Consider the following 55,081-nt stretch of genomic DNA (forward strand, 5'->3'; position numbering starts at 1 on the left):
ATTCTGCAAGGCGCCAAGCGGTCGCTTCGGCGCTGATGTTCGTGGCATCGGGCCGCTCCTCGGGGTTCCGTGCGCCAGCATGCCCTGCCGAGATACTGCCGACGGTTCAGTGAGTGTCGCCGTGGATCCGCGTGCCGCGCGGGATTCCGCCGGGGTGAGACACGTGACCGGTCTGGTGTTCGGGATGCTCTTCCCCGCGACGGTCGTATCGGGTTGTGTACAAGCTCGTCGAAGTCACCACCACGAGGATCCCGACGATCACTCCTAGGGAGACCAGTGTGGGGATCACCGGAACGCCCGGCCATACGCCATGAGCCCAGTGCAGCACGAGCTTGACGCCGATGAATGCCAAGATCGCCGCCAGCCCGTAGCCCAGATGCACCAGCTTGCTCAGCGCCCCCTCCAGGACGAAGTAGAGTGCCCGAAGCCCGAGCAACGCGAAAGCGTTGGTGGCGAAGACGAGGAACGGATCACCGGTGATGCCGTAGACCGCGGGCACCGAATCCACGGCGAAGACGACATCGGTCGCCAGCACGGCGATGACGACCAGGGCGAACGGGGTCGCGGCACGCCTACCGGACTGCCGAACGAACATCCGAGGGCCCTGGTAGGAGTCGGTGACCGGCATGAATCGGCGCAGCAGCCGCACCGAACGCATCGAGGACACGTCGACCTCGTTGCCGTGCCCGGACTGCTGGTCCCGCAAGATCTTGATCGCAGTCACCAGAAGGATCGCCCCGAAGAGGAGGAACGCCCAGCTCAGGTTCGCCAGCACTGCGGCGCCGAGCGCGATGAAGATGCCGCGCAGCACCAACGCCCCGACGATCCCGTAGAGGAGCACCCGCTGCTGGAGCTCACGCGGCACCGCGAAGGCGGACAGCAACAACATGAAGACGAACAGGTTGTCGACAGACAGTGACTTCTCGACCAGATAACCGGTCAAGTACTCGACTCCGCGCGTCGACCCGAACTCTGCCCAAACATAGGCCCCGAACGCGAGCGGCAGGGCGACGTAGAAGATCGACCATCCCACAGCTTCGCGCATGCTGACGTCGTGCGGCCGACGGGTGACCACGAAGTCGAGCGCGAGCAGCGCGACAACCCCACCGATGGTCCCGGCCCACAGCATCGGTGTCCCGATCGTCTCCAAGCTCCTGCTCGGACCTACGACGAGCACCACCTCGCGAAGTGCAGTCACCTTCATCAACCTACCGGACCTTCTCTCGACGTCATGACCGCCCGCGAGTCGGGGCCATCTGCCCTACCGCGCGACACAGGCGTCCGCGAAATGCAACGGGCCTTCTCTCTACCCGGTCCGGTATCGCCTGATGCGCGATCGGCACCTTGGTCGAGCGCAGCACCCGGTTCACGATGCTGGTCCACCTACCCCGCGAGGAGGGCTACGGGGTGATCCCGCGGACCAAGAACGGTCCGGCGCTGGCCGGCTACGGAGCGATCACGATGAAGAACGCCATGGCCAACACGATGACGACGCTGCCTGAACAGCTGCGACGGTCGCTGACCTGGGACCGCGGCAAAGAGCTCTCAGCCCACGTCGCATTCAAGGTAGAGACCGGCATCCCGGTCTTCTTCGCCGACCCCCCCAGTCCGTGGCAGCGCGGCACGAATGAGAACACCAACGGACTGCTGCGCCAGTACATTCTCAAGGGCACCGACCTGGCTCGCTGGAGCAACGACGAGGTCCAGGCCGTCGCCGTCGCGCTCAACAATCGACCGCGCAAGATCCTTGGGTGGAAGACACCCGCCGAGGCCTTCGACGAACAACTACGGTTACTCCAAATGGCCGGTGGTGCGACGATCGATTGAACCTGGTCAGTACACGTCCTGGGTCTTCGGACACCGACTGCGAGACGCCGGCCTGCTCGGATCGATGGCCGCGTGGCCTCGAGCGTCGACAACTCGATGATCGAGTCGTTCTGGTCGACCATGCAGCGCGAACTCCTCGACCAACGAGCCTGGGACCGCCCCGCAGAACTCGGATCGGCGATCTTCGAGTGGATCGAAGCTTGGTACAACCCGAGGCGTCGGCACACCGCCCTGGCCATGCTCAGCCCCCTACAGTTCGAGAACAACCACCCACCACGAGCCCTGGACTCCTCAACCCCGTGTCCGTGAGACCGGGGGAACATCACCGTGTCCGGAGAACCGGGTCAGGCTCATCCGCATCCGCGAGCCCGATGGTCGGGTCGAGGTCGACACGGTGGAGAAGGGTGTCGCCATCCTGATCTACGACGACGCGCTCGACCGCACCTCGGTAGTTGAGCTACTCGACGATGGCGGCGCAGTCCTGCACACCGCCTCGCTTCACGCGAAATCTGCTTGAGAGGCGAGTCAGCCAACCGGATCTGCCGCTCTGGGCGCGAACGAACGTAGGTCGCTCAGTCCCCCACGACAGGGAGGTGCACCTTCGCGTTCTCGATGACCACCGCGCCCGGGGTGCGGCTGCCCATGCCGGCGAATGTGTCGCTGACGGCCGAGGCGAGCACGTAGAGCGTCTGCCCCGCCGGCACGTCGATCGCGACGGCCGGCAGGTCGATACGCCGGCGCTCGCCGACCACCGGCTCGAGCGAGCTGAAGGGCAGCACGTTGTTCTGCACGAGGTGGGCGTCGGCGGGGCTGGTGCCGACGGCGAGGCCGTAGAACGCCCGGTTGTTGGCGCCGAGCGCGGTGACCTGGCCGGTGAAGTACGACGACCCGGCGATGCGGATCGGACCCTCGGCGACGGCGTACGCGATCGGGGCGCCACCGCCCTCGGTCGTGGCCACGGTGCCGATCGACCTGGTCGCGTCGGGGGCGACGCTGTCGACCCGCGTGCAGGTGCTGTCGGGGGTGGCGAGGTGGTAGTCGCCGTACCCGCGCAGGCCCCGGTCCCTGCCCTTGAGGTGCTCATCCATGAACTTCAGCGCGAGGTCGGAGAAGGAGCCGCCGCCGAGCCGCTTCGAGCACGGGTCGGAGGTGACGTTGACGCCCTGGGGGAACACCGACGGCAGCACGTGGCCGCCGTTGTAGCCCACGAAGATGCTGTGCTGGCGCGCCTTCTTGGTGAGCGCGTGCCGCCATGTGGCCAGGCCCTGCTGGAGCGGGAAGAGCGTGTCGGTCGTGCCCTGGCCCATGAGGACCGGGACGTCGAGCTTGCGGCCCTTCGAGACGTGGAACTTCGGGCCGTTCTTCCGGAAGAACTTCACCATGTTCTCCGTGCCCGGGACCGAGCCGTCCGGCCACATGCCGGTCGCGGCGCCCTCGACGAGCGCCTTGTAGACGTGCGGCGGCAGCGCGTCGGAGGCGGTGGCCGCGGCGCTGAGGGCGAGGGCCCACTCGGTGCGGACGACCCCCTCGGGGGCGAGCGACTCGTTGAGGTCGTACCAGGTGATCTCGGGGGCGAGCGCGTCGAGCACCGGCGTGCCGGTGGTGCGCAGGCTCTCGAACGCCGCGAGGTACTGGTAGCCGCCGCCGTAGCTGCCGCCGATGGCGCCCATCCGCGGGTCGCCCGGCGCGTCCTTGCGGACCCAGCGCTGGTCGGCGATCAGCGCGATCAGCCTGCGCACGTCGTGGCCCTCGAAGGCGGGGTTCTCGACGTGGGCGTAGCCGCCGCTCTCGCCGAAGCCCCGCTGGTCGAAGGACAGTACGCCGTAGCCCGCGTCGAGCCACTTCTCGAAGGCCGCGGGGTCCTTGGTGCGCGAGCCGCCCCAGCCGTGGCTGTGCATGATCAGTGGCACCTGGTGCGACCTGCTGGCGCCGGCGGGCCGGAAGAGCGAGTAGCAGATGTCGACCTTCTCGGTCGTGTCGGGCTCCGGGACGCTCTTCAGGCAGCCGTTGATGACGGTGGGGCCGGCGGCGGCCGGCGCGGCGGTCGCGGCGGCGCTCGGGACGGGGACCAGGCCGGCGACCGCGAGGCCGGCGGCGCCGAGGGCGAGGGCGATACGAGAGGTCATGGTCCGACAACGATGCGCCGGTGAGGCTGGTCACGCCACCGCGCCAGGTCAGCTGGTCCGCCTGTTCGGGCGCCGCTGTGCATCTCGAGGTAACTCCGTGCTCCTGCGGACGCCGTTCAGCGAACGTGCGCCACGTCCGCGGTCTCGAGGAACCGGTCGAGGTAGTGGTCGGCGAAGATCCGGGCCGCGACCTCGCCGCGGTTCCGCACACCGAGCTTGCGACGAACCGCCCGGACGTGGTCGTGCGCCGTGTGTGCGGAGATGCCGAGCTCGCGGGCGATCTCGGTGTCGGTGAGGCCTTGGCACAGCAGCCGGGTCACCTCCACCTCGCGAGCGGACAGCCCGACGCCCGCGACGAGCGACCCGAACAGCTCCGCGGGCGTGGAAGCCGCCAGCACGACGACCGTACGGCGCTCGCTGAGCGGCTGTTCGTGTGCCGTCATCCAGCGCCCGTCGTGGGTGCCGACCACGAACGAGAACCGGGGCTGCCGCTGCGCCACGGCCAGCAGGTGGTCCAGCGGTCGGAACTCGACGAGCGCCGGGTCGTCGATCTCCCGCAGAGCTGCCTGGCCTCCGGACTCGCCTCGACCACGCGGCCGTCCTCGATCACGACGACGCCCTGCATGGCCCGGCCCGGTCCCGACGCCACGGCGACCAGGGACTGCACCACGGCGTCTCGGAGCGCGGCTCCGATCGCGGGGGGCGACCGCGTCGAGGAGGTCCGCCTCCGTCGGGCTGAACGGCGGAGCCGAGGCTGCGCGCCAGAGTGACACCCCGCCCCAGGTCGCACCCGCATCCCGACACACCGCCCGCATCTCGTCGCCGTATCCGAACGGCACCAGCACCGACCGACGCAGCTCGTCGTCGGGATCGTCGTACGCCGACATCGTCGACACCGAGGCGTCGCTCGCGGCGAGCCGCCGGAACGTGCGGGGCGCGTCGTTCAGCTCGCTGGCGAAGAAGGGGTGGCAGCACTCGGCCGGAAGCCGATGGACCGCGCCGGTCGAGAACCACCCCGTCTGGGGGTCCATGAGCACGAGCGCGCCCCCGTCGGCCCGGACCGCCGACACCAGCGCGCTCAGGAGTCGCGCCGCGAGCCGCGCCGGGACGTCCCCGGCGCCGTCACGGACGGCGACGCGGATCGCGTCTTCGAGCGAGCGGCGCGCCGCCGTACCCATGCACGGGAGTCTAGTAACGATCCCCGGATCCGGGGATGGATCGGGCGCCCCGACCGGACCGAGGCTGAGGGCATGACCTCACTGACCCCGAGTGCACCCACGGCCGTCACTGCGGACGACGTCCCGGTCCTCGACCAGCTCAGCTTCCTGTGCCGCACGCTGCTCACCGGCGCCGACACCGGTGGCGCACTCTCGATCGTCGAGGAACGCGGGCGGCTCGGCTGCATGACGCCGCGCCACGTCCACGAGCGGGAGGCCGAGATCTTCGTCGTGCTCGACGGCGCGCTCGAGGGCTGGTGCGAGGGGGTGAGCCACCTCGTGGAGAGCGGGAGTGCGATCCACCTGCCGGCAGGACGGGAGCATGCCTTCCGGGTCGCCTCCGAGACGGCGCACTTCTACACCCTGATCACCCCCGCCGGGTTCGAGTCGTTCTTCGCCGCGACCGGCATGCCGACCGGGCAGCCCTTCGACGGCGAGCTGCCGGTGCCGGGGCCGGTGCCTCCCGAGGCGGTCGCCGCGCTGCAGGAGGTGCTCACGCCGCTGGGCTGCGTGGTCACCGGGCCGCCACCGTTCCAGCCCTGACGAGCACGGCTCCCGGACGAGCCCGTGCGCGGCCGGACCGATCCCACCCTCGGCACGGCGCTCCAGTCGGCGTCAGCCGACCAACCTGCAGATGACGGATGACCACGCCGGAGCCGACGAGCCGGCGAAATTCGCCTGGCGCCTGATCGACGCGCCCGGGGACGAGGGCGAACCAGGTGCCGGGCTCCTCGATGAGGATGGACGAGGCGCACTGGTCAGTGCGCCGCCCGCGCCTTGACGCAGCATCGGCCGGGCTCGGGCTCGAGGCAGGCGACGACCTGCTCACATCCGAGCCCCTCGGCGACGCCCTGGACGAAGTCGCGGTTGAGGCCGCACACGAGAGCGGTGTGCTTCTTGGCGAGGGTGTCGAACGGGCAGTTGCTCAGCACCACGACACCGGGTTCGACCTGCGGCTCGTAGCCCTGGCTGCCCAGCACCTGGGCCATCGCGTGCAGCGGGCGCGCGGGGTCGACGCCGGTCGTCGCGACACCGACGTCCCGTCCCTCTGCGAGCGCCGCCTCGCGCAGTGCGTCGTCCAACGGCAGGCCCTGGGCGGCGCGGCCGACCGCTGCAGCGAGGATGTCGCCGGCCAGGTCGTAGCGCCTCGGGGGGATCGACACCGTGAACTCCCGGTCGGCGCGCCGGTAGAGCTTGCTCGGGCGGCCCGCGCCCGGACCCGACCGGCCGCTCAGCCGGCGGTACTCCACCTCGAGCAGCCCCTCGGACACCAGTCGGTCGAGATGGAAGTTCACGTTGTGCTGGGCGATGCTCAAGGCGGCGGCCGCCTGCTCGCGGCCGACCGGGTTCGGCTGCCCCACGACGTACTCGTACAGCGCGCGGCGGGTGTCGTCCGCGAGAGCGCCGATGCCTGCCGCGTGCGCTGCCAGATCCATGCACCGATTCTAAAACACAATCTTCTTGACACAACACATGCCGCGGTCTATTTTTCAATATGATCCTTTTTAGAATGAGGAGAGTCCCATGACCGCCACCACCTCCCACCCCTCCCCGACCGGGACGCGGCTCGGCGCCGCGCGCGCCTACCAGCTGCTGCGCGCCGCCTTCACCCTCGCGCCGATCGCGTTCGGACTGGACAAGTTCTTCGACCTGCTGACCGACGACTGGGCCGTCTACCTCGCGCCCTGGGCCGACGACATCGTCCCGGGAAGCGCCCACCAGGCGATGCTCGCCGTCGGCGTCATCGAGATCCTCGCCGGCGTCGTGGTCGCCGTCGCACCCCGGTTCGGCGGCCCACTGGTGGCCGTCTGGCTGGCCGGCATCATCGTCAACCTGGTCACGATGGGCGAGTTCTACGACATCGCGCTGCGCGACTTCGGTCTCCTCGTCGCGGCCGTCGCGCTGACGCTGCTGGCGTGGGACCAGCGCGCGGGTGACACCAAGGCACCGGCGTGAGCACGGCTGCGGCGGACCCCACCGCCTGCGCCGCTCCGGCTCGCTGGCGGCCGCGCGTCACGCACGCTCGGCCGGAACCCGACCCCAGGGCGGCGCAGGAGGCGGCCGCTGACCTCCTCGCCGCCCTGGGGCTCGACCTCACCGACGAGCACCTGGCCGACACCCCGCGGCGCATGGCACAGACGCTGATCGAGATGACCACGGCGTCGGACTTCGAGCTCACCACCTTCCCCAACGAGGAGGAGTACGACGAGCTCGTCTTGGTGCAGGACATCCCGGTGCGGTCGCTGTGCGAGCATCACATGCTGCCCTTCGTCGGCGTCGCCCACGTGGGCTACCTACCCGGCAGCCGGATCCTGGGGCTGTCGAAGTTCGCCCGCATGGTCGACCTCCACGCCCGCCAGCCCCAGACCCAGGAACGCCTCACCACACGCGTCGCCGGCCAGCTCCAGCGCGGCCTGGAGCCGAAGGGCGTCGGCGTGGTCATCGAGGCCGAGCACACCTGCATGAGCCTGCGCGGAGCACGCGCCGTGGGCACGCACACGGTCACCTCCGCCCTGTTCGGACAGCTGCGTGAAGACCCGCGCAGTCGCGCCGAGTTCCTCGACCTCACCAGGAGCAGACGGTGAACATCGTCGTCGTCGGAGGAGGACTCGCCGGAGCGAGCGCCATCGAGGAGCTGCGGCAGCACGGTCACAGTGGCGACATCGTCCTGGTCGGCGACGAGCGACACCTGCCCTACGAACGCCCCCCGCTGTCCAAGGGACTCCTGCTCGGCACCGAGAAGGTGGAGTCGGTCTTCGTCCACGACCGACAGTGGTACGACGACCAGCAGGTCGACGTCCGCATCGGCAGTTCGGCGACGGCCCTGGACCTAGACCGCGGCCAGGTCCACCTCGGCGACCAGCGAGTTGCCTACGACCGGCTCCTCCTGAGCACCGGCGCCGAGCCACGCCGGCTGCCGATACTCGACGGGCTGGACGTACCCGTCCTCTACCTCCGGACCCTGGACGACGCCGCCGCCGTGAAGAGCCACCTCGCCGGGCGGGTGCTGATGGTCGGCGCCGGCTGGATCGGTCTCGAGGTCGCGTCCGCGGCACGCCAGGTCGGCGCAGAGGTCACGGTCCTGGAGAACAACCCGCTGCCGCTGCTCGGAGTGCTCGGGCACCAGCTCGGCCTCTTCTTCGCCGAGCTCCACCGCCAGCACGGCGTCGACCTGCGCCTCGCCACCTCCGTCGTAGAGGCGGCCGGGCAGGTGGTCACCCTCTCCGACGGGACCCGCCTCACCCCCGACGCGGTCGTCGTCGGCATCGGCGCCATCCCGCGCGACGACCTTGCCACCCGCGCCGGGCTGGCCACCGGCAACGGCGTTCTGGTCGACGCCCGGCTCCGCGCCGGCGACCCGCACGTCTACGCCGCAGGAGACGTGGCCAACCATCGTCACCCCCAGCTCGGCCGGCTTCGCGTCGAGCACTGGGACAACGCCATCCAGCAGGGAAGGCACGCCGCCCGAGCCATGCTCGGCGACGACCCTCCCTACCAGCGGATGCCCTACTTCTTCACCGACCAGTACGACCTCGGCATGGAGTACGTCGGCTACGTCGGACCGGACGGGGCCGACGAGCTCCTGATCCGAGGCGATCTCGACCAGTCCGTCCTCACCGCGTTCTGGGTACGCGACGACCGGGTCGTCGCCGGCCTGCACATCAACGACTGGGACGCCATCGAACCCATCAGGCGCATCGTCGGAGGGCCCGTTACCTCGCAGCTGCGCGACCCCAGCACCCCCTTTGCCGCTGGGTGAAGCCGGGCGAAGCCGGGGCCCAGCCACCGGGCGGGGCGCGAGGCGATCGACATCACCGTCGCCCAGGCCGACGGGGCTCGAAGCTCACCGGATCAGTCGGACGCGGCATCGAGAGCGGCCGAGACGCGGCGGTGGGCCTCCCAGATCTTCTCGGGAAGGTTGTCGAACTGAGCGAGGTGCTCGGCGCGGTAGGACATCTCCTGCTTCCAGCGCGGCACGTCGATCGACAAGATCGTCTCGAGGTCCTCCGGGGTGATGTCGACGCCGGCGAGGTCGAGCTCGTCGGCGGTCGGGACGATGCCCACCGGGGTCTGCCGACCCTGGACCTCGCCGTCCTTGAGCCGCAGCAGCCACAGCAGCGGGCGCAGGTTGTCGCGGTAGCCGGGCCACAGGAAGCGGCCGTCGTCCCCGCGCTGGAACCAGTTCACGTGCGCGAAGATCGGCTGCTCCGAAGCGGCGCCGACGATCTCGAGGTAGTGCGCGGCGTAGTCGCCCTCGCCGTAGGCCATGAAGGGCCGGTTCGACATCGGGTCGTAGCGCAGCACCCCCTCCACGCCCTCCGCGGCGGCCGTGGCCTCGGCGCCCAGCGTCAGCCCGTCGTACACACCCTCCGCGAGGTCGGTGATCGCCCGGATCAGCGGCTCGCGGTCCCGGGTCCGGCCGCCGAAGATGATCGCGTCGATCGGCACGCCGGCCGCGGCGTTGTAGTCGTCGGCGATGTTCGGGACGTTCGCGAGCGTCGTGGTGAACCGGCTGTTCGGGTGCGCCCACGGCTCCGTGCTGCCGGGCTCGCGGTCGGCGATCCGGTTGCCCTTCCAGTCCAGCCAGCCGCGGGTGTCAGACGGCGGCTCGGGCGTGCGCCCCTCCCACCAGACCTCCTGGGTCAGCTCGTTGTAGGCGACGTTCGTGAAGATCGCGCCGGTGCCCGGGTCGACCGAGTGCAGGGCGACCGGGTTGGTGCGCTCGTTGGTGTCCTTGGCGACGCCGAAGACGCCGAACTCCGGGTTCATGGCGTAGAGCCGGCCGCTGGCCTGGTCGACCCACAGCCACGCGATGTCGTCGCCGTAGAACGACACGTGGTAGCGGTCGCCGAGCGCGTCGGGGGTGAGCAGCATCGCCAGGTTCGTCTTGCCGGAGGCGCTCGGGAAGCCGCCGCAGATGTGGTACTTCCGCCCGGTCTCCTTGTCCTCGATCCCGATCAGCATGTACTGCTCGCCGAGGAACTTCTTCGAGGTCCAGCCGTCGTAGGCCGCCTGGCGCAGGCCGTGCGCGATCTTGCCCAGCAGCGCGTTGCCGCCGTACGACGACCCGAAGTGCAGGATCGTCCGCTCGTCGGCGACGGTGACGAAGTAGCGCTGGTCGTCGGGCGTGCCCTGACCGAGGCTCTCCAGGTCGCCGGTGACGTGCACCGCGCGGACGAACGTGTTGGGGTCATCGAGGTTCTCGAGGTACTCCACGCCGACCCGCGCCATCCGGTTCATGTGCAGCACCACCGTGCGGGTGTCGGTCACCTGCACGCCGGCGGCGTACGGCGCCAGCTCGTTGCCGGGAGGTGCCATCAGGTACGGGATGACGTACATCGTCTTGCCGGCCGAGGCCCCGCGCATGCGCTCCTTGAGTAGCGGGGTCATCTCAGCCGAGTGGTGCCAGTTGTTGTAGACGCCACGGTCCTCGACCTCGCTGGTCGCGACGATCGTCCGTTCCTCCGAGCGCGCGGTGTCCTTGTGGTAGCTGCGGGAGTAGTAGCGTCCCTCCCCTGCCGGGAGCAACTCCCCCGCCTCCAGCGCCTCCTGGACCAGGCGGGCGTCGTCGTCGAGACCCACGACCTCCACACGCTCGGCCCCGGTCAGCTCCGCCCAGTACTCGACGTACTCGCGCACCCGCGGGTTCTTGACCCCCGCCTCGTCCAGCACCCTGTTCACCTCAGCGGCGTCAACCATCGTCGTCCTCGTCTGTCGAAGTACCTTCGCGCGAACGGTACATGACTTGAAGATATTTGTAAGTCATGTAGTCTTCATGGCGAGACGAGGGGGACGATGTGGTGCGAGCCGCGCGAAGGGTCGAGGAAGTCACGGTGCTGACGTCATGAGCGTTCCCCTCTACCAGGCGAAGGCGGAGTTCTTCAAGACCCTCGGGCACCCGGTGAGGATCCGCATCCTCGAGCTGCTCACCGAGCGCGACCATGCCGTGCACGAGCTGCTGGAGCAGATCGCCGTCGAGCCCAGCAGCCTCTCCCAGCAGCTCGCCGTCCTGCGTCGTACGTCGCTGGTGGTGTCCCACCGCACCGGCGGCGAGGTGGTGTACTCCGTGAGCGTGCCCGAGGTCCGCGACCTCCTGTTCGCCGCCCGCAGCATCCTGTCCAGCATCATCGCCTCCCAGAGCGAGCTCGAGGCCGAGCTGACCCCCTCCCCGCAGACGTGACGCTGGAGCCGTCAGTCCGCCGGCCGGCCTTCCAGCCCGTCGCCCGGCGCGTCCGCGACCTGTCACCACGCCGTGCGGACTGGGCACCCGCGCACCTCGGCCGCGACGCCTCGGCCGGGCTGATGGTCGGCCTGGTCGCGCTGCCGCTGGCACTCGGGTTCGGCGTCAGCTCCGGGATGGGGGCGGAGGCGGGCCTCGTGACCGCGATCGTGGCCGGCGCGGTCGCCGCCGTGTTCGGAGGCAGCCGCGTGCAGGTCAGCGGCCCGACCGGCGCGATGACGGTGGTGCTGATCCCGATCGTCGCGACCTACGGCGCGCCGGGCGTGCTGGTGGTCGGACTGCTCGCGGGACTGATCCTGGTGGCCCTCGGGTACGTCGGTGCCGGTCGGGTCATCCGGTACGTGCCGATCCCCGTGGTCGAGGGCTTCACCCTCGGCATCGCCGCCATCATCGCCCTCCAGCAGGTTCCGGCGCTCCTGGGCGTGCACGTGGAGGCCGAGAAGGTGCTCGTGCTGACCTTCCGCGCCGCCCGAGCCTGGGCCTCGACGCCGCACTGGCCACCCGTGCTGCTCACGCTGGGCGTGGTGGCCGTGATCCTCCTGGTGGCGCGGGTCCGGCCCGCGTTGCCGGCCTCCTTGATCGCCGTCGTCGCCGCGACCATCGGCAGCACGGCGCTCGACTGGGACGTCGCCCCGATCGGCACCATCCCCGCCGGGCTCCCGACCCCGTCGCTGCCCGGCGTCCCGCTGGCCGATCTCACCGCGCTCATCCTTCCCGCGATCGCCGTGGCCGCGCTGGCCGCGCTGGAGAGCCTGCTGTCGGCGACGGTCGCGGACGCCATGAGCGTGGGACAGCGACACGACTCCGACCGCGAGCTGGTCGGCCAGGGGCTGGCCAACCTCGCCGCCCCCCTGTTCGGCGGCATTCCCGCCACCGCCGCCATCGCGCGAACCGCGGTCAACGTGCGCTCCGGCGCCACCTCGCGCCTGGCCGCACTCACGCACGCGGCGGTGCTGCTCCTGGTGGCGTTGGTGGCGACCCGCTGGGTCGCCGAGATCCCCGTGGCGGCACTCGCCGGCGTCCTCATCGCCACGGCCGTGCAGATGGTCAAGGTGTCGAGCCTCAAGGCACTCCTGCGGGCGACCCGCGGCGACGCCACGGTGCTGCTCGTCACCGCGGCCGCGACCGTCGTCTTCGACCTGGTCACCGCCGTCCTGGTCGGCCTGGCGGTCGCCGGGTTCTTCGCCCTCCAGCAGACCGCCCGTACCGCGCGGCTCGACGAGATGCCGTTGGACGGGAGCGACCACACCGACGAGGAGCAGTCGCTGCTCGACGAGCACATCGTGGCCTTCCGCATCGACGGACCGCTGTTCTTCGCCGCCGCCCACGACTTCCTGCTCGAGCTAGCCGAGGTCAGCCAGGTGCGCGTCGTGGTCCTCCGCATGTCCCGCGTCACCGCGGTCGACGCCACCGGCGCCAGCGTGCTCGCCGACACGATCGGACGCCTCGAGCGGCGCGGCATCACCGTGCTGCTCTCCGGCGTCCAGCCACACCATGAGCGGGTCCTCGACAGGCTCGGCGTCTACGCCGGTCTGGCCCATGAACGCCACCTGTTCGACACGACGCCCCAGGCGATCGCGCATGCGCGAGCGCACGCCGCCCGCGCCGACCACTCCACCGCCGACGAGGGCTGAATCGCGCGGCGACGGGCGAGCCACCCAGCCCGGGTCGCCGCGACAGCGACGGCGGCGGAGCGGCCCTCAGCGGGGTTACTGCTCGTTGCGCAGCGTGACGACCAGGCTCTGGAGCACCACCTCCGGCGGGAGGGTGACGGCGGTGCGGACCAGGCCGGCGACGATCGCCGGATCCATCTTGCGCTCCGCCGGGAGGCGCACGCCCGGCTCGTCGTGGCCGGGGACACCGGGATCGCGCATCTCGCCTCGGCGTACCGCACCCCGTCGGTGGTGCTCTTGACGCCCGTGCCGAACGCGTAGGAGAGCAGGGCGTGCCCGAGCGCGATCCTCCTGATGCGCGTGGAGGTCAGCTCGGTCTCGGAGACGGCGAACGACATGCCGACCGTGAAGGCCCGGCTGACGCCGAGACCGTCGAGACACCAGGAACGGCCCCTGGAACGGCCGGGGCCCTGGGGGCCGTTTGTGGTGTCTCGACGCACCCTCCACGCTGGGTGCGTCAGCTCACGTCGCCTCGTCCAGGCGGCTCAGGACCGAGAGCGCCACGGTGGCCAGGGTCCGCACCTGGGCCTTGGTCAGGCCGTCGAACAGGAGCTGCCGGACCAGCTCGACATGCGCCGGGGCGGCGCTCTCGAGCGCCCGGCGTCCCGCGGGCGTGATCTCCACGTAGGCGCCGCGTCCGTCCTCGGGACTGGCCGCCCGCGCGACCAGTCCGCGCTCGGCCATCCGGGCCACCTGCCGGGAGACCCGGCTCTTCTCCCACTCCAGGCCCCGGCCGAGCTCGAAGGCGCGCAACCGCCCATCGGGTACGTCGGTGAGGTGCACGAGCACGTCGTAGTCGGACAGCGACAGACCCGACGTCGCCTGCAGCTCGCGGTTGATGCGGGCCGACAGGTGGGCGTGGGCATCGAGCCATCCGCGCCATGCCCGCTGCTCGTCGGGGTCGAGCCAGCGCACGTCCAGGGGCACGGACCGAGTCTAGGCAGCCCGCACCTGTTGACAGCGCCTCCGACCAGGGTCAATCTGGTTGTCACGACAACCAGCGCTCGGGACAGGCAGGGTCTGGAGGACGCGATGAGTGCCTGGAACTTCATGAGCTACGACAGCAAGGACAACGTGCTGGCGGCGGTCCGGCGGGAGTCGTCGGACATGTTCGCGCTGGCCGAGGATCCCGGGTCCTGGGAGGCCCCCACGGGCGCCGGCCACTGGCAGGTGCGCGACATCTTCGGGCATCTCATCGACACGACCGAGACGTACTTCACCGGCTTCGACGCGGCGCGCGGCGCCGGCGAGGGTCCCCCGTTGGTGCCGCTCGCCGAGATGGCGGTCCACGTGGACCGGGGCGCCCAGGCGTTCCGTTCCCTCGAGCGGGAGGAGGCCCTCGATCGTCTGCGCGCCGCCCTCGAACGGATACTGGCCATCGAGGAGGGCCTCTCCGAGGAGGACTGGAACCTCCTGGTCCCCCACAAGTACATGGGCCCGCTGCCGGCGTTCTTCTACCCGGTCTTCCAACTGGTCGACTACGCCGTGCACAGCTGGGACATCCGCGAGGGCAGCGGCAAGCCGCATGCGCTCGAGGGCCGCTCCGTGGACCTCCTGGTCCCGCTCTGCTTCGTGCTCTGGACCGCGACCGCGAAGGTCGGACCGGAGACGAAGCCCATGGACCTGGGCGTGCGGATCCTGTCCGGGGAGAACGCCGGGGAGACCCGCATCTGCGTGCGGCCCGAGGGCCTGACCACCAGCACCGACAGCATCGGCGACGTGCCCACCACGATCGACTTCGACCCGGCCAGCTTCGTCCTGACGGCGTACGGCCGCATGAACGCCGGCACCGTCCACGGAGATCGGGATCTCGGGCACGCGTTCCTCGACGGGTTCTTCCGGATCTGAGGTGGGTGCCATGCCGTCGATCGACCTGGACGCCATCTCGGCCGAGCGGGAGCTGATCCGCCAGGACTTCCTCCGGGACGGCCCGGACCGTCCGGCCACCAGCGGCGCCGGTCTGCACCACTTCGCGCTGATCTGCGCCGACGTGCGACGCACGGTCGAGTTCTACCAGGAGCTCCTGGAGTTCCCGCTGACCGAGATCTTCGAGAACCGTGACTATCCCGGGTCCAACCACTTCTTCTTCGACATCGGCGAGGGCAACCTGCTGGCGTTCTTCGACCTGCCGGGGCTCGACCTCGGTCCGTACGCGGAGGTGCTCGGCGGCCTGCACCACCTCGCCATCTCGGTGACGCCCGAGAAGTGGGAGCACCTGCGGGGCAAGCTGGACGCAGCCGGGGTGGAGTACCTGATCGAGAGCGAGAAGTCGATGTACTTCCGCGACCCCGACGGCGCCCGGCTGGAGCTGCTGGCAGACCCTCTGGGCGAGATGTACGGCACCAAGGTGCTCTAGCTCGTCAGCGGGCGGGCCACTGCCCAAGCGACGCAATTGCGCCGGAAGAACGGCGCCCAGGCCCTCCCGTTGCCCAAACGGCGCAATTGCGTCGGGAGGGCGACGGAGACCCACGTCCGCGACGGAACCACCACGCTCACGTCGTGGGGTCGGCCGAGAGGTGCTCGTGGACCCCCAGCCAGCGTCCCGCCGCGTCCGCAACAACGTGTTCGACAACCTCGGCAACGTCGTCGCCTTCCTGTCCGCCCTGGCGCTGGCCGCGACGATGGGGATGAACGCCTACGGTGGCGCGCTGTCGGTGCTGACCGCCATCGACTCGTTCCGGCCGCTCAAGCCGACCCGGACCGCGCGCATCGTCGCCATCCTCGCCCTGACCGTGGTCTGGTACGTGGTGGGCGAGTCGATCACCGGTGACGCCGTCAGCACCGTCTTCACGGCGCTGACGCTGATGCTCTACCTCCTCGTGCCCTGGACCGCGACGAACCTGATCGACTACTTCTTCGTCCGCCGCGGCCACTACGCGATCACCGACACCGAGCTGTTCCGGTCGAGCGGCCTGTACGGCGTCTGGGCCTGGCGAGGATTCACGGCCTACGCCGTCGGCTTGCTCTTCGAGATCCCGTTCATGGTGCTGCCGGCGCTGGGCGGCTGGAGCTTCGCCGGGTTCATGGTGGAGAAGGTCCATGGGATCGACATCGCCTGGATGGTCGGTCTCGTGGTCTCGTCCGTCACCTACCTCGTCCTCACCAGGTCGCTGGACCTCGACGCGGAGCGCCAGGCGCAGCGCGAGAGCGACCAGGAGCTGGCCAGGATCGACGAGGCGACCGCCACCTGAACGGGCGCGGTGTCGAGCAGCTTCAGCGTTCGCTGAGCACCGATCGCGTTGACCGGAACCACGGGCAGCCGCCGCCCAGATGGAGGCCGATCCGCGAGAAGGCAGCGCGGAGAACTCGCGTCGCCCGCGCCCGGCCGGGGCCGCATGCCGGCCCGTCGGCTCCCCACGACGTGATCATTGACATATGTCTGCTGCATACATAATTTCGGCACTCATCAACCAATATCTCGCCGGCGGACGGCCAAGGAGTGTCATGGAGACTGGGCAGGCATCGGTCGCGAGCGCGGGCGACTCGAACGAGCGCGACTACAGCCTGACCGGCGAGCGCTCGCGGCAGGCGGTGCGGCTCGGGCTCACCGACGCGGAGTGGTACCGCCCGCCGATCGACCCCGACCGGCTCCGTGAGCTGATGACGCGGCGGAACGGGCCCGCGATCCGCGACACCGCGCTCTGGCTCTCCCTGCTCGTAGCCAGCGGGGTGCTCGCCTACCTGGCCCTGGGGACGTGGTGGGCCGTGCCGGCCTTCGCGGTGTACGGCGCGCTGTACGGCGGGGCGGCAGACCCCCGCTGGCACGAGAACGGTCACGGGACCGCCTTCAAGACCCGGTGGCCCAACGACGTGGTCTACGCCCTGGCCTCGTTCATGCTGCTGCGCGAGCCGACGCTGTGGCGCTGGTCGCACGTCCGGCACCACTCCGACACCATCATCGTCGGCCGGGACCCCGAGATCAGCTTCCCCCGGCCGTTCCGGTTCCGCACGGTGCTGCCGAACTACCTCAACCTGATCAGCGGCCCCCGGATGCTGCTGCGCATCGGGCAGCACGCATTCGGCCGGATCGACGAAGACACCCGCGAGTTCGTCCCCGAGGAGGAGCTACGCCGCGTCGTACGCGAGGCCCGCGTCTTCGTCGCGATCCTCGGCGCCGTCGTGGCCTGGTGCCTGGCCACGGGGTCGATCGTCCCGCTCCTGTTCGTGGGTCTCCCCTCCTTCTACGGCGTCTGGCTCGTGTGGTTCTTCGCGATCACGCAGCACGCCGGCCTCAACGAGGACGTGCTCGACCACCGGTACAGCACCCGGACGGTCTACATGAACCCGGTGTTCCGGTTCCTCTACCTCAACATGAACTACCACCTCGAGCACCACCTGTTCCCCTCGGTGCCCTACCACGCACTGCCCGCCCTGCACGAGGAGGTGAAAAAGCACCTCCCCGCGCCGAAGACCTCCATGTTCGACGCCTACAAGGAGATCGTGCTGGCCCTGCGGATGCAGCGCCGCAACCCGGACTGGGAGATCCCCGGACGCGAGGTGCCCGAGGACGCCGGCTACCGCATCAACGGGACCAGGGCGTCCTCCCGGAGCCTGGCCACCAGCATGGCCGTGGCCGCCGGGCTGGAGTCGCGCACCGACCTCGGCCCGGCCGACCTCGTGATGCCGGGTCAGGTCACGCGCATCGACGTCGAGGACCACACCTATGCGCTCTACCGCACCCGGCGCAACGCCTACGCCCTCACCGACGGCATCTGCACCCACGGCAGCGCCGACCTCTCGACCGGGCACCTCGACGACTGCATCATCGAGTGCCCCAAGCACAACGGACGCTTCAACGTCCTGACCGGGGAGCCGGTGCGACGGCCGGCCAAGATCCCGCTCGCCACCTATCCGGTCGAGGTCGTCGACGGCCGCCTGCTCGTCGCGCTGCGCGGGCCCGGGCCCCAGGCCGCCGCGAGCAACTCCTCCTGATAGGACATCGACGATGACACTGCATCCCCAGGCCTCGGCGCTCCTCGGGTCGCTCGGCGCGGCCGGCGCCCCGCCCCTGAGCCAGCAGACCGTGGCCGAGGCGCGCCGCGGCGCGTACGGCTTCCTCGACCTGTTCGGCCCCCCGGAACCGGTGGCCTCGGTCGAGCACCACTTCGTGCCCGGGCCCACCGCCGACCTGCCGGTCCGGGTGTACCGACCCGACTCGGCGGGCGACGGTCCCGCCCCCGCGCTCGTCTACTTCCACGGCAGCGGCTTCGTGATCAGCAACATCGGGATCTTCGACACCCCCAGTCGCGCCCTCGCGAACCGTACGGGGTGCGTCGTCGTCGCCGTGAACTACCAGAAGGCGCCCGAGCACCCGTTCCCGGCCCCGCTCGACGACGCGTACGCCGCGACCCAGTGGGTGGTGGGGAACGCCGAGGCCCTCGGCATCGATCCCGGTCGCGTCGGAGTGATCGGCGACAGCGCCGGCGGCACCCTGGCCACCGCCGTGTGCCTGAAGTCGCGTGACGAGGGCGGTCCGGCCATCGCCACGCAGATCCTCGTGCACATCCCGGCCCAGTTCGGGGTGGAGACCACGTCCATGCGAGAGAACGCGACCGGCCTCCTGCTCGAGGCCGACGACATGCGCTGGTTCACCGGCCACTATCTGCAAGACCCCGGGGACGCCCGCCATCCCTACGCGGCGCCGCTCTCGGCCCCGAGCCTCGCGGGGCTGCCGCCGGCGCTCGTGGTCACGGCGGAGTACGACGTCCTGCGCGACGACGGCGCCGCGTACGCGGACCGCCTGCGCGAGGACGGAGTACCGGTCAGCTACACCTGCTACCCCGGAATGATCCACGCGTTCTACGGGATGACCAGGCTTCTCGACGCGGCCTCGGAGCTGTACGACGAGATCACCGCGCACGTGCGCCAGTATCTGGGCGCCGCGGGTCCCACCGGCGAGGGAAGGGCGGAGTCGTGAGGATCGAGGCCGACGTCGACGTCTGCGAGGCGTACGGGGAGTGCGTCGCCGCCGCCCCTCAGCTGTTCGCGATCAACGACGAGAACTCCGTCGAGGTCCTCGACCCCTCGCCCCAGCCGGACCAGGCGGCCGCTGCGGAGCGCGCGGTCTGGGCCTGCCCCGTGCACGCGCTGTCGATCGCCGAGGACTGACCTCGTCGATCGGCCGCGCGAGCGCTGCCGCCTGAGTGTCGCGATCGCGAGACGGCGCAACAGCCCCCCGCGAGCGTTGCTAGCCTTCGGGATCGTGATCGAATCCCTGCTCGACCTCAGTCCCGTCATCCCGGTGGTCGTCGTCCACGACACCGAGGAGGCAGTGGGAGTCGCCCGCGCCCTGGTGGACGGAGGCGTGCCGGTCATCGAGCTCACGCTGCGCACCCCCGTCGGGCTCGAGGCGATCCGGCGGATCGCCGCCGAGGTGCCGGAGATCGTGGTCGGCGCGGGGACGGTGGTGACCTCCGAGCAGGCCGCGCAGGCAGCCGAGGCCGGCGCCCAGTTCCTCGTCTCGCCCGGCAGCACCGACCGGCTTCTCGACGCCATGACGGAGACCGGTCTCCCCCACCTGCCCGGCGTGTCGACAGTGTCGGAGACGCTCGCGCTGCTCGAACGTGGCTATCGCGAGCTGAAGTTCTTCCCGGCCGAGGCTGCTGGCGGATCCGCGTTCCTGAAGGCGCTGCAGGCGCCCGTCCCGGCGGCCCGCTTCTGTCCCACGGGAGGCATCACGCAGGCCAACGCCTCGACGTACCTGGCGCTGCCGAACGTCGGGTGCGTCGGTGGCTCCTGGCTGACCCCGGCCGATGCGCTGGCCGAGCGCGACTGGGCTCGAGTGAGCACACTCGCGGCCGCGACCAGCGGCCTGAGGGCCGCCGACTGAGGCCTGCCCGGCCCTTCCGCGCGGATCGGCCCGCCGTCAACCGATCCGATTCCGCGATATCCCGCGATATCGTGCGCCCGTGCTCGAAGACGAACAGGCGCGCAGCCTCCTCGAGATCCTGGACCTGGTGCGCTCGGGTCAGGCACTGACACGGCCGGACCTGGCCCGCGCCACGCAGTTCGGTCGCGCGGTCGTCACCAGCCGTCTCGAGCAGCTCCTCGACCTGGGGCTCGTCACCGAGGGTGAACTCCTTCCGGTGCCGCGCGGCCGCTCCCCGCGCGGTCTCCACTTCAACACCACTCGCGGCCATGTGCTCTGCGCCGACATCGGCGCCCGCTCCATGTTCGTCGGGCTGTCCGACCTCGGTGGCCAGATCGTCGATCACGTGGGCATCGAGCACGACATCGGGCTCGGACCCGAGCAGACGCTGACGGCCCTCTGCGAGGAGTTCAACAAGATCCTGGAGCGCGCCGAGGACAGCGGTGCCCAGGTGTGGGCGATCGGCCTGGGCGTGCCGGGACCGATCGAGCACTCCACCGGCCGCGCGGTGAGTCCGCCGATTATGCCCGGCTGGGGCGACCTCGACGTACGCCGCCGCCTCCAGGAGCAGTACGGCGTCCCGGTCTGGGTCGACAACGACGTCAACGTGATGGCCCTCGGCGAGCTCAACGTCGGCAACGCCCGCCACCAGCGGGACGTCGTCGTGGTCAAGCTCAGCACCGGCATCGGCGCGGGCCTGATCTCCAACGGGGTGCTGCATCGCGGCGCGCAGGGCTCGGCCGGCGACATCGGGCACGTCAAGGTGAGCGACGACCCGACGATCGTCTGCCGGTGCGGCAACACCGGGTGTCTGGAGGCACTCGCCAGCAGCTGGGCACTCGGCCGGCAAGGACAGGAGCTGGTCGAACGAGGGGAGAGCAGCTTCCTGCTCGAGCGAACGGCGGGGCGCGCGGTCACGGGAGACGACGTGGTCGTGGGCGCGATCAGTGGCGACCACGAGTGCATGAAGCTGATGAGTGAGTCCGCGCGACTGGTGGGCGACACGCTCGCGCTGATCGTGAACTTCTACAACCCTGCGCTGATCCTCCTGGGCGGTCGGCTGATGGCCGCCGGCGACGCCTACCTCGCGACGGTGCGCAACATCGTCTACTCACGATCACTCCCCCTCGCGACCCGCGAGCTGGTGGTGGCCAAGGTCGGCCTCGGCAGCGAGTCGGCCCTGCACGGAGCGGCGGCTCTGGCGCTCGAGGAGATCTTCCAGCCCGACTACTTCGCCGACTGGGCGGGACGTCGGTCGACTCCCGAGGTCCTCCCCCAAGCGACCTGACCGCGTGGCCGGCCCCGTGACCGGCCCGTGACCGGCCCGTGACCGGCCCGTGACCGACCCCGTGACTCGGTGCCGCCTCAACGCTCCTGCATGCGCGTCACCTCGATCGGGCGCGCGAGCAGCGGCTCGGCGTCGGCGACCATGGCGGTCAGGTGTGGCAGGGCGAGGTGCACCTCGAGGCTGGCGGAGTCACGCCACTCCTCAACGAAGACCAGGTGCGCGGGGTCGGCCTCGTCCTGGAAGAGACGGTAGGACAGGCAGCCGTCCTCCGTCCGGGTGATCGCCACCAGGGGCTCGAGCAACCGCCGGAGCCTATCCCCGCTCTCCGGACGGGCGTGGAAGTGGGCGACGACGTGCAGGGTCATGGCAGGCTCGCAATCTCAGGTCGGCCGTACGGGGAACGATGGGGCGCCCACGCGTGGAAGCGCCGGTCAGCGAGGAGCTCGTCGACGGCCATCGCTGCGGCGCCGACCAGACCTGCGGTCGGGCCGAGCGAGCTGGGCCGGATCACGAGGCTCCTCGTCGCCAGGGGCAGGGACCGCCCGTAGACGACCTCGCGGATCGTGGACAGCACCAGGTCCGACCCCTGCACGAGCCCGCCGCCGACGACGAGCCTGGAGGGGTTGAAGAAGTTCACGAGCGTGGCCAGGGTGCCCCCGACGAGCCTGGCGGACCCGGTCAGCAGGTCCAGGGCCAGCTGGTCCCCCTGGGACGCGGCGGTCGTGATGTCGGCGATCTCGAGCGGGGCTCCTGCCGCCACCGCGCCGGCGAGGAGGGGGCCGCCTTCCGCGGCGGCGCGCTCGACCGCCCGCCGCGCCAGCGCCCCTCCACCGGCGACGACCTCGAGACAGCCGGTGTTGCCGCAGCGACAGGGCTCGTCGTGTCCCATGACCGCGACGTGGCCGATGTCCCCTGCGGCCCCCTGCGCGCCCCGGTGCAGCCGCGAGCCCGAGATGACGCCGGCGCCGATCCCGACCCCGAGCTTGACGAACACCATGTCGGTGACGCCGACGCCGGAGCCGGCCCGGGCCTCACCGAGCGCCTCGAGGTTGACCTCGTTGTCGACCCACACCGGTACGGCGAAGCGTCGGGCCAGGTGAGCCCGCACGTCGTACCCGTCCCAGCCCGGCATGATCGGCGGCGCGATGGGCCGACCGCTGGCGAACTCGACGGGGCCGGGCACGCCGAGGCCGATGCCCCAGACCCGGTCGGCGCGGACCCCCGACGACGCGCACAGCCGCTCCCACGCCGCGCCGAGGCGGTCGAGCACCGCCGCCGGGCCGTCGGCGAGATCCACCCCGTGCTCCTCCCGGACCACGATGGCCCCGGTCAGATCGCTGACCCCCGCGACGAACGACAGCGCGTCGAGCTCGGCGACGAGGACGTAGCCTGCGGCCGCTCGGAACCGCAGCTCGCGGGGCGCGCGGCCGCCCGAGGACGTCCGCACGCCGGCCTCCTCGACCAGTCCGAGCTCGCGGAGGACGCCGAGACGCTGGTTGATGACGCCCCTGCCCACGCCGAGACTTCGCCCCAGGTCGGCTCGCGTCGTCGGTCCCAGGGCCCGGACCCGCCGCATGACGGCCAGTACGTCGGGCGAGGGATCCAGTTCGGCCATGCGGCGCATATTAGCGGCCGACGCCGATGTTTTTTTCGCTGGCGACCTTTATTCTGTCGATCAGAGACATTAGAGTCCGACCACCCCCTCGCCGAACAAGGAGTGGCATGAAGCTGGGCTTCCTCACCGCGTGCCTGCCGGACCTGAGCCTCGACTCGATCATCGACTACGCGGTCGGCGAGGGCTACCAAGCGCTGGAGGTCGCGGCCTGGCCGGATCTCGGAGATCGGCCCTTCACCGCGACCCACATCGCCGCCGAGCGGCTCCGCGCCGACGACGCCGACGCCATCCGCGCCCGGTTCGACGCGGCCGGACTGGAGCTGTCCTCGCTGGCCTTCTACGACAACAACCTACATCCTGACGCTGCGGAGCGCGCGGCGATCAACGCGCACGTGGCCGCCTGCATCGACGCGGCCGCTCTCCTCGGGTGCCCGACCGTGGGGACGTTCATCGGCCGCGACCCGTCGCTCGGGGTGAAGGAGAACCTCGGCCAGGCCGAAGAGATCTTCGCCCCGCTCGTCGACCGGGCCGGGGAGAAGGGCGTCAAGCTCATCATCGAGAACTGCGTGATGGAGGGCTGGCACCCCGACGGCTACCCCGGAAACCTCGCCTACTCCCCCGAGCTGTGGGAGTGGATGTTCTCGATCGGCCTCTACCTCAACTACGACCCGTCCCACCTTGTGTGGATGGGGATCGACCCGGTGGAGGCGCTGCGCCCGTACGTCGACCGGATCCCGCACGCGCAGGCGAAGGACATCCAGATCTTTCCCGAGCAACGCAACCGCTACGGCTGGCCGGGCCGCAGCCTGTCGCGCGAGGACCCGTGGGACGTCGGGTGGTGGCGCTACCGCGTGCCCGGGCTCGGCGAGGTCGACTGGAGCCGGATCGTGGACACCCTCTACGAAGGCGGCTTCGATGGCGTGCTCTCGGTGGAGCACGAGGACCCGGTCTGGGGCGGCACGGAGGACCGGGTCAAGACCGGGCTCGAGGTCGCTCGACGCACGCTCTCACCGCTGATCGTGCACTGACGCCGCGCCGCGCGGCACCTTCCATCCACGGCGGCGTTCGGCCGTCCCAAGCCTGACCAGGGAGTCATCTGATGAAGCTCGGCTACTGCTCGATCACGTGGGGTGGGGTCCTCGGACACCCCGTCGGCGTCACGAGCGTGAAGGACCTCTTCTACACCGGCGTCGGCGACATGGCCGACGCGGCGCGGGACATCGCCGCGGCGGGCTACGCCGGCACCGAGATGTTCGACGGCGACGTCGCCAAGTATGCCGACCGACCCGACGTGCTCCGGGCGATCCTCGACGACCACCAGCTCGACCTGGTGAGCGTGTACACGGGGGCCAACTTCATCTATGCGGACATCCTCCCCGACGAGATGGACAAGATCCGCCGGGCGATCGACCTCGCCGTCCAGTTCGGCGCCGAGCGCCTGGTCGTCGGAGGCGGCGCGCGGCGGGCCGCCGGCACGACCGACGAGGACTACGTGGCGCTGGGTCGTGGCCTGGACCGCGTCTCGGAGATGGCCGCCGACCACGGGCTCGTGGCGACCTACCACCCGCACCTGACGACGATCGTGGAGAACCCCGACGAGCTGGCGCGGATCATGGACCTGTCCAGCATCGGCTTCTGCCCCGACACCGGCCACCTGGCCGCGGCCGGCGGTGACCCCGCCGCGCTGATCCGCCAGTACGGCGACCGGGTCAAGCACGTGCACCTCAAGGACGTCGTTCCCGAGCCGTTCTCCTGGACCCCGCTCGGCGAGGGGACCCTCGACTTCACCGACATCGTGAGGGCGGTGACCGAGGTCGGCTACGACAGCTGGCTGATGGTCGAGCTCGATGAGTACGACGGAGCGCCCGTGGATGCCGCGCGCATCTCGAAGGCGCACCTCGACACCATCTTCGCCGAGCTCGGCATCGGCTGACCAGACCGCCACACCTAGAACGGAGCACACCATGCGACAGCTACGCGTCGGACTCATCGGGGCCGGCTTCATGGGCAAGGCCCACTCGATGGCCTATGCCTCCATGCCGATGTTCTTCTGGCCGGCGCCGGCCATCCCGGTCCGCGCCGTCATCGCCGAGGCGACCGAGGAGCTCGCCGCCGAGGGCGCTGCCCGCTTCGGCTTCGAGTCGAGCACCGGCGACTGGCGTCGGGTCATCGACGACCCGACGATCGACATCGTCGACATCGCCACGCCGAACCACCTGCACCCCGAGATGGCGATCGCGGCCGCGGAGGCGGGCAAGCACATCATCTGCGAGAAGCCGCTGGCGCGCACCGCGGCCGAGGCCAAGACCATGCTCGACGCCGTCCAGAAGGCCGGCGTGGTCAACATGGTGGCCTTCAACTACCGCCGCACCCCGGCGATCGCGCTGGCCAAGAAGTACATCGAGGAGGGCGCGATCGGCGAGATCGTGAACTTCCGCGGCACCTACCTGCAGGACTGGAGCGCCGACCCGGAGTCTCCGTTGTCCTGGCGCTTCCAGAAGGACATCGCCGGCTCGGGCGCGATCGGCGACATCGGCACGCACGTGGTCGACCTGGCTCGCTACCTGGCCGGTGAGATCACCGCGGTCAACGGCCTGGCCCGCACCATCGTGCCCGAGCGGCCGATGCAGAGCGGCAGCCGCGACGCACTGGGCACCTCCCGCTCCGGCGGCGAGCTTGGACCGGTCGACGTCGACGACGAGATGCTGACCATGGTGCGCTTCGCCAACGGGGCGGTCGGGTCGATCGAGGCCACGCGCAACGGATACGGGCGCAACAACTTCATCACCGTCGAGGTGCACGGAACGCGCGGCTCGCTGTACTTCAACTACGAGCGCCGCGACGAGCTGCAGGTGTTCTTCGCCGACGACCCCGGCGACCGCCGCGGCTTCCGCACCGTCTACACGGGCCCGGCACACCCCTACGGCGAGGGCCTGTGGCCGATCCCCGCACTCGGCATCGGATACGGCGAGACGAAGATCATCGAGGCCTACGACCTGGTGAAGTGCATCGTCGAGGGCACCGAGGCCGACCCGAACTTCCACGACGGGTGGCGGATCTCGCTGATCGCGGACGCGATCCTCGCGTCGTCGGAGTCCGGGAACTGGGTCACGATCGATGGCTGATGGCCTGCGCTCGGGCATCATCGGGGCGGGCTTCATCGGAGGTGTCCACGCGCACGCCGTGCGGGCCGCCGGTGGGCAGCTCGTCGCCGTGGCCGACCACACCCCGGAGGCCGCGGAGGCCAGCGCGGCGCGGCTCGGCGCCCGCACTGCCGCCGAGTCGGCCGAGGTGCTGATCGAGGCCGACGACGTCGACGTGGTGCACATCTGCACGCCGAACCACCTCCACGCACCGCTCGCTCGACTGGCGTTGCGGGCCGGCAAGGCCGTCGTGTGCGAGAAGCCGCTCGCCACGACCCTGGCCGACGCCGAGGAGATCGGCGCGCTGGCCGCCGAGCACGGCTCGGTGACCGGCGTCCCGTTCGTCTACCGCTACTACCAGTCGGTGTTGGAGGCGCGCGCCCGCGTGCGCAACGGCGAGGTCGGACAGCTGTGGCTGCTGCACGGCTCCTACCTCCAGGACTGGCTGTCGACGAGCTCGGACGTCAACTGGCGCGTCGACGCGGCGCTGGGTGGCGCCTCTCGGGCGTTCGCCGACATCGGGGTGCACTGGTGCGACCTGGTCGAGTTCGTCTCCGGACACCGGATCACCCGTCTGTCGGCGCAGCGCAAGACCGCGATCGCCAGCCGGGAGTCTGCGGATCGGGTCAGCACCGAGGACATCGCGACCGTGCAGTTCGAGACGGACCAGGGCGCGGTGGGGTCGCTGGTCGTCAGCCAGGTCTCCCCCGGGCGCAAGAACCGACTGTGGTTCTCCCTCGACGGAGCCGAGCAGTCGCTGTCCTTCGACCAGGAGAATCCCGAGACACTCTGGGTCGGCTCGCGCTCGGACGCCACCATCGTCCCGCGCGGCGTCACGCCACGACGCACCGCCCACCCACTGCTCGAGCCGCTTCCCCCGGGCCACCCGCAGGGCTACCAGGACTGCTTCAACGCGCTCATCGGCGACGTCTACCAGGCGGTGACCGCCGGGTCCTCCGGGTCCGCTGAGTCCCCCGAGGCGCTGCCCGGCTTCGCCGACGGCGTCCGCGCGGCGCGGATCACCCAGGCGGTGCTCGACTCGGTCGCGGCCGAGTCGTGGGTGCCGGTCGGCTGACCGGCGTACGACGGAGCCTCAGGCCCCGGATCGCTCGCGGACCAACGCGGTGATCCGGGGCACGAGCGACGTCAGGTCCCCCACCACGCCGAGGTCGCACACGTCGAAGATCGGGGCCTGCGGGTCGGTGTTGATCGCGACCACGGTGCCGGAGCGGGACATGCCGACCCGGTGCTGGACCGCCCCGGAGATGCCGCAGGCGAGGTAGAGCCGCGGGCGGACCGTCCGACCGGTCTGGCCCACCTGGTGCGCGTAGGGATACCAGCCCCGGTCCACCACCGGCATGCTCACGCCGACCGCGCCGCCGAGCGCTTCCGCCAGCTCCTCAAGCAGCGCGATGTTCTCCGCGCTGCCGAGCCCCCGCCCACCGGCGACGACGATCTCGGCGGTGTCCAGGCCGGAGCGGACCGCGTCGCCGCCCCCGCCCGACGCCGACACGGACACGTCCGGGCCGACCTGGGTCGGTGGGGAGACCGGCACTTCCTCAGGCGTACCGGGGACCGGTGTCTCCTGGGCGTCGAGAGCCGCGGTGCGGAACAGGGCGATGGCGGGCCCGCCGATCCAGCCCACGTCCACGGCGGTGGAGTCGCCCAGCGCCAGGCGCCGTCCGACCAGCTCTCCCTCGACGTCATCGAGCCCGACCAAGTCCCAGCACACCCCCGCGTCCAACCGCACCGCGAGGGCGCCGGCGACGTCGGCGGACAACGAGGAGTTCTCGAAGGCGACCAGGTCGTAGGGCTGCTCGTGGTGGAGTGCGGCGACCACCGCCACGCGGGGCGCCGCGGTGGCCGGCAGCCCGGCCACGACCCGCACCACGCCGGCTCCGTACCGCCCGAGGACGCCGGTCAGCCCGGCGGCGTCGGCCTCGGCGTCGACCGGGAGCAGCACCTCGACGGTGCCGGCCACCCGCGCCAGCGCGGAGAGCACACCGAGCTGGCCTGCCGACAGGACCCCGGACCGGGGTTCGGCGACCAGGAGCGCGCGTCGGGTCACAGCAACCTCCTTTGGGCGAGGAACTCGACGACCCTCTCGTGCGCGTGGCCGTCGTCCACGACGATCTCGGCCAGGCCTCGCGCCGGCGCGGCCGCGGCGGCGAGCACGCGGGTCCGGGAGCCGGCGGCTCCGAGCTCCGACTCCGGGACGCCGAGCTCCGCCGGCGTCACGGTCTCGATCACCGCCTTCTTGGCCGCGATGACGTCGCGGAAGGAGGGGTAGCGCGGCACGCACACCTCCCCGGACAGCGCCAGCACTGCCGGCAGCTCGGCCTCCGCCTGATGTAGGCCCTGTTCGGTCTGGCGGGTCACGCGCACACGGCCGTCCGCCACCGTCACCTCTACCGCGCGGGAGAGCACCGGCAGCCCCAGGCGCTCGCCGAGAGCCGCCCACAACAGCGCGCCGTTGCCGTCCCCGCTGGACGCACCGAGGACGACGAGGTCCGGGCTCAGCGCACGGAGGGCGGCCGCCAACGCGGCACTCGTGGCCACGAGGTCGGCGCCCGCCAGGGCGTCCCCGGCGACGACGACGCCGCGGTCCGCGCCCATCGCCAGCGCCGGGCGCAGCGCGTCGACGGCGTCGGAGGGCACCATCGCCAGTACGACGACCTCGCCACCACCGCCGTCGCGGGCCCGCAGCGCGGTCTCCACGGCGCTCTCGTCCACCCCGGTCAGGGCGGCGCCGCCGGAGCGGTCCAGTCGCCCGGTGTCGTCCAGGGTGGGCTCCGGTGGCACCGGCTTCACGCAGACGACGATCCGCATCGCGCTCACACCGAGACCGCGAGCTGGTGCGCCTCGAGCAGGACGGTCTGGATCAGTCGCGCCGCCGCCGCGTCACCCACCCGCTCCACCTGGACCTCGCGGCCCGACTCCTCGACCAGGTCGCAGAGGCGGTGGTAGAGATCGTCGCGCGAACGCCGCGAGTACACCGGGACGACGGCCCCCGTCTCCCACCACTCCTCGGCACCGCTGGCGTCGTCACGGAGCAGCGCGCGGCCGGGCTCGACGCGCAGCAAAGTGGTCATCGGCCGCAGCGCGATGCCCTTGGCCGTCGCGCGCTGGAGGAACATCGCGATGTTGGTGCCCTCGAGCTCGCCGGCGACGACCGTCCGCGAGGAGACGATCGTGACCTCCTTCCCGGCATCGGTCAGGTACTCCGCGGTGCCCGCGGCCTCCCAGTGTCCCTGGGCGTCGACGACCAGCACCCTGCCCTCGGGGAGCGGCGCCCCGGCGAGCACCTCGTCGACGGAGTAGACGCAGTCGAGCTCGAGACCCGGCACGTCCGGAAGCAGTTGGAGTCCCCGCCCGCGCGCGATCGCTGCGGCGTCCGGGTCGAGCTGCGACCGACGGTGGGCGGGCGGCAGGTTCGGTTGCGAGCCGGTCGCCACCACGACCACGTCGGGGTCGAGGTCGAGCAGGTCCTCCGCCGTCGCCTCCACGCCGGTCCACACCTCGACGCCCAGCCTGCGCACGGCGGCCTCGAGGTAGTGGGTGACCTCGGCGACCTCCTCGTGGTGCGGCTGGCGCGCCGCGAGCCGGACCTGGCCCCCGAGGTGCTCGGCACGTTCGAAGAGCGTGACCCGGTGCCCGCGTCGGGCGGCGATCTCGGCGACCTTGAGGCCGGCCGCTCCTCCCCCGATCACGACCACCGTCCGGGGCTCGGCCGCGCGCACCAGCAGCCGCTCGCTCCAGAAGCGCTCCTGCCCGGCGGCGGGGTTCTGCACGCAGCGGATAGGCTTCTCCTGCGCGACTGCGTGCAGGCAGCCGTCGTTGCAGCCGATGCAGGCGCGCACCTCGACCGCCCGGCCCTCCGCGAGCTTGCGCGGCGTCTCGGGGTCGGCGACCAGCTGGCGGGCCATCCCGATCAGGTCGGCCTCGCCGGAGGAGACCATGTGCTCGGCGAGAGCCCCGTCCTTGATCCTCCCGAAGGCGACGACGGGCAGGTCGGACTGCTTCTTCAGTGCCTGGTTGAGCGGCCGGAAGTAGCCCTGGGCGACCGCGGCCGGGGGAATCTCCATCCAGAAGCTCGAGAAGGAGCCGGCGTCGCAGTTGAAGTAGTCGACCAGCCCGCTGGCCTCGAGACACTCGGCCATCCGCAGCCCGTAGTCGAGCTCGTAGCCGAACGGCGTGTACTCGTGCAGGCAGATCCGGATGCCCAGCGCCCGGTCGTCGGGGAGGTTCTCGCGAACCGCCGCCACGCATTCGAGCGGGAAGCGCATCCGGTTCTCGAAGCTGCCGCCGTACGCGTCGGTCCGGCGGTTGAAGAACGGTGACGCGAAGCTGCGCAGCAGCCCGTCGTGGGCGATCTTGATCTCGACCCCGTCATAGCCGGCCTCGACCAGGTTCCGCGTCGAGACCGCGAACCCCTCGATCGCGCGCAGCATGTCGCGGCGGTCCATCGCCTTGGTGGTGTGCGGGCTGGACGGCTCCGGCATCTGCGTGGGTGCCCACAGGACCGGCGGTGGATGCTCCAGGGAGGTATGGCCGCCGTGGTTGAGCTGCGCGAAGATCCTCGCACCGTGGCCGTGGACGGCGTCGGTGGTGCGGCGGTTCAACGGGATCGTCGCCGGGTCCCAGGCCGCGACGTACTTCCGCGACATCTGGCCCTCGGGCATGGTCGCCATCGAGCCGTCGACCACGAGGCCGACGCCACCCCAGGCGCGCTCCTCGAGGTAGGCGGTGACGTCCTCGGTCGGCAGACCGTGGGTGTCGCCCAGCGCGGTGAAGTGCGGCTGGAAGACGAGCCGGTTGCGCAGCTCGACGCCCCGGATCCGCAGCGGCGAGAACAGCGCGGGGAATCCGGCCCCTGGCGTGGTCCCGCTCATGTCAGGCGATGGCCCCGTGGGACTGCGACCCGCCGTCGACCAGGAGGAGCGTCCCGGTGACGTAGGAGGACTCCTCCGAGGCGAAGAACAGCGCTGCCCGCGCGACGTCCTCGGGCGTGCCGAGCCGGCCGAGCGCGATGGAGCGCTTGGCGGCGGCGATCGCCTCGCCGGGAGTGTTGCTGACCAGGTCGTGGTAGCCGTGCATCATCTCGTTGTCGATGTAGCCCGGGGCGATCGCGTTGACCCGGATGCCGAACTCGCCCAGGTCGGCGGCGGTCTGCTGGGTGATCAGGTTGACCGCTCCCTTCGACCCCGCGTAGACCGCCGACTGGCGCAGTGGCAGCACGCCCTGGATCGACGAGATGTTGATGATGCTGCCACCGCGCGCTCCGGCCTTCATCGCACGCACGGCGTACTTGGTGGCGAGGAGAACCCCGCCCACGTTGATGTCGATGACGCGGCGGTACTCCGCCCAGTCGAGGTCGGTGATGTGCTCGGCGATCCCTGTGCCCGCGTTGTTGACCAGGATGTCGACGCCGCCGTAGAGCTCCACGGCCCTGTCCACCAGCGCCGCGACAGCCTGCTCGTCGGCGATGTCGCAAGGCACGGCGGTCGCGGTGCCTCCGGCCGCCCGGATAGCGGCCTCTGCCTCGGCACCCTCGGCCTCGCCGCGTTGGGCGAGGACGACCGAGGCGCCCTCCGCCGCGAAGCGCGAGGCGATGGCGAAGCCGATCTGGCGGCCGCCGCCGGTGACGATGGCGGTCTTGCCGGCAAGACGATTGCTCACGTGTGCTCCTGGTGGGAGGGCTGGTCGGGATTCGGGGTGGAACGCCGGGTCGGGCGGCCGGGGTCGAGGCACGCAGGCCGCCCGACCCGGCTGCTCAGCGCCGCTTCGAGAGGGCCACGGCGAGGATGATGATGGCGCCCTTGACGGCGATCTGCCACGACGAGCTCACGCCGATGAGCACGAGCCCGTTGTTGAGGACGCCGATGATCAGGGACCCGATCAGGGTGCCGACGATCGTGCCGCGGCCGCCGAACAGGCTGGTCCCACCGAGGATGACGGCGGCGATCACGTCCAGCTCGAGCCCGTCAGCGAAGTCGGGTCGGGCCGCGTGGCCCTGAGCGGTGAAGATCAGGGAGGCCAGACCGGCCAGGACCCCGGTGAAGACGAAGCAGAGGATCTTCGTCCGGTCGGTGTTGATGCCGCTGTACCGGGCTGCGGTCGCGTTGCCGCCGGTGGCGTACACCTTGCGCCCGAATGTCGAGAAGTGCAGCAGCACCGTGCCGATCGCGAGGGCGATGAGCGTCCAGACGATCGGCACCGGGATGCCGGCGACCGAGCCCTCGTAGAAGACCGCCCAGAAGGGACGGCTGTCGACGAGCACCGGCGCGGTGTCGGTGAGGACGAACGCGAGGCCCTTCGCGACGCCGAGCATGCCGAGAGTGACCAGGAAGCTCGGGATCCCCAGCTTCGTCGTGAGCAGGCCGTTGGTCAGGCCGATGAGGGCGCCGACACCGACACCGACGAGTGCGCCGAGGACCCAGTTGTTCGAGAACTCGCTCATGAACAGCGCTGCGGACACGCAGGAGAGCTTGAGGATCGACGCCACCGACAGGTCGATCTCGGCGGAGATGATGATGAAGGTCATCCCGACGGCCATGATCGTGACCAGGGTGGTCTGGCGGCCGATGTTCTCCAGGTTCGCAGCCGTGAAGAACACGTCGGACTTGATCGAGAAGAAGATCACCAGCGCGATCAGCGCCAGCAGGACGCCGTACGGGCGGTCGCTGGAGAGAAGGTCGCGTACTGCGTTCCGCCTGCCCTCGCTGGTGGATGCGGGTGCTGGCGATGACGTGGCAGTGCTCATCTTGCGGGCTCCTGTACAAGGTGGTGGAGGCGCTCTTCGCCCTGGACTTCGGACGAGCGGACGCAGGTCGTGACGCGGCCGTCGTGGACGACGGCCAGGGTGTCGCAGAGAAGCTGGAGCTCGACGAGCTCCGAGGAGACGACCACGACGGCGCAGCCGTTGCGGGCGAATCGGCGGATGATTCCGTAGATCTCGTCGCGGGCGCCGACGTCGACGCCGACGGATGGCTCGTCGAGCAGCAGGAGCCGCGGCTCGGGCGTCAGCCACTTGCCGAAGACCACCTTCTGCTGGTTGCCACCCGAGAGGTTCTGCAGCCGGGTGTGGATCCCCGGCGCCTTCACGTTCAGGTCGGCGACGGCCTTCTTGGCCCGCCGCTGCGCCTCACCCTTGGCGAACATCCCGCCGCGGGTCAGGTGCGGCAGCCGCGGCATCGCGATGTTGGCGGCGATCGTGTCCTCGAGCACCAGTCCCTCGAGATGGCGGTCCTCGGGCACCAGTGCCACGCCGGCGGCGATCGCCTGGTGCGGCTTCCTCCAGCGCACGCTCTTGCCCTCGAACAGCACCTCGCCCTCGTCGGCCTTGCGCAGACCGAACATCGTCTCGAGGATCTCGGTGCGTCCACTGCCGACCATCCCGGCCAGGCCGAGGATCTCGCCGGGCCGCACCTTGAGGTCCACGCCGTTGAGACGTGAGTTCCGCACGCCCCGGAGCTCGATCACGGGCGAGGCCGCCGACCGGGCGCTGCTGTTGTCCTGGAACGCGCTGCGCCGGTCGCCCTCCTCCACGCTGAGCGCGTCGCCGGCCATCCGCTCGTGGCCCGGCCCCACGATCTCGCTCACCAGCTTCTCCATGGTGATCTCGGAGGTGTCGTGCGTGCCGACGTTCCGGCCGTCGCGCAGCACCGAGACCCGATCGCTGATCCGGAAGACCTCCTGGAGGCGGTGGGTCACGTAGATGACGCCGACGCCCCGCTTGGTCACGTCGGCGACCGTGTTGAAGAGGATCTCCTCCTCGCCGGCCGACAGCGCCGAGGTGGGCTCGTCGAGGACGAGGATCTTGATGTCGCCCATGAGCGCCTTCGCGATCTCCGTCAGCTGCCGGTAGGCGAACGGGAGGGAGTCGACGCGGGCGCTCGCCTTGATCGGGAAGCCCTGCTGGGTGAGGTACTTCTGGGCGGCGGCCTGGATGGACCGGTTGCGCACCAGTGTGGTGCCTCCGTGCGGCTCCCGCCCGAGGAACAGGTTGGACGCGACGCTCATCGACGGGATCAGGCTGAGGTCCTGGTAGACCATCGCGATCCCGCTGTCCCGGGAGTCCTGCGCGGAGCGGAAGTTCGTCTCCTTGCCGTGGATCAGGACCTCGCCGCCGTCACGCTGGTTGACGCCGGACAGCACCTTGATAAGGGTCGACTTCCCGGCGCCGTTCTGGCCCAGGAGGGCGTGCACCTCACCTGGCCGGAGGTCGAAGCTCACTCCGCGCAGGGCCTTGACCGCCCCGAAGCTGACGGTGATGTCTCGCAGGTCGACGAGTGGTTGCTCCGCTGTCATCAGCTGTCTCCCAGGGGCGTGAGGGGGTAGTGGACATGGCCGTGGTGAGCCACGGGGGTGGTCGCCGCACCGGAACGATGCGGAGGACGGGGGCTCACGACAGGCCTCCCGCGGCGACACTGGCGATGCGGGTCACCTTGGTGAGTCCCGCGGGAGTGTCGGGGTCGGCGCCGTGGGCCAGCGCTGCGTCGTGCGCGGCGCGTTGCAGGGGAAGAACGGCGAGGAACGGCGCCCAGTGGGACGGCGTGGCCGGGATCCGGACGTGCTGGGCGGCGGTGCTGCTCGCGGCAGCGGACACCGTCACGGTGTGCGCCCCGCGCTGCGCGGCCTCCGCGACGGCCTGCTCTCCGAGCCGCTCCCCGACCGGGTCGGCGGCCGCGAGCAGCACCGCCGTCCGGTCGCTGACGGAGTTGACGCTGCCGTGGAGGAACTCGCTGGTCTCGAACACGGCGACGGGTCGGCTCAGGGTCTCGCGCAGCTTGATCGCCCCCTCCTCGCCGACCGCCTCCGCATAGCCTTCCCCCGCGCACACGAAGTCCGACGCCGCAGCGACGTCGATGCGGCTCGCCTCGTCGTCGAGGACGGCGGACATCAGGTCAGGAATGGCGTCGGCCGCATCGCTCAGCAGCTGCGGTCGGCCCGCGGCGGCGATCCCGAGCAGGCACGCCAGCGAGGTCGTGAAGCTCTTGGTCGCGGGGACGGCCACTTCGCGACCGGCCCGGAACAGCAGCAGGCGCTGCTCGGGCACCAGCCCGGCCAGGGTCGAGTCCGGGGAGTTGGTGACCACCACGAGATCGGCGCCTCGCTCGGTGGCCGCCTGGGCGCCCGCCAGGATCTCGGTGCTCTCACCCGACTGGGAGACCGCGACGACCAGGGAGCCGTGCAGGTCGCCTGACGTAGACCAGGCCAGATGGGCCGGCGACACGACGCCGGCCGGCACTCCGGCGATCGAGCGGAACGCCTCAGCTGCGTACGTGGAGGCCGAGCGCGAGGAGCCGCGGCCGAGAAGCAACACCTGCTGGGCCCCCGCCACCACCGACGCGAGGTCGTCGGTCCGCGCGAGGGCTCCGCGCATCGCTTCGCTCACCCGCTCGGGTTGTTCGGCCATCTCGGCACGCATGAGATGCCCTGGCATCGTCGCGGCGGTCTTCCCGTTCACGCTCTCCTCTTTCAGATGGCCACGACGGCGTCGGTGGCTCTGTCCGAGAGCACCTTCTGGCCGTCGTGTGTTGTCAGCGACCGAGACCGGCCTTTAGGGTGGTAATGATGTTACGACGACTCACGAGAAGGTCAAGTGTCTGTGACCAACAAATATGAACCACATCACAACCCTAATGGGGACCTCGTCGAGGAATCCATCCGGTACGTATGGCGCCACGGCGTCTCCGCCGAGACCACCCGAGCCGCGCGCGGACCGCTGGCCGTGTCCGCGAACGGCGTGCGGGTGACCGACGCCGACGGGCGGGTCTACCTCGACGGCTTGGCCGGCGGCTCCGCAGCGGCGACCCTCGGCCACGGCCGAGTCGACGTGGCAGACGCCGTCCACGCCCAGATGACCACGCTGCACTGGGTGTCGCTCCGCACCTTCATCAACGAGCCCTCCATCGAGCTCGGGCGCCGTATCGCGGGTCTCACCGATGCCGGTCTGCAGACGAGCTTCTTCGTCTCCTCCGGCTCCGAGGCCGTCGAGAGCGCCACCCAACTGGCCAAGAGCTACCACCGGGCGAAGGGAAGTCCCGAGCGCACCAAGTTCCTCTACCGCAAGACGGGCTACCACGGGACGACCCTGGTCGGTGCGAGCGCGAGCGACAACCAGGAGTTCCGCACCTGGTTCGCACCCCTCGCGCCCGGCTTCGTCGAGCTGGAGGCGTGCTACCCGTACCGGCGTCCCGACGGGATGACCGAGGAGGAGTACGGCGACGCCTGCGCCGACGCCATCGAGGCGACGATCCTGGCCGAGGGCCCGGAGACCATCGCGGGCATCCTCGCGGAGTCGATCCCCGCCGCCCTCGTGCTCGTGCCGCCGGCCAACTACCTGCGCCGCCTGCGCGAGATCTGCGACCGGTACGACATCTTGTGGATCGACGACGAGGTGTTCATCGGCGTCGGGCGCACGGGCCGCTGGTTCGGCTTCGAGCACTTCGGGGTGACGCCGGACATCGTGACCTCCTCCAAGGGCATCACCGGCGGCTACGTGCCGCTGGGCGCGGCGATCGCGACCGGCCGCGTCATGGAGACCATCTACGGTGACGGTGCGACGACGCAGGCGAAGGTCTCCGGCCACACCTACGCGGCCCACCCGGCCGCCTGTGCCGCCGGCCTGGCCGTCCTGGACGCGATCGAGAAGGAGCACCTGATCGAGTCCACCGCACGGATCGGCGAGGGCATGATCGAGGCCTTCCGGTCCCGCTATGCCGGGCACCCGAACGTCGGCGACGTCCGCGGCAAGGGCTTCCTGATCGGCATCGAGCTGGTCGAGGACGCGAGCACGAAGGCGCCGTTCGCCAAGCAGCTCGCCGTCGGGCGGCGGGTGATGGACCGGGCGATGGAGCAGAACTTCATGCTCCGCGCGACCGGCGACATCGTCACGCTGTTCCCCGCCCTGGTCACGACCCAGGAGGACGCGGACGAGATGGTCGAGGCCACCTGCCGAGCGATCGACGAGGTGCTCGGTGAGCTCTGAGGTCGACACCCCGGCAGGCTCCGACACAGGTGACCGCGCGCAGCTGGTCGCCTCCTTCGCAGACGCACTGCGCAGCACGGTCGTGCGCGAGCACGTCTCGCTCGAGGACGCCGTCCGCCTGCAGCACCGCCTCGTCGAGGTGGCCGCGCAGGTGATGGGATCCGACGAGGTCTTCGTGGAGGACTACGGCCAGGTACGCGAGCTCGCCACCGTCGGCTTCGGCGGTGGCGGGCGGCCGCGCGCGACCGCCCGCGTCGAGGAGGTGCTCGCGCGGTTCTTCGAGGCCGAGGACGCCGTCCTCGTCCATGGTGCCGGCACCGGCTCCATCCGCGCCATGCTCAACGGCGTGGTGGAGCCGGGCTCGCGGATCCTCGTCCACGACGCCCACCCCTACAAGACGACGCTGCCGGCGATGCGACACATGGGGCTGGACGTCGTCTACTCCAGCTTCGACGACCGGGCCGGCCTCGAGTCGGCCCTGCGCGAGCAGCGGCCGCAGTCGGTCTACCTCCAGCACGTGCCTCAGCGGCTGGGAGACCAGCACGACCTCGACCAGGTGATCTCGCTGGTCCGCGAGGTGGGCGGCGAGGACGTCCGCGTCCTGGTCGACGACAACTACGCGGTCATGCGGTCCCCCCGGATCGGGGTGCAGCTGGGGGCGGACGCCTCGGCGCTCTCGCTGTTCAAGCTGCTGTCGCCGCACCCGATCGGCGCCGTGCTCGCCGACTCCGAGCGCGTCGGCCAGATCCGCCGGGACCTGTCGTCCGCAGGCTGCCAGATCCAGGGTCCGCACGCCATGGCCGCCCTGCGCGCGCTGGTCTTCGCACCGGTCGCGCTGGCGGTCCAGAACCAGACCGTGCTCGACGTCGCTGCCACGGTGAACGCCGAGGCGGGGAGCGAGGCGTACCCGTACCTGGCCGGCGCCTTCGCCGCCCAGCCGGGCATCCGGTGCACGGTGCTGCTCTTCGACCGTCCCGTGGCCGAGGAGTTCCTCAGGTCCGCCTGGCGCAACGGCTCGCCGAGCCAGTCGGTGGGCGAGGAGGCGCAGTTCGAGTTCCTCCCGCTGTTCACGTACCTGACCAGCACGTTCCTGAAGTCCTCACCGGGGTTGGAGCGGTACGCCGTCCGCGTGAACCCCATGCGCGGCGGTTCGGAGACGGTCCTGCGCGTCCTCCGCGACGCCCTGGCCGACCCCGAGTTCCGCTCCGCAGCGGCCTCCGCCTGACCGCCCCATCACCCTCTGGAGACGAACATGACGACCGACCTGCCCGACGACGTGATGGTGCCCTTCGCCGTCCACGTGGACTTCGAGTCCGGCGCCCTGACACCGGACCCTGTCATCCTGCGACGCAACCACGCGGATCTCGCGGGCTACTTCGCGAACGAGTCCGACGCGCCCGGCGAGGACGAGATGTACGCGGTGCACGAGATCCGTGTGCCCGCGACCAACAACAACCTCCTGTCCTCGACCACGGTGCTGCAGCCGGGCACGGTCGGCGGCGAGTACTTCATGACCAAGGGCCACTTCCACGCCACGCGCGACCGCGCGGAGATCTACCTGACCCTCTCGGGCCAGGGCCTGCTGGTGATGGCGCTGGAGGACGGCACGACGGAGACCAAGGAGATGCGCCCGGGCATCGTCAACTACGTCCCCGGGCACTGGGCACACCGCTCGGTCAACACCGGCGACACGCCCCTGGTGTTCTACGCGGTCTACATCGGCGACGCCGGGTACGACTACGCCACCATCGCCGAACAGGGTTTCCCGGTGGTCGTCGTCGAGGGCGAGCACGGCCCCGAGGTCGTGCCGAACCCGAGGTACACCGGCCGGTGACGACGATCGCGGTGACGCCCCGGGGCTTCCGGCAGACCCCGGGGCGGCATCACGACCTGCTGGCGGCGACCGGGTGCGAGGTGCGCTACCCGACCGAGGAGCGACCGCTGACCGCCGGCGAGCTGCGCGAGCTGCTGCACGGGTGCGACGGTGCGATCCTCGGCGTCGACGACGCGTCGGCGGAGGCCCTGGTCGGCAGCGGCCTGAAGGTGCTGGTCCGGTTCGGGATCGGCCTGGACAGCGTCGACCTGGACGCTGCGGAGTCCGAGGGCATCCGGGTGAGCCGGACGCTCGGGGCCACGACTACCTCGGTCGCCGAGCTGGCCGTGGGCCTGATGCTGGCCGCGGCCCGGGGCATTCCGGCCCTCGACCGGTCGATCCGGTCAGGGTCCTGGTCGCGACCCACCGCGCTGGAGCTGTTCGGCCGGACCCTGGGCCTGGTGGGCATCGGCCGGATCGGCCACGAGGTGGCCGTCCGGGCGCGTGCCCTCGGCATGGAGGTGATCGGCCACGACCCGGTGGCACAGCCCGCCGACATCGAGATGGTCGGCTTCGACGAGCTGATCCGGCGCGCCGACGTCGTCTCGCTCCACGCCCCGCTGACCGAGTCGACGCGCCACCTCTTCGACGCCGGGGTCCTGTCCCGGATGCGGCCCGCGAGCATCCTGGTCAACACCGCCCGGGGCGGCATCGTCGACGAGGCCGCTCTGGCGGTCGCACTCCGCGAGGGCCCCCTGCACGCAGCCGCGCTGGACAGCTTCGAGTCGGAGCCGCTCGGCTCCGACAGCCCCCTGCGCGACCTGCCGAACGTCATCCTGACGCCGCACGCCGGCGCCTCGACGGTCGAGGCCGTCGAGCGCGCTGGCGTGCTCGCCGTCGAGGAGCTGGTCCGCGGGCTCGAGGGGTCGTCCCTGCTCTTCGAGGTCCGCCCCGTGGACTGAGCGCTGAGGCCGGCCCACGGGCCGGCCTCAGCGGGCGGGCCTGTTCTCGGCCCTGCCGGCCCGCAACCGCGTCCTGGTGCGGGGTGCTTGCGCGCAGGCGGGGCCCATGGCCACACCGGTGGCCATGGCCGCCGTGCGGTGGCTGCTCGAGACGGCCTCGGTGCCGTTCCGAGATGTCGTCGCCGCGATCCAGTGATGAATGGACACAACCGAACTGCAGTGTTGCCGTGCCGATGCGCGGCGTCGGCTGCTCGATGCCTGTGCCGGCACGAGGCGCTGACAGCGCTGCTGCCCCTCGACTCCCCGGCGGCTCGAGACCATGGCTCACCCCGAGAGCGGTCACGCCCTCGGGGTGAGGTGGCCCAAGCCGTCAGCTCGACTGGCGCATCGACGACGGGTGGGACAACACGTCAGCGCGTCCCGAGCCGCGCCAGGATGTCCAGCGCCGTGTCCACCTCGGACCGACGGCGGGCGCGCAGGACCGCCGCGACCCCCTCGGCCGTGGCGGCCGCGGTCAGCTCGCGCACGGCCTTCTTGACCTCGGGCACCAGGGGGCCCGAGACGCTGAGCTGGTGGTAGCCCAGGCCGACGAGCAGGGCCAGGGCGCGCGGGTCACCAGCGAGCTCGCCGCAGATGCTGACCGGCGTCGCCCCGGCGCCCGAGCGGATCAGGTGCAGGGTCCGCAGGACCGCCGGGTGGAACTCGTCGTAGAGGTAGTCCAGCCCGGTGTTGCCGCGGTCCGCCGCGAGCAGGTACGCCGTCAGGTCGTTGGTGCCCACGCTGAGGAAGTCCACCTCCTCGGCGAGCTCGGAAGCGATCGCCGCGGCGCTGGGCACCTCGACCATCGTCCCGAAGCCGAACGCCGCGTCCGGGGCGTGCTCCGCCAGGAGCGCGCGGACCTGGTCGAGCTCCTCGAGGCCCGAGACCATCGGCACCATGACCTTGATCCCGGAGAAGGTCGCCGCCGTACGGGCCAGCGCCCGCAGCTGTGCGACGAAGAGGTCCTCGTTGGCGAGGGTGAGGCGGACGCCGCGCACCCCGAGGAACGGGTTCGCCTCGGCTTCCACGTGCAGGCCGGGGACGGGCTTGTCCCCCCCGATGTCGAGGGTGCGGAAGGTGACCGGGCGACCCTGGGCGGCCTCGGCGATCGAGGCGTAGTGGGCGGCCTGCTCGTCCTCGTCCGGCGGAGTGGCCGCCTGCATGAAGACGAACTCGGTACGGAAGAGGCCGATGCCGTCGGCACCCCATGCGACCGCGCGCTCGACGTCGGCGATGCTGCCGGCGTTCGCCAGCACCTGGACGGCGACGCCATCCCGCGTGCTGACCGGATCGACGACGACCTCCCGCGCGGCGCGCGCCGCACTCGACGCCCGGGCGCGGTCGGCTTCGTCGTCGCCGGGGCGGATGGTGCACGTGCCGCGGTCGCCGTCGACGAGGACGAGCTCGCCCGACGACACGGCGTCCAGGAGACCCTTCGCACCAACGACGGCCGGGATGCCCAGCTGACGCGCGATGATCGCCGCGTGCGCCGTGCGGGAGCCCACCTCGGTCACGATCCCCCGCACGACCTCCAGGTCGAGGTCGAGCGTGTCGGTCGGCGTGAGCTCGTAGGCGCCGATGACGACGTCGCGCGCGGCGCCCGCGGTCGGCACCTGCCGCCTGCGGTCGGTCAGGTGTCCGACCACGCGCTGACCGACGTCCAGGATGTCGGCCGACCGCTCGGAGAGGTAGGGGTCGTCGAGGGCGGCGAGCATCGAGGCCACCTCCTGGCTGACCCGCCACACCGCGGCCTCGGCCGTGGCCCCCTCGTGGATCGCCTCCACGACGGGCTCGTGCCACTCGGGGTCGTCGAGCACGAGGAGCTGCGCCTCGATGATGGCGGCGTTCTCGGCGCCGATCCGTTCCCGCGCGGTCGCGGCGATCAGCTCGATGTCCTCGCGGCTGGCCTCGACCGCTGCGGTCAGGCGCGCCAGCGACTCCTCCACGGGACGGGTGCTGGTCGCGGTGACGTCGATCTCCGCCGCCGCCTGCTCGATCAGCGCGATCGGGCCGACGGCGCAGCCGCCGGACGCGGCGATTCCCTGGAGGATCATGACGACGGCGCGTCCTGCACCTCGGTCTCGAGGCGCTCTGCGAGGTCGTCGACTGCTCTGTCCTCGTCCTTGCCGTCGGCCTCGATCACGACCACGGTCCCGTGGGTGATGCCGAGCTTGAGCACCGACAGCAGGCTCTTGCAGTTCGCGCTCGCCTCTCCGGCCCGGATTACCAGGTCGGACTGGTAGCCGCGCGCTGCGCTGACGAACTCTGCAGCCGGTCGGGCGTGGAGGCCGAGCGGGTCGGCGATGGTCACGGTGCGGGTCGTGCTCACGACACGGTCCTTCCCTCGTCGCCAACGGGGAGGAGGTCCTCCCCGAGGCGGAATCCGGTGCTGGTGAAGATGCCCTCGAGGACCGGCTCGGAGCCGATCCCGCTGACGACGGCGACGAAACACTTGCTGACGAAGGCCTGGGCCCGGAACGCGTACACCACGGTGCTCCCGACCCGGAGCGACCTCGGGTCGTCCAGACGCAGGGTGCCGTAGTAGTCGATCGCCTCGGCCGGGTCCAGCTCGACGCCGGTCTCGACCGGCTGGGCGCCCGCCCGGTCGTAGACCAGGGCGGTCTTCGCCCGCGAGCGGGGGTACAGGCCGCCGGCGATGGAGTAGGCCGCGTCGGCCGTCGTGTGCGAGATCTCCGAGACGTAGATCATGGCGGGCAGCTCGGGCTCGTCGGAGACGGCGTGTAGCGGCGTCTGCCCGGTCAGGACGCTGCCCGGCTCCACGTGGGTGGCGCCGGCGGCGGCCTTGAGCGGGAACGTCGCGGAGCAGCACGCGCTCGGGGTGTTGCGCACCGGCGCGTCGACGCCGGCGGCGTTGATCGCCTCGGACGCGGCCCGCAGCGTCTCGAGGTTCTGGGTGGCGCCGAAGGCGCCCTTGGCCTCGTCCCACAAGATGGCGGGGAAGCTGGTGACGCCACGCATCCGCACGCCGGGCAGGGCGTCGATCCGGGTGGCGACGTCGACGACCTCGTCGAGCGGCACGCCGCCGCGCTGGCCCGGATAGAACGTGTCGCCGGGCTCGGCGACACGCAGGGTCAGGTCCTGGACCCGGCCCCGCTCCTCCATGACCTTGCTGATCCGAGCGGCCTGGTCGTAGCCGAAGACCGTCAGGAAGTCCGAGTCCATGTCGGCGGCCAGCCCGAGCTCGTGCTCAGGGACCTGGACCAAGTGTCCGACGTGGCCCATCTTCAACCCGTGGGCGTGCAGGAGCCGCGCCTCCTCGAAGTCGACGGCCACCACCTTCTCGATGCCGGCGTCGGCGACCGCTCGGGCGACGAGCGGGTTGCGACCGAACTGCTTGGTCATCTGGTACGGCGTCAGCCCGTGGGATGCGGCCGCCGCGGCGACCACCCCGGCGTTGCGTGCCACGGTGTCGAGGTCGATCACGTAGCAGTTGGACGGAATGCGGCCCGCCTGGTGCAGCTCCACCGCGGCCTCGATGAGGCGCGGGTTGCGGCGTCGGGTCACGTCGATGAACACAGGATCTCCTTTGCGAACGAGTCGCCGGACTCAGGGGCTTCCACGCCGAGGAGGTCGGCCACGGTTGCGCCGACGTCGGCGAGGGACGAGCGGGTGCCGAGGTCGACCGGGGCGAACGCCGCCCCGCAAGCCAGCAGCGGCACCAGCTCCCGGGTGTGCCGGCTGCTGCCGGAGGTGGGGTCGTTGCCGTGGTCGGCGGTGATGAACAGGAAGTCGTCGGGACGGAGCTGGTCGAGCAGGTCCGGGAGGCCGTCGTCGACCACCTGCAGGACGGAGCGGTAGCGGTCGCGGTCCTGCTCGTGGCCCGCGAGGTCGGTCTCCTGGACGTTGGCCACGATCAGGCCGCGCTCCATCGTCTCGAGGTGACGCACCGCCGCCTTGAGCACCTCCGCGGTCGGGACGAGGTTCTCCCGGACGGCGTCGTCGCACCGTACGACGTCGGCGGCCTTCCCGAGCAACACGACCTCGCCGCCCATGGCGGCCACCCGACTGGGCAGCTGCTGCTCGGCGGGGAAGTCCAGGCCGAGGTGGCGCACCTGGTAGTGCTCGTTGTAGACGCCCAGCCCCGGGGTGTCCACGCCGATCTGGCCCTCGCCGCGGTCGACGATGTGTGCGCGGATGTCGTCCACGTCGTAGCCGCGGCTGCCGACCACGATCACGCGGGACACGTTGACCGCCCGCCGCACGACGAAACCGATCTCGCTCAGGGCGTCGAAGTCGATGTCGTCGAGCGAGGCGGTGACGTTGATGTTGAGCCGCGCCCGCGCCTCCATGTTGTCGTGGACGACGGCGACCCCGTCGACCAGCAGCATCGACTGCCCGTCGACGAGTGGCTCGACCCGGTGGCCGGCGGCGACCAGGGCGTCGCGCACCGTGTCCCCGACGTCCTCCATCAGCTTGAGCTCCACGCGGGACAGCAGTCCGCCCATGAGCTCCTGGTGGCCGAGGTAGGTGTCGGCGCCCGGGTGCATCGGCGCCAGGAGCCCGTGGGCTCCCCGCAGCGGCTGCTCCTCGACGGCGTCGGGTGCCAGCCGGTGCAACCCCAGGGACGCCAGGGTCGGAAGGGCCAGCGGGCCGTCGCCGGCCACGTGTCGGAGGGTGTGGCGGCCCGCCTCGGCGGGCGGGCAGTCCGAGGTGGCGCCGACGCCGAAGCCGTCGAGGACGACCACCACCGCGCGACCCTTCACCCGTCCTGCCCGGTCCGCTCGGCCTGCACGTCGACGATGCCGCACAGGTGCAGGGTCATGTAGCTGATCTCGGGCTCTGGCACCGTGCGCTCCAGCACCGGGGCGCAGTCGCGCATCACCCGCGACACCGCTTCCCGCTCGCGGACGCGGTCGGCGATCTCCTCCTCCGTGACCGCCGAGATCTCGACCGGCGGGTCACCGCGGTTGATCCGGGTCAGGGCGATGGCCAGGTGCGTGACGAACTGCGCCGAGTCGTCCTCGGTGAAGCGCACGCCCAGGTCGGTCGCCAGGTCTGCCAGGGCAAGCTCGGTGAGCCGACGCGCCAGCTTGCTGACCTGGCCGGACTCCTCGAGCATGTCGAGGCGATCCGAGAACTCCTCGGCGACCTGGGTCTGCACCGGCCCGTCGGCGGTGAGGTCGTTCGTCATGGGTTCACTCGCCCTTCGCGTCGCGGTGGGCCAGGATCTCCTTGATGATCAAGGGGATCGCCGTCGTGGTCTGCTCGTAGGCGAACCCGAACGCGATACGGCCCTCCCCCACCATCGTCCGGACGCGCTCCTCGGTGACGACCATGCCGGGGGTACCGACGATACCGACCTGCTTGGCGCCGAGGATCGCCGTCGCCGCGGCGAGCGCCCCGCCGCCGCCCGACCAGCAGGTGCCGATGTAGTAGTCGGCCTGTCCCTTCTTGACCAGGCGGGCGCCTTGCATGTCACCGAGGGCTGCCGCCTCGACGCGCCCCCCGCCGGCGTCTTGCGCGATCTTGGCCATGGTCGGGGCGTCGACGCCGGCGGCGACGACACGGATGGGGCGAGGCTCGTTCATCGGAAACCTTTCGTGGGGTGCTGGATGTGCTGGTGCGATGCGCGTGCGTGAGGCCGAGTGCCGCAGCGGAGGGGCGAGGAGGCGGCCCCGGGCCGCATGGCTCTCGTCATCCCGTCAGTACCTCATCACGAGTGATAGCGTCCGGATCGTGGAACACGGCGGAATTGAGCGAGAAGCCCGACTGCCCTACTACGAGCAGCTCAAGCAGCTCATCCTGCGCGAGATCGCCCAGAACGGCTGGGAGCCGGGCCACCTGCTGCCGTCGGAGACCGAGATGTGCGCCCGGTACGGCGTGTCGCGCACCGTGGTCCGCCAGGCCGTCGGGGAGCTGGTCACCGAGGGTGTCCTGCACCGGATGCGCGGCAAGGGGACCTTCGTCGCGCGGCCCAAGCTCTCCGAGCAGTTCATGGAGAGCACGGTCGGCTTCTTCGAGGACATGACCAGCCACGGGCACTCCGTGTCCAGCACGGTGCTTTCGATCGACCGGGTCGAGGTCGCCGGACGCATCCGGGAGCTGATGGGCACGGACGTGGGGGCGCACTGCCTGGAGATCGTCCGCCAGCGAGCCGTCAACGACGAGGTTGTCGCCTTCACGAAGTCCTACGTCAACCGCGACGACCTCGAGCTGCTCGAGCACCTGCGCGCGGCGGACCTGTCGAAGGGCTCGCTCTACCGCATCCTCGAGGAGTCGTTCGGGCTGCGCATCGAGAGCGGTCACCGCTCCATCGAGGCGACGAGCGCCGCCGGCATGATGACCCGGCTCCTCGACGTCGGTCCGGGCGACCCCCTGCTCTACGTCGAGTCGGTGGGTCGCGACGCCTTCGGCGGTGTCATCGAGTGCTTCCGCGCCTGGCACCGCGCCGACCGGATGCGCGTCGAGATGGACGTCGTGCGCGAGAAGCGTCCCGGCGGCCCCCTTCTCGCTCAGGTTCTGGCCTGAGGGTCCGGCGGGGGTCACGTCGCGGTCCCTGCGACCCTGCGACCGGTCACCTCGGCAGCCACGTCCGCGAGCTCGGCGAAGCGGGTGGCGTGCATCGGCAGGTCGAAGACCTCCGCGATCACCTCGGTCCAGCCGTGCAGGAAGTACCGCCAGCCGTCGGCGACCGTCAGGCCCCGCTCCCACTCCTGCGCCCGGGCCTGCTTGAGGAAGTCGAGGTCGCCCCGGTAGTTCATGTCCCAGGCCACGGCACCGCGGGAGAACACCGCCGCTTCGCTGATGGGCGAGCCCGGCGAGTCCTTGCCCATGCCGGTCGCGTTGACGATCAGCGAGCCCGGCGCGGCGGAGGCGACGACCCTGTCGGTGTCGGAGGTGCCGGCGGTGCGGCACAGCTCCACCTCGGCCCGGGCCGTCGTCAGGCGCGACAGGACCTGGTTCGCGAGCTCGAGCCGCTCCGGGTCCCGGTCGGTCAGCACGAGCCGGCGAGGCTGGTGCTGCTCTCCGAGTACGGCGACCAACAGCGCCAGCCCCGCCCCTCCTGCCCCGAGGCAGACGACGTCGCTCGAGCCGTCGCGCCACGGCTCCGCACCGAGCAGCTGCGTATACGCCTGCCGCGAGGTGATCGGGTCCTTGGCCCAGCCCAGCATCCGCCCGTCCCGCAGGACGATGCACGAGACCTCGTGACACAGCCGCGCGGCGTCGTCCAACTCGTCGAACCAGGCGCCGGCGGCATCGTGGACCGCGGCCTTGTGAGTGGTGACCAGGGCGCCGGCGGCCTGCGGGTCGGAGCGCACCGACTCCACGGCGTCGCGCACGTCGGCGAGCGGGGCGTGCAACGGCAGATCCACCCCCCGCATCTCGGCATCGAGACCCAACACCTCGGCCCATGCGGGGAAGATCTTCATGATGCTCGACTGGGTCGTGGACACACCGACGAAATAGAGGCGACGCACCGGATCCTCCTTCTCTGACGTCATCTTGTTATGACGTTATGATATCCATCATGCCCGGTCAAGCGTTCGTCCGCACCGTCCTCGGTGACATCTCCCCCGACGCACTCGGTCTCACCGTGTGCCACGAGCACCTCATCACCGCGCCGGCTCCCCGCCTGCGCGACGGCGATGACCTCCTGCTCGACGATCCCGACCGCGCGACCGCCGAGCTCGGGATCTTCCGTCAGGCCGGCGGCGGCGCGCTCGTCGAGCTGACGGTCGCCGAGTTCGGTCGGGACGCGCCGGCGCTCCAGCGGATCTCCGCGGCCAGCGGCGTGCACGTGGTGTGCACGACCGGCCACGTGTCGGTGGACTACTGGGACGGCGTGATCGACGTCCCCGCGATGTCCGTGGAGGAGCTGCTCCACGAGATGACCACGGACCTGACCGAGGGCGTCGACGGGACCACCGTCCGCGCCGGGATCATCAAGGCGGGCAGCTCGCGCGACGAGGTCACGGACGCCGAACGCCGGGTGCTCACCGCGGCCGGCCGTGCCCAGCAGCTGACGGGCTCACCGATCACCACGCACACCACGGCGGGCACGATGGCGCCGGAGCAGGCGCGGATCCTGCTGGCGGCCGGCGCCGACCCCCGGCGCACCTGCCTCGGCCACCTGGACCGCCGGCTGGTCTACCCCGAGCTGCGTGCACTCGCACGCGACGGCTTCCGGCTCGGCTTCGACTGCATCTCCAAGGACTGGTACGAGCCGGACGCGAAGCGCGTGGAGACGATCGCCCGCCTGGTCGACGACGGGCTGGGCGAGCACGTGGTGCTCTCGGGCGATCTCGCCCGGCGCAGTTCCTGGGTGTCGTGGGGCGGCGGCCCCGGCTACAGCTACATCCCCTGGCGGTTCGTCCCGTGGCTGCGGCGCGCCGGCCTCCAGGAGGAGGCGATCCACCTGCTCACCGTCGCCAACCCGGCCCGGTTGCTCACGTGGGCCGCCCCGGCGTGAGCCCTGGCCGCGCCGGTGGCGCGGCCGAGGGTCAGGCCGGGGTGGGACGGTAGATCGGGCCGCGGGCGACGACCACGTCGAGGATCCCGTCCTCGAGGTAGGACTCGGCCTCGTCGGGCAGCGCGGGGTTCTTCATCGGCGCCGGACCCGGGTAGCCCAGCTCCCGCCGGACCCGCGGGTTGATCAGGTAGGCACCGGCCACCGCCATCGCGAACGACCCGAACAGCACCGGATCCTCGACCCGCAGCCGGTCGACCACCTCCGCCGGCTCACCCTCGCGCGCCAGCACCGCCCGCACCGCCCCGTCGAGGTCGGCACGCACCGCCATCGCCCGGTCGATCCACTGCGTGTGCACCTCCGCACCACTGGCCGAGGGCAGTCCCGCCCCACCGGCGATCAACCGGTCCGCCAGCAACGCCAACCGGTCCCGCTCCTGCGGGGTCAACGCCGGCGCAGCGGCCGGCTGGATGGTCACATTGGTGATGCTCATGCCGTCGACACCTCCTGCTCACGCCGGTTCTCCACCAGGTACGTCGCCGTGCGCTTGGCCAGCGCACAGATGGTCGCCGTGGGGTTCACCCCGGTGGCGGTGGGGAACTGGCTGCCGTCGATCACGTACAGGTTCGGCACGTCGTGCGTGCGTCCCCACCGGTTCACCACCGACGTCGCCGGGTCGTCGCCCATCTTCGCCGTGCCCATGTTGTGCCAGGACGGGTTGTTGCGGTTGGTGATCCAGGCCTTCGTCGCACCCGCGGCCTCGTGGGCCTCGAGGCTGCGCTGGAGGTTCCAGTCGACGAGCCGGTGCGTGTTCTCACCGGTGACGTAGGCGACCTTCGCCGCCGGGAGGCCGTCGGAGTCGGTGATGCTGTCGTCGAGGGTGATCCGGTTGTGCTCCTCGGGCAGGTCGTCGGGCATGATCATCCACTCGATCATGTGGCCGACCGACGACTTCATGCGCTCGGTGAACGACTCGCCCCAGAAGGGCTCGTCGGCCACTCCGCCCTCGCCCAGCGTGAACCGGTTGATCATGCCGAGCGGTCGCCCGGCGTTCGGGATGATGTGCCACTTGCTGCCGCGCACGAAGCCCCGCGACGCGTCGGTCTCGTAGAACTGCATCGACTCGATGGCCTCGCCGGTGGGACCGACCCAGTCCTCGAGGTCGTCCTCGTAGAGACCGACCGACGTCCCGAAGGGGTGGGTCATGAACCGCCTGCCGACCAGCCCCGAGCTGTTCGCGAGGCCGTCGGGGTGTTGCGAGGAGGCCGACATCAGCAGCAGCCGGGGCGTGCCGATCCCATTCGCGCCGACCAGCACCACCTTGGCGGGCTGGAACTTCTCCTGCCCGTCCTGGAAGTACACCGCACCGTTGGCCAGGCCGTTCTCGTCGAGGGTGATCCGCGCGACCCGCGCACCGGTGACCACCCGGGCACCGTGCGCCAGTGCGTCCGGGAACAGCGCCACGTCGGTCGAGCCCTTCGCGCCCTGCGGGCAGCCGTACATGCACACGCCGTACCGCTCGCACTTCTTCTGGTGGCGGTGGTCCTGCGAGGCGATCGAGTTGTAGCCGGGCCACCAGTGCCACCCGAGCCGGTTCATGCCCTCCGCCATGACGCGGCCCGACATGTTGATCGGCAGGCTCGGCAGCGGCGGGTCGTAGCCCGGCGGGTACGCCGGGTTCCCGCCCTTGCCGGAGATGCCGAGCTCGAACTCGACCTGCCGGTAGAAGGGCTCGAGCTCCTCGTACGTCAGCGGCCAGTCGTCGGCCACGCCGTCGAGGGTACGGACGCGGAAGTCCGACGGCTTCGCGCGGCACCAGCAGCTCGCGTACAGCACCGTGCTGCCGCCGACACCGTTGAACATCCCGATCACCGCGTTGGAGTCCTCGAGGTTGATCGGGTAGTCCTCCGGGCGCTGGCGAACGTTGGGGTTCGGATGCCAGGGCCCCGCGCCGAGGAGCTCGTACTCCGGTCGAAGTCCCGGCAGGTCGCTCTGGTTGACCCAGTGTCCCTGCTCGAGGACGACGACGCCGAAGCCGTTCTCGGCGAGGTGCTTGGCAGCGACACCGCCCGAGGCGCCGGCGCCGATGATGAGGACGTCCGCCACGTCTGTGCTCACGAGTTCTCCCTTGGTCCCGCGTTCGATCCGGTCCTGGCGCTGCTAGAGGAGCGCCTTGAGCTGCTCGGCGACCTCGTGGATGTCGGCGACCGCACCGACGTCGGCGTACCCGAAGATCGGAGCCTCCTCGTTGGTGTTCACCGCGACGATGGTCCGGCTGTGCTGCATGCCGGCGAGGTGGTGCAGCGCGCCGGAGATGCCGAGTGCGATGTACACCTTCGGCTTGACGGTGACGCCGGTCTGGCCCACCTGGTGCACGGCGGGCAGCCACCCGGCGTCCACCACCGGCCGCGAGGCGGCGAGAGCGGCACCCATCCGGCGCGCGATGTCGGCGAACGCCGCGATGTTCTCCTCCGAGCCCACGCCACGGCCGACCGCCAGGATCACGTCGGAGGCGGTGAGGTCGACGTCACCCGAGGGGCGATGGACCTCTCCGACCCGGACAGCCGACGGCGTCGGGGTGACGTCGAGCGCCCGGACCGACGGCGCACCGCCAGGCGCTGCCGCGGGCCACGCCGAGGCGCGGACCAGCGCGAGCACCGGCCGGTCGGCCGGGAAGGCGTACTCGGCGCGGACGCGGCCGTCGTAGATCGACCGCTCGGCGGTCACGCCGTCGCCGGAGGCGCTGAGGGCCACGACGTCGGGTGCGTAGGCGAGGTCGAGCCGCTCGGCGACGGCGGGGGCCCACGACGTCGACCGGATGGTGAAGCCCGCGAGCACCACCCGCGGCGCCACCTCGGCCACGACCGCCTCGACGACCTGCCTCATCTGGTCGTGGTCACGGTCGCCGCCCGGCACGGTCACCGTGAGGATCTCCGTGACGCCGGCGAGGGCCACCTGGTCCGCGAGCGCCGCCGCGTCGGGGCCGGCGATCGCCACGACGACCTCGTCGGCGAGGGCCGCCGCGGCTGATACGGCCTCCGCGGTCAGCGGGGACACCGAGCCGTCGACGATCTCGGCCACCACGAGCGAGCGGGTCATCACTGCACCTCACGAACGATGGTCAGGATGCGCGCGGCCACCTCGGCGGGGCCACCTTGCACCATCTGCACGGTCCGACCACCGGCGTGGTCGGCGGTCATCCGGGTCAGCACGACCCGAGGGGCCGGGAGGTCGACCGGCGTCAACGCCGGGATCTCGGCCTTCTTGGCGCGCATCTTGTCCTTGAACGTGCCGTAGCGCGGCTCGTTGGCACCGACCTGGACGCTCACGACCGCGGGGAGGTCGACCTCGACCTCGTCCGACACGCCGGCCTCGAACTCGCGCCGGAGGGTCAGCGTGGAGCCGGCGACGGCCAGCGACCTGGCCACCGAGACCGCGGGCACCCCCCAGGCCGCGGCGAGCGCGGGACCGGTCGACTGACTGCCGGTGTCGGAGGCCTGGACGCCGGTGAGGACCAGGTCGGGCTGCTCCGCCCGGACCCCTTGGGCGAGAGCCGCGGCGAGGGTGCGCGTGTCGATGAGCAGGCCGGGCGCGACCTCGACCCGGAGAGCCCGGTGGGCGCCCATGGTCAGGCCGGCGCGTAGCGCCTGCTCGGCCTCGTCGCCGCCGGCGCTCAGCAGCACGACCTCGCCGTCGCCCGAGGCCTCGACGAGCGCGAGGGCCTCCTCCACGGCGTTCTGGTCGGCCTCGTTGAGGCTGGTCGTCACGAACGCCTCGTCCACGGCAGTCCCGTCAGGGGTGAACTCGAGGTAGGCCGAGACCTCCAGCGCCTGGGTCACGCAGACCAGCACCTTCATGGGGCCTCCACCACCGAATCCGTCGCCATTGCATCATATGCAGTGCTTACGCGCATATTGCAGAGTCTATGTGGCGTGCGTCGCACCGTCAAGGCACATCATGACGTCATCATCTGAGGCGCCTGCAGGAGTGCCGGATCTCGGGCCCGTGGGGGCCGGCGGACGTCGGTCAGGGCCGGAGCAGCCGCTGACGGCTGGCGTCCGCGAGCTCGTGCAGCTCGCCGATGGCGGCAGCCGGGTCGGCAGCCTTGAGGACCTCGACGATCGAGCCGCCGAACCCGACCCCGACCGCGCCGGCCCGGAGGTACTCGGCAGCATTGCCCAGGCCGATCCCGCCCACCGCGACGACGCCGACCCCGGGGAACGGTCCCCGCAGCGCGGGGAGCCAGTCCGGACCGACGACCGACGCGGGGAACAGCTTGACCGTGCGGACGGCGTGCCGGACCGCCGTCCCGACCTCCGAGGGCGTCAGCACTCCGGGCAGCGGGACGGCGCCGGCCTCCACCGCCACGTCGACCACCTCGGGATCCACACCGGGTGAGATGATCACCGTCGCTCCGAGGTCGATCGCACGGCGTGCGTCCCCGGGCGTCAGCACGGTGCCAGCACCGAACCGCCGACCACCGGCGACCTCGGCCACGGCCTGCAGCGAGGCCCAGCCGGCCTCACCCTGGACTGGCACCTCGACGAGGTCCATGCCCGCGGCCCAGCACTCCTCGGCGTGGTCGCGCGAGCGCTCCGGGCCGAAGCCACGCAGGATCGAGACGGTCCGCAGCGGGACCGGAGCCGGGGCCGTCACTGCCACCCCAGCTGTCGCGAGGTCTCGCGGGTCGCCTCGATGAGCGCCGGGGCGAACCCCAGCAGCGTGTCGCGATCCACGCGCGAGGACGGGGCGGTGACGCTGAAGGCACCGACCACCCGGCCCTCCCCGGAGAACACCGGAGCCGAGATGCAGTGGATACCGGGCTCGTTCTCCTCGGCGTCCAGCGCGTACCCACGCTCCCGGCTCAGGGCCAGGTCGGCCTCCAGGGCCGCCCGGTCGGTGATCGTGGCGTCGGTCATCCTGGTCAGCTCGTAGTGGTCGAGCAGCGCGTCCCGTTCGTCCTGCGGCAGGAAGGCGATGATGCCCTTCGCGACCCCCGTGCAGTGCAGGCGGGCGACCGCGCCGATGCGCGAATGCATCCGTACGGGGTGACTGGCCTCCACCTTCTCGACGTAGAGCACCGTGTTGTCCTCCAGGGAACCGAGGTGCACGGTCTCACCGGTCGCCTCGCGCAGGGACTCCATCGCCGGCCGTGCGATCGAGCGCAACTCGATGCCTTCCAGCGCCTGGTAGCCGAGCCGGAACATCGTCGGGCCGAGCCGGTAGCTGTGGTCGGGCAGCTCCTGGACGAACCCGTGCTTGCGCAAGGTGTGCAGGAAACGGAGCGCCGTGGAGTGGTGGACCTCGAGTCGCGCGGCGATGTCGCCGATGCGTCGCGGTCGCTCGCCCACGAACTCGAGCACCTGCAGCGCGCGGTCGAGAGTCTGACTCATGCTCGTCCTCCGATGATGGTCTCGGGGAGAGACTCCCCCGTCCTGCGGGCCAGCTCGACGAGCTCGGCGTCGTCGACGTCGGGCCCGATGTCTCCCGCGACGCCGATCGCCCGTGAGGCGACCAGGTGGCCCAACCGGAGTCTGCCACGGTCCGACCAGCCCCAGGACCGCGCGACGAGGTACCCCGCCGCAAAGGCGTCACCGGCCCCGGTGAGGTCGACGACCTCGACCGTCCGGGCGGGCTCGGCGGCGACCACCCCGTCGGCGGTCAGCAGCACCGCGGCACCGCCTCCGGCCTTCAGGACGACCTCGTCGCCTGCCTTCCGCACCAGTGCGTCCGCCACCGCGACGGGATCGTCGGTGCCCAGCAGCCAGCGGGCCTCGTCGTCACCGACGAACACCAGGTCGGCCGCCTCGGCGAGGGGTATCAGGCACGCCGCCGCCTCGGTCGGCCCGGACCACAGCTGGGCCCGGTAGTTGACGTCGAAGCTGGTGCGCCCGAGGCCGCGACGCCGACGCAGGAGCGTCTCGAGCAGCTGTCGGTCCTCGGTGGAGAGCGCCGCGGTGACCCCGGTGAGGTGCAGGTGGTCGACCTCCTCCACCAGCGCGAGGTCGAGCAGGTCCAGGCGCCGAGCCGCACTGGTGCTGCGGTAATAGCGCATCCGCGTGTTGAACGGACGCACCTCCTTGACGCACGCCGCGGTCGGTCGGGACGGGTCCCAGTCGACGACCACGTCGACCCCGTGGTCGGCGACGAAGTCGCGGACGAAGCCGCCCAGCTCGTCCTCGCCGAGGCGAGACAGCCAGCGGGCGGGCAGGCCGAGACGGGCGGCGGCGATCGCCACGTTGCTCTCGGCACCCGCGGCCGTCAGGCGGTAGCTGTCGGCGGGACCCGCCGGGTCGTGGATGAAGACCGCCATGGTCTCGCCGATCGTGACGAGCCGAGGCATCGAGGCCAGCGCGCTCACGTTCCCCTCCTTGTCCGGGGTCTCTCGCAGGGCGGCGCGCTCGACGGAAGCCCTGCCGGCCCGACGCGCCTTGACGGGCTCCGTACCGGAAAGATACGCTGAAACTGCGCACTGTGCAACGTTGTTGCATATGTTGCACGCCTCTGAGACGCCGCGACATCCGCGGGCGTCCGCCCCGACCCGGAAGGAAACGACGTGGTCTTCCAGCTGCGGACCTACCAGATCAAGCCCGGCGTGATGGGCGAGTGGCTCGATCTCTTCCACGGGGCGGTGGTCCCCCTGCACGAGAAGTATGGCCTGCCGGTACGCACCGCTTGGGTCGACCACGAGACCAACACCTTCACCTGGGTCCGGGAGCTGACCGGAGAGGGCACGGCCGAGGAGCAGGAGGCGGCGTACCGCGCGACCGAGGAGCGCGAGCGGGTGATCGGCGACCGGCCCAAGGCCTTCATCGAGTCGATGGTCGTGCGTGAGGTCGAGCGCGCGT

58 protein-coding genes and 2 pseudogenes (1 of these 60 cut by a window edge) are annotated in these 55,081 nt (G+C 71.0%); 29 read left to right on the top strand and 31 right to left on the bottom strand.

The window, feature by feature from the left end; translation table 11 throughout:
• Positions 1 to 106: 106 nt before the first annotated feature.
• Positions 107 to 1,204, bottom strand: a complete 1,098-nt coding sequence (locus ACYQ0U_RS18825; protein WP_459975417.1) for a TerC family protein — start codon at positions 1,202 to 1,204, stop codon at positions 107 to 109.
• 128 nt (positions 1,205 to 1,332) lie between these two features.
• Between ACYQ0U_RS18825 and ACYQ0U_RS18830 the strand changes: the two are divergent.
• The 3 genes and pseudogenes from ACYQ0U_RS18830 to ACYQ0U_RS18840 form a co-directional block, all read left to right on the top strand.
• Positions 1,333 to 1,827, top strand: a pseudogene (locus ACYQ0U_RS18830) (IS30 family transposase); the annotation flags it as partial.
• 72 nt (positions 1,828 to 1,899) lie between these two features.
• Entirely contained in the window at positions 1,900 to 2,136 is a 237-nt protein-coding gene (locus ACYQ0U_RS18835; RefSeq protein WP_459975418.1) for an integrase core domain-containing protein, read from the top strand.
• 85 nt (positions 2,137 to 2,221) lie between these two features.
• Positions 2,222 to 2,344, top strand: coding sequence for a hypothetical protein (locus ACYQ0U_RS18840; RefSeq protein WP_459975419.1), 123 nt, complete (start codon positions 2,222 to 2,224; stop codon positions 2,342 to 2,344).
• A 55-nt stretch (positions 2,345 to 2,399) separates the two neighbouring features.
• Here ACYQ0U_RS18840 and ACYQ0U_RS18845 read toward each other — a convergent pair whose 3' ends face one another.
• Together ACYQ0U_RS18845 and ACYQ0U_RS18850 are read right to left on the bottom strand one after the other, a co-directional pair.
• Complete coding sequence (locus tag ACYQ0U_RS18845; protein WP_459975420.1) at positions 2,400 to 3,953, bottom strand: alpha/beta hydrolase family protein; 1,554 nt, start codon at positions 3,951 to 3,953, stop codon at positions 2,400 to 2,402.
• Positions 3,954 to 4,069: 116 nt separating this feature from the next.
• Positions 4,070 to 5,131, bottom strand: coding sequence for a response regulator transcription factor (locus ACYQ0U_RS18850; RefSeq protein WP_459975421.1), 1,062 nt, complete (start codon positions 5,129 to 5,131; stop codon positions 4,070 to 4,072).
• A 72-nt stretch (positions 5,132 to 5,203) separates the two neighbouring features.
• On the opposite strand from ACYQ0U_RS18850, the gene ACYQ0U_RS18855 reads away from it, so the two are divergent.
• Complete coding sequence (locus tag ACYQ0U_RS18855; protein WP_459975422.1) at positions 5,204 to 5,713, top strand: cupin domain-containing protein; 510 nt, start codon at positions 5,204 to 5,206, stop codon at positions 5,711 to 5,713.
• A gap of 215 nt (positions 5,714 to 5,928) precedes the next feature.
• Here the strand turns inward: ACYQ0U_RS18855 and ACYQ0U_RS18860 are convergent, their stop codons facing one another.
• Positions 5,929 to 6,606, bottom strand: coding sequence for a helix-turn-helix transcriptional regulator (locus tag ACYQ0U_RS18860; RefSeq protein WP_459975423.1), 678 nt, complete (start codon positions 6,604 to 6,606; stop codon positions 5,929 to 5,931).
• Between the two features lie 88 nt (positions 6,607 to 6,694).
• On the opposite strand from ACYQ0U_RS18860, the gene ACYQ0U_RS18865 reads away from it, so the two are divergent.
• Genes ACYQ0U_RS18865 through ACYQ0U_RS18875 form a run of 3 tightly spaced genes read left to right on the top strand, consistent with a single transcriptional unit; the run spans position 6,695 to position 8,930 of the window.
• On the top strand, positions 6,695 to 7,126 hold the full coding sequence (locus ACYQ0U_RS18865) for a hypothetical protein (RefSeq protein ID WP_459975424.1): 432 nt from the start codon (positions 6,695 to 6,697) through the stop codon (positions 7,124 to 7,126).
• Positions 7,123 to 7,755: a GTP cyclohydrolase I FolE gene (folE, locus tag ACYQ0U_RS18870; protein ID WP_459975425.1), complete on the top strand. Its 633-nt coding sequence runs from the start codon at positions 7,123 to 7,125 to the stop codon at positions 7,753 to 7,755. Before ACYQ0U_RS18865 ends, folE begins: the two co-directional genes overlap by 4 nt.
• Complete coding sequence (locus tag ACYQ0U_RS18875) at positions 7,752 to 8,930, top strand: NAD(P)/FAD-dependent oxidoreductase (RefSeq protein WP_459975426.1); 1,179 nt, start codon at positions 7,752 to 7,754, stop codon at positions 8,928 to 8,930. Before folE ends, ACYQ0U_RS18875 begins: the two co-directional genes overlap by 4 nt.
• 92 nt (positions 8,931 to 9,022) lie before the next feature.
• On the opposite strand, the gene ACYQ0U_RS18880 is transcribed toward ACYQ0U_RS18875, so the two are convergent.
• Entirely contained in the window at positions 9,023 to 10,870 is a 1,848-nt protein-coding gene (locus ACYQ0U_RS18880; RefSeq protein WP_459975427.1) for a phosphoenolpyruvate carboxykinase (GTP), read from the bottom strand.
• Positions 10,871 to 11,015: 145 nt separating this feature from the next.
• On the opposite strand from ACYQ0U_RS18880, the gene ACYQ0U_RS18885 reads away from it, so the two are divergent.
• Complete coding sequence (locus ACYQ0U_RS18885; protein WP_459975428.1) at positions 11,016 to 11,351, top strand: ArsR/SmtB family transcription factor; 336 nt, start codon at positions 11,016 to 11,018, stop codon at positions 11,349 to 11,351.
• A complete protein-coding gene (locus ACYQ0U_RS18890; protein ID WP_459975429.1) occupies positions 11,348 to 13,045 on the top strand; it encodes a SulP family inorganic anion transporter in 1,698 nt (565 codons plus the stop codon). Before ACYQ0U_RS18885 ends, ACYQ0U_RS18890 begins: the two co-directional genes overlap by 4 nt.
• A 75-nt stretch (positions 13,046 to 13,120) precedes the next feature.
• On the opposite strand, the gene ACYQ0U_RS18895 is transcribed toward ACYQ0U_RS18890, so the two are convergent.
• Complete coding sequence (locus tag ACYQ0U_RS18895; protein ID WP_459975482.1) at positions 13,121 to 13,285, bottom strand: hypothetical protein; 165 nt, start codon at positions 13,283 to 13,285, stop codon at positions 13,121 to 13,123.
• Between ACYQ0U_RS18895 and ACYQ0U_RS18900 the strand changes: the two genes are divergently transcribed.
• Positions 13,259 to 13,345, top strand: coding sequence for a hypothetical protein (locus ACYQ0U_RS18900; protein ID WP_459975480.1), 87 nt, complete (start codon positions 13,259 to 13,261; stop codon positions 13,343 to 13,345). The genes ACYQ0U_RS18895 and ACYQ0U_RS18900 overlap by 27 nt on opposite strands.
• Here the strand turns inward: ACYQ0U_RS18900 and ACYQ0U_RS18905 are convergent.
• Positions 13,336 to 13,524 (bottom strand): annotated as a pseudogene (locus tag ACYQ0U_RS18905) (DUF1345 domain-containing protein); the annotation flags it as partial. The gene ACYQ0U_RS18900 and the pseudogene ACYQ0U_RS18905 overlap by 10 nt on opposite strands.
• A gap of 22 nt (positions 13,525 to 13,546) precedes the next feature.
• Positions 13,547 to 14,011, bottom strand: a complete 465-nt coding sequence (locus ACYQ0U_RS18910; protein WP_459975430.1) for a MarR family winged helix-turn-helix transcriptional regulator — start codon at positions 14,009 to 14,011, stop codon at positions 13,547 to 13,549.
• 105 nt (positions 14,012 to 14,116) lie between these two features.
• Here ACYQ0U_RS18910 and ACYQ0U_RS18915 point away from each other — a divergent pair, with 105 nt between their 5' ends.
• The 8 genes from ACYQ0U_RS18915 to ACYQ0U_RS18950 all read left to right on the top strand — a co-directional run bounded on the left by ACYQ0U_RS18915 (position 14,117) and on the right by ACYQ0U_RS18950 (position 21,240).
• The gene (locus tag ACYQ0U_RS18915; RefSeq protein WP_459975431.1) at positions 14,117 to 14,932 is read left to right on the top strand and encodes a maleylpyruvate isomerase N-terminal domain-containing protein; all 816 of its coding nucleotides are present in this window, start codon (positions 14,117 to 14,119) and stop codon (positions 14,930 to 14,932) included.
• 10 nt (positions 14,933 to 14,942) lie between these two features.
• Complete coding sequence (locus ACYQ0U_RS18920) at positions 14,943 to 15,440, top strand: VOC family protein (RefSeq protein WP_459975432.1); 498 nt, start codon at positions 14,943 to 14,945, stop codon at positions 15,438 to 15,440.
• A gap of 166 nt (positions 15,441 to 15,606) precedes the next feature.
• Complete coding sequence (locus ACYQ0U_RS18925; RefSeq protein ID WP_459975433.1) at positions 15,607 to 16,275, top strand: cytosine permease; 669 nt, start codon at positions 15,607 to 15,609, stop codon at positions 16,273 to 16,275.
• Between the two features lie 253 nt (positions 16,276 to 16,528).
• Positions 16,529 to 18,016 (top strand): fatty acid desaturase, encoded by a 1,488-nt coding sequence (locus tag ACYQ0U_RS18930; protein ID WP_459975434.1) that lies wholly within the window; start codon positions 16,529 to 16,531, stop codon positions 18,014 to 18,016.
• A gap of 13 nt (positions 18,017 to 18,029) precedes the next feature.
• On the top strand, positions 18,030 to 19,001 hold the full coding sequence (locus tag ACYQ0U_RS18935) for an alpha/beta hydrolase (RefSeq protein ID WP_459975435.1): 972 nt from the start codon (positions 18,030 to 18,032) through the stop codon (positions 18,999 to 19,001).
• Positions 18,998 to 19,192, top strand: a complete 195-nt coding sequence (locus tag ACYQ0U_RS18940) for a ferredoxin (RefSeq protein ID WP_459975436.1) — start codon at positions 18,998 to 19,000, stop codon at positions 19,190 to 19,192. Before ACYQ0U_RS18935 ends, ACYQ0U_RS18940 begins: the two co-directional genes overlap by 4 nt.
• Positions 19,193 to 19,286: 94 nt before the next feature.
• The gene (gene eda, locus ACYQ0U_RS18945; RefSeq protein ID WP_459975437.1) at positions 19,287 to 19,913 is read left to right on the top strand and encodes a bifunctional 4-hydroxy-2-oxoglutarate aldolase/2-dehydro-3-deoxy-phosphogluconate aldolase; all 627 of its coding nucleotides are present in this window, start codon (positions 19,287 to 19,289) and stop codon (positions 19,911 to 19,913) included.
• Positions 19,914 to 19,992: 79 nt separating this feature from the next.
• Positions 19,993 to 21,240, top strand: a complete 1,248-nt coding sequence (locus ACYQ0U_RS18950) for an ROK family protein (protein ID WP_459975438.1) — start codon at positions 19,993 to 19,995, stop codon at positions 21,238 to 21,240.
• 77 nt (positions 21,241 to 21,317) lie between these two features.
• Here the strand turns inward: ACYQ0U_RS18950 and ACYQ0U_RS18955 are convergent, their stop codons facing one another.
• Both ACYQ0U_RS18955 and ACYQ0U_RS18960 read right to left on the bottom strand, forming a co-directional pair.
• Positions 21,318 to 21,605 carry a putative quinol monooxygenase gene (locus tag ACYQ0U_RS18955; protein WP_459975439.1) on the bottom strand — a complete coding sequence of 96 codons (288 nt, stop codon included), beginning with the start codon at positions 21,603 to 21,605 and terminating at the stop codon, positions 21,318 to 21,320.
• A complete protein-coding gene (locus ACYQ0U_RS18960; RefSeq protein ID WP_459975440.1) occupies positions 21,602 to 22,855 on the bottom strand; it encodes an ROK family transcriptional regulator in 1,254 nt (417 codons plus the stop codon). Before ACYQ0U_RS18960 ends, ACYQ0U_RS18955 begins: the two co-directional genes overlap by 4 nt.
• Positions 22,856 to 22,962: 107 nt before the next feature.
• Between ACYQ0U_RS18960 and ACYQ0U_RS18965 the strand changes: the two genes are divergently transcribed.
• The 4 genes from ACYQ0U_RS18965 to ACYQ0U_RS18980 all read left to right on the top strand — a co-directional run bounded on the left by ACYQ0U_RS18965 (position 22,963) and on the right by ACYQ0U_RS18980 (position 27,073).
• Positions 22,963 to 23,883, top strand: coding sequence for a sugar phosphate isomerase/epimerase family protein (locus tag ACYQ0U_RS18965; RefSeq protein WP_459975441.1), 921 nt, complete (start codon positions 22,963 to 22,965; stop codon positions 23,881 to 23,883).
• Positions 23,884 to 23,954: 71 nt separating this feature from the next.
• Entirely contained in the window at positions 23,955 to 24,788 is an 834-nt protein-coding gene (locus ACYQ0U_RS18970; protein ID WP_459975442.1) for a sugar phosphate isomerase/epimerase family protein, read from the top strand.
• Positions 24,789 to 24,819: 31 nt separating this feature from the next.
• The gene (locus ACYQ0U_RS18975) at positions 24,820 to 25,980 is read left to right on the top strand and encodes a levoglucosan dehydrogenase (protein WP_459975443.1); all 1,161 of its coding nucleotides are present in this window, start codon (positions 24,820 to 24,822) and stop codon (positions 25,978 to 25,980) included.
• Positions 25,973 to 27,073: a Gfo/Idh/MocA family protein gene (locus ACYQ0U_RS18980; RefSeq protein WP_459975444.1), complete on the top strand. Its 1,101-nt coding sequence runs from the start codon at positions 25,973 to 25,975 to the stop codon at positions 27,071 to 27,073. Before ACYQ0U_RS18975 ends, ACYQ0U_RS18980 begins: the two co-directional genes overlap by 8 nt.
• 18 nt (positions 27,074 to 27,091) lie before the next feature.
• Here ACYQ0U_RS18980 and ACYQ0U_RS18985 read toward each other — a convergent pair whose 3' ends face one another.
• The 7 genes from ACYQ0U_RS18985 to ACYQ0U_RS19015 form a co-directional block, all read right to left on the bottom strand.
• Positions 27,092 to 28,066, bottom strand: a complete 975-nt coding sequence (locus tag ACYQ0U_RS18985; RefSeq protein ID WP_459975445.1) for an electron transfer flavoprotein subunit alpha/FixB family protein — start codon at positions 28,064 to 28,066, stop codon at positions 27,092 to 27,094.
• Positions 28,063 to 28,827: an electron transfer flavoprotein subunit beta/FixA family protein gene (locus ACYQ0U_RS18990; RefSeq protein WP_459975481.1), complete on the bottom strand. Its 765-nt coding sequence runs from the start codon at positions 28,825 to 28,827 to the stop codon at positions 28,063 to 28,065. The genes ACYQ0U_RS18985 and ACYQ0U_RS18990 overlap by 4 nt, the downstream gene beginning before the upstream one ends.
• 5 nt (positions 28,828 to 28,832) lie before the next feature.
• Positions 28,833 to 30,890: an oxidoreductase gene (locus tag ACYQ0U_RS18995; protein ID WP_459975446.1), complete on the bottom strand. Its 2,058-nt coding sequence runs from the start codon at positions 30,888 to 30,890 to the stop codon at positions 28,833 to 28,835.
• Between the two features lies 1 nt (position 30,891).
• Positions 30,892 to 31,677, bottom strand: a complete 786-nt coding sequence (locus tag ACYQ0U_RS19000) for an SDR family NAD(P)-dependent oxidoreductase (RefSeq protein ID WP_459975447.1) — start codon at positions 31,675 to 31,677, stop codon at positions 30,892 to 30,894.
• Between the two features lie 94 nt (positions 31,678 to 31,771).
• Complete coding sequence (locus ACYQ0U_RS19005) at positions 31,772 to 32,761, bottom strand: ABC transporter permease (RefSeq protein ID WP_459975448.1); 990 nt, start codon at positions 32,759 to 32,761, stop codon at positions 31,772 to 31,774.
• Positions 32,758 to 34,308 carry a sugar ABC transporter ATP-binding protein gene (locus ACYQ0U_RS19010; RefSeq protein WP_459975449.1) on the bottom strand — a complete coding sequence of 517 codons (1,551 nt, stop codon included), beginning with the start codon at positions 34,306 to 34,308 and terminating at the stop codon, positions 32,758 to 32,760. The genes ACYQ0U_RS19005 and ACYQ0U_RS19010 overlap by 4 nt, the downstream gene beginning before the upstream one ends.
• A 94-nt stretch (positions 34,309 to 34,402) precedes the next feature.
• Positions 34,403 to 35,467, bottom strand: a complete 1,065-nt coding sequence (locus tag ACYQ0U_RS19015; protein ID WP_459975450.1) for an SIS domain-containing protein — start codon at positions 35,465 to 35,467, stop codon at positions 34,403 to 34,405.
• A gap of 135 nt (positions 35,468 to 35,602) precedes the next feature.
• Here ACYQ0U_RS19015 and ACYQ0U_RS19020 point away from each other — a divergent pair, with 135 nt between their 5' ends.
• From ACYQ0U_RS19020 to ACYQ0U_RS19035, 4 genes are read left to right on the top strand one after another with little or no spacing between them, the layout of a single operon-like run.
• Positions 35,603 to 36,991, top strand: a complete 1,389-nt coding sequence (locus ACYQ0U_RS19020) for an aminotransferase family protein (RefSeq protein ID WP_459975451.1) — start codon at positions 35,603 to 35,605, stop codon at positions 36,989 to 36,991.
• The gene (locus tag ACYQ0U_RS19025) at positions 36,981 to 38,216 is read left to right on the top strand and encodes an aminotransferase class V-fold PLP-dependent enzyme (RefSeq protein ID WP_459975452.1); all 1,236 of its coding nucleotides are present in this window, start codon (positions 36,981 to 36,983) and stop codon (positions 38,214 to 38,216) included. Before ACYQ0U_RS19020 ends, ACYQ0U_RS19025 begins: the two co-directional genes overlap by 11 nt.
• Before the next feature lie 27 nt (positions 38,217 to 38,243).
• Positions 38,244 to 38,825 (top strand): glucose-6-phosphate isomerase family protein, encoded by a 582-nt coding sequence (locus ACYQ0U_RS19030; protein ID WP_459975453.1) that lies wholly within the window; start codon positions 38,244 to 38,246, stop codon positions 38,823 to 38,825.
• Positions 38,822 to 39,766: a phosphoglycerate dehydrogenase gene (locus ACYQ0U_RS19035; protein WP_459975454.1), complete on the top strand. Its 945-nt coding sequence runs from the start codon at positions 38,822 to 38,824 to the stop codon at positions 39,764 to 39,766. Before ACYQ0U_RS19030 ends, ACYQ0U_RS19035 begins: the two co-directional genes overlap by 4 nt.
• A gap of 410 nt (positions 39,767 to 40,176) precedes the next feature.
• Here the strand turns inward: ACYQ0U_RS19035 and ptsP are convergent, their stop codons facing one another.
• Genes ptsP through ACYQ0U_RS19065 form a run of 6 tightly spaced genes read right to left on the bottom strand, consistent with a single transcriptional unit; the run spans position 40,177 to position 45,354 of the window.
• A complete protein-coding gene (ptsP, locus tag ACYQ0U_RS19040) occupies positions 40,177 to 41,859 on the bottom strand; it encodes a phosphoenolpyruvate--protein phosphotransferase (RefSeq protein WP_459975455.1) in 1,683 nt (560 codons plus the stop codon).
• Positions 41,856 to 42,134, bottom strand: a complete 279-nt coding sequence (locus ACYQ0U_RS19045; protein WP_459975456.1) for an HPr family phosphocarrier protein — start codon at positions 42,132 to 42,134, stop codon at positions 41,856 to 41,858. The genes ptsP and ACYQ0U_RS19045 overlap by 4 nt, the downstream gene beginning before the upstream one ends.
• Positions 42,131 to 43,342, bottom strand: a complete 1,212-nt coding sequence (locus tag ACYQ0U_RS19050; RefSeq protein WP_459975457.1) for an alanine racemase — start codon at positions 43,340 to 43,342, stop codon at positions 42,131 to 42,133. The genes ACYQ0U_RS19045 and ACYQ0U_RS19050 overlap by 4 nt, the downstream gene beginning before the upstream one ends.
• Entirely contained in the window at positions 43,327 to 44,514 is a 1,188-nt protein-coding gene (locus tag ACYQ0U_RS19055) for a phosphopentomutase (RefSeq protein ID WP_459975458.1), read from the bottom strand. The genes ACYQ0U_RS19050 and ACYQ0U_RS19055 overlap by 16 nt, the downstream gene beginning before the upstream one ends.
• Positions 44,515 to 44,525: 11 nt before the next feature.
• A complete protein-coding gene (locus ACYQ0U_RS19060) occupies positions 44,526 to 44,957 on the bottom strand; it encodes a PRD domain-containing protein (protein ID WP_459975459.1) in 432 nt (143 codons plus the stop codon).
• A 4-nt stretch (positions 44,958 to 44,961) separates the two neighbouring features.
• Entirely contained in the window at positions 44,962 to 45,354 is a 393-nt protein-coding gene (locus tag ACYQ0U_RS19065) for a DUF2620 family protein (protein ID WP_459975460.1), read from the bottom strand.
• Positions 45,355 to 45,502: 148 nt separating this feature from the next.
• Between ACYQ0U_RS19065 and ACYQ0U_RS19070 the strand changes: the two genes are divergently transcribed.
• Positions 45,503 to 46,294, top strand: coding sequence for a GntR family transcriptional regulator (locus ACYQ0U_RS19070; protein ID WP_459975461.1), 792 nt, complete (start codon positions 45,503 to 45,505; stop codon positions 46,292 to 46,294).
• 14 nt (positions 46,295 to 46,308) lie between these two features.
• Here ACYQ0U_RS19070 and ACYQ0U_RS19075 read toward each other — a convergent pair whose 3' ends face one another.
• Positions 46,309 to 47,244 (bottom strand): shikimate dehydrogenase family protein, encoded by a 936-nt coding sequence (locus tag ACYQ0U_RS19075; RefSeq protein WP_459975462.1) that lies wholly within the window; start codon positions 47,242 to 47,244, stop codon positions 46,309 to 46,311.
• Positions 47,245 to 47,294: 50 nt separating this feature from the next.
• On the opposite strand from ACYQ0U_RS19075, the gene ACYQ0U_RS19080 reads away from it, so the two are divergent.
• On the top strand, positions 47,295 to 48,236 hold the full coding sequence (locus ACYQ0U_RS19080) for a phosphotriesterase family protein (RefSeq protein WP_459975463.1): 942 nt from the start codon (positions 47,295 to 47,297) through the stop codon (positions 48,234 to 48,236).
• A gap of 31 nt (positions 48,237 to 48,267) precedes the next feature.
• On the opposite strand, the gene ACYQ0U_RS19085 is transcribed toward ACYQ0U_RS19080, so the two are convergent.
• The 7 genes from ACYQ0U_RS19085 to ACYQ0U_RS19115 form a co-directional block, all read right to left on the bottom strand.
• Positions 48,268 to 48,726, bottom strand: a complete 459-nt coding sequence (locus ACYQ0U_RS19085; protein ID WP_459975464.1) for a hypothetical protein — start codon at positions 48,724 to 48,726, stop codon at positions 48,268 to 48,270.
• Complete coding sequence (locus ACYQ0U_RS19090) at positions 48,723 to 50,351, bottom strand: GMC family oxidoreductase (protein WP_459975465.1); 1,629 nt, start codon at positions 50,349 to 50,351, stop codon at positions 48,723 to 48,725. Before ACYQ0U_RS19090 ends, ACYQ0U_RS19085 begins: the two co-directional genes overlap by 4 nt.
• A gap of 42 nt (positions 50,352 to 50,393) precedes the next feature.
• A complete protein-coding gene (locus ACYQ0U_RS19095) occupies positions 50,394 to 51,332 on the bottom strand; it encodes an electron transfer flavoprotein subunit alpha/FixB family protein (RefSeq protein ID WP_459975466.1) in 939 nt (312 codons plus the stop codon).
• The gene (locus tag ACYQ0U_RS19100; protein ID WP_459975467.1) at positions 51,332 to 52,090 is read right to left on the bottom strand and encodes an electron transfer flavoprotein subunit beta/FixA family protein; all 759 of its coding nucleotides are present in this window, start codon (positions 52,088 to 52,090) and stop codon (positions 51,332 to 51,334) included. Before ACYQ0U_RS19100 ends, ACYQ0U_RS19095 begins: the two co-directional genes overlap by 1 nt.
• Positions 52,091 to 52,259: 169 nt before the next feature.
• Positions 52,260 to 52,895, bottom strand: coding sequence for a bifunctional 4-hydroxy-2-oxoglutarate aldolase/2-dehydro-3-deoxy-phosphogluconate aldolase (locus ACYQ0U_RS19105; protein WP_459975468.1), 636 nt, complete (start codon positions 52,893 to 52,895; stop codon positions 52,260 to 52,262).
• Entirely contained in the window at positions 52,886 to 53,626 is a 741-nt protein-coding gene (locus ACYQ0U_RS19110) for an IclR family transcriptional regulator (protein ID WP_459975469.1), read from the bottom strand. Before ACYQ0U_RS19110 ends, ACYQ0U_RS19105 begins: the two co-directional genes overlap by 10 nt.
• Complete coding sequence (locus ACYQ0U_RS19115; protein WP_459975470.1) at positions 53,623 to 54,594, bottom strand: sugar kinase; 972 nt, start codon at positions 54,592 to 54,594, stop codon at positions 53,623 to 53,625. The genes ACYQ0U_RS19110 and ACYQ0U_RS19115 overlap by 4 nt, the downstream gene beginning before the upstream one ends.
• A gap of 195 nt (positions 54,595 to 54,789) precedes the next feature.
• Here ACYQ0U_RS19115 and ACYQ0U_RS19120 point away from each other — a divergent pair, with 195 nt between their 5' ends.
• Positions 54,790 to 55,081 carry the 5' portion of an NIPSNAP family protein gene (locus tag ACYQ0U_RS19120; RefSeq protein ID WP_459975471.1) on the top strand. 17 nt of this gene lie beyond the right edge of the window, so the window shows 292 of its 309 coding nt (coding positions 1-292); its start codon is at positions 54,790 to 54,792; its stop codon lies beyond the right edge, outside the window.

It is taken from the genome of Nocardioides pyridinolyticus, assembly GCF_054653575.1.

Bases quoted from the DNA above. Each gene is read 5' to 3' on its own strand.
- ACYQ0U_RS19010 (WP_459975449.1), bottom strand. From the start codon at position 34,308: ATGACAGCGGAGCAACCACTCGTCGACCTGCGAGACATCACCGTCAGC.
- ACYQ0U_RS18970 (WP_459975442.1), top strand. From the start codon at position 23,955: ATGAAGCTCGGCTACTGCTCGATCACGTGGGGTGGGGTCCTCGGACAC.
- ACYQ0U_RS18935 (WP_459975435.1), top strand. From the start codon at position 18,030: ATGACACTGCATCCCCAGGCCTCGGCGCTCCTCGGGTCGCTCGGCGCG.
- ACYQ0U_RS18860 (WP_459975423.1), bottom strand. From the start codon at position 6,606: ATGGATCTGGCAGCGCACGCGGCAGGCATCGGCGCTCTCGCGGACGAC.
- ACYQ0U_RS18880 (WP_459975427.1), bottom strand. From the start codon at position 10,870: ATGGTTGACGCCGCTGAGGTGAACAGGGTGCTGGACGAGGCGGGGGTC.
- ACYQ0U_RS18990 (WP_459975481.1), bottom strand. From the start codon at position 28,827: ATGCGGATCGTCGTCTGCGTGAAGCCGGTGCCACCGGAGCCCACCCTG.
- ACYQ0U_RS19065 (WP_459975460.1), bottom strand. From the start codon at position 45,354: ATGAACGAGCCTCGCCCCATCCGTGTCGTCGCCGCCGGCGTCGACGCC.
- ACYQ0U_RS19110 (WP_459975469.1), bottom strand. From the start codon at position 53,626: ATGAGTCAGACTCTCGACCGCGCGCTGCAGGTGCTCGAGTTCGTGGGC.
- ACYQ0U_RS18850 (WP_459975421.1), bottom strand. From the start codon at position 5,131: ATGGGTACGGCGGCGCGCCGCTCGCTCGAAGACGCGATCCGCGTCGCC.
- ACYQ0U_RS19080 (WP_459975463.1), top strand. From the start codon at position 47,295: ATGCCCGGTCAAGCGTTCGTCCGCACCGTCCTCGGTGACATCTCCCCC.
- ACYQ0U_RS18845 (WP_459975420.1), bottom strand. From the start codon at position 3,953: ATGACCTCTCGTATCGCCCTCGCCCTCGGCGCCGCCGGCCTCGCGGTC.
- ptsP (WP_459975455.1), bottom strand. From the start codon at position 41,859: ATGATCCTCCAGGGAATCGCCGCGTCCGGCGGCTGCGCCGTCGGCCCG.
- ACYQ0U_RS18975 (WP_459975443.1), top strand. From the start codon at position 24,820: ATGCGACAGCTACGCGTCGGACTCATCGGGGCCGGCTTCATGGGCAAG.
- ACYQ0U_RS18955 (WP_459975439.1), bottom strand. From the start codon at position 21,605: ATGACCCTGCACGTCGTCGCCCACTTCCACGCCCGTCCGGAGAGCGGG.
- ACYQ0U_RS18855 (WP_459975422.1), top strand. From the start codon at position 5,204: ATGACCTCACTGACCCCGAGTGCACCCACGGCCGTCACTGCGGACGAC.
- ACYQ0U_RS19095 (WP_459975466.1), bottom strand. From the start codon at position 51,332: ATGACCCGCTCGCTCGTGGTGGCCGAGATCGTCGACGGCTCGGTGTCC.
- ACYQ0U_RS19005 (WP_459975448.1), bottom strand. From the start codon at position 32,761: ATGAGCACTGCCACGTCATCGCCAGCACCCGCATCCACCAGCGAGGGC.
- ACYQ0U_RS18895 (WP_459975482.1), bottom strand. From the start codon at position 13,285: ATGCGCGATCCCGGTGTCCCCGGCCACGACGAGCCGGGCGTGCGCCTC.
- ACYQ0U_RS18930 (WP_459975434.1), top strand. From the start codon at position 16,529: ATGGAGACTGGGCAGGCATCGGTCGCGAGCGCGGGCGACTCGAACGAG.
- ACYQ0U_RS19030 (WP_459975453.1), top strand. From the start codon at position 38,244: ATGACGACCGACCTGCCCGACGACGTGATGGTGCCCTTCGCCGTCCAC.
- ACYQ0U_RS18980 (WP_459975444.1), top strand. From the start codon at position 25,973: ATGGCTGATGGCCTGCGCTCGGGCATCATCGGGGCGGGCTTCATCGGA.
- ACYQ0U_RS18995 (WP_459975446.1), bottom strand. From the start codon at position 30,890: ATGAGCGGGACCACGCCAGGGGCCGGATTCCCCGCGCTGTTCTCGCCG.
- ACYQ0U_RS18915 (WP_459975431.1), top strand. From the start codon at position 14,117: ATGAGTGCCTGGAACTTCATGAGCTACGACAGCAAGGACAACGTGCTG.
- ACYQ0U_RS19060 (WP_459975459.1), bottom strand. From the start codon at position 44,957: ATGACGAACGACCTCACCGCCGACGGGCCGGTGCAGACCCAGGTCGCC.
- ACYQ0U_RS19085 (WP_459975464.1), bottom strand. From the start codon at position 48,726: ATGAGCATCACCAATGTGACCATCCAGCCGGCCGCTGCGCCGGCGTTG.
- ACYQ0U_RS18825 (WP_459975417.1), bottom strand. From the start codon at position 1,204: ATGAAGGTGACTGCACTTCGCGAGGTGGTGCTCGTCGTAGGTCCGAGC.
- ACYQ0U_RS18965 (WP_459975441.1), top strand. From the start codon at position 22,963: ATGAAGCTGGGCTTCCTCACCGCGTGCCTGCCGGACCTGAGCCTCGAC.
- ACYQ0U_RS19100 (WP_459975467.1), bottom strand. From the start codon at position 52,090: ATGAAGGTGCTGGTCTGCGTGACCCAGGCGCTGGAGGTCTCGGCCTAC.
- ACYQ0U_RS18885 (WP_459975428.1), top strand. From the start codon at position 11,016: ATGAGCGTTCCCCTCTACCAGGCGAAGGCGGAGTTCTTCAAGACCCTC.
- ACYQ0U_RS18960 (WP_459975440.1), bottom strand. From the start codon at position 22,855: ATGGCCGAACTGGATCCCTCGCCCGACGTACTGGCCGTCATGCGGCGG.
- ACYQ0U_RS18920 (WP_459975432.1), top strand. From the start codon at position 14,943: ATGCCGTCGATCGACCTGGACGCCATCTCGGCCGAGCGGGAGCTGATC.
- ACYQ0U_RS18865 (WP_459975424.1), top strand. From the start codon at position 6,695: ATGACCGCCACCACCTCCCACCCCTCCCCGACCGGGACGCGGCTCGGC.